Consider the following 56,386-nt stretch of genomic DNA (forward strand, 5'->3'; position numbering starts at 1 on the left):
GGAAGGACTTGGGCTTCTGCATGCCCCATTCTGGTGGCCAGACCCATTGCTGTCACTGGGATCTGGGCAGATTTATGGGCGTCTGTGGAGAGCTCGGCCGCTGATCTACGCGCAACAGGCTCCTAGCAACTGCATCGACGTGGACCCTGAACTCGCTGATCTTTCCTTCGACCTCATAGGGCACCTCGGTTGCCGCGCATCCATTGGGAGACGTGGTGTCCGTGCCGGTGGTGGGCTGCTCAGCGGCAGGAGAGCCGAGCTCCTCCACAAGCGGCGTGGTGCCGTTGCTGGCGGCCACTGCCGTTGCGGTGCTGGAGTCCATGGTGTCGGGCTCTGGCTGGTCGCCAGGATCGATCGGCCGGCTGGCGTGATCAGTGTTGTTGCCGTTGTCAGGTGTAGCGGAGGCGAATTTGTCGTCCATGGTTAGAAGAAATAGATTCAAACGTATAAATGCTCTGCTGGCACTGGTTGGTATTGACATCCAAGTTGCTGGGATGATGCAACCCCACGGGGAAACATCACCGCCACCGCAATGGAATGTTGGAGGAACTCCCACCACCTTGCCTCTACAGAGCTTCCGTGCGGTGGTGTTAGTTCTGCCCCCCAGTTCTTGTGCCGCGGCTCAACAACCCCCGATGACTCAGGGCTGCCAGGCAGCGTTCAACCCGCCAGACCATCGGCGAATTGCGGTGAGGCCCGTACCGGAAGTGCTCTCCTACGTTGAGCACGCCTGCCTTGGCATGACGCTTTAGCGTGTCCGTGCTTAGGCCAAGGGCTATAGCCGCCTGGCCGGTACGCAGCCACAGCTCTGGATGCTGAGCCTGGGGCTTGAGTTTGGATTTACCCGCAGGAGTCAAAGCTCCCCGGGTACTTCCGCGCTGGGGAGGTCGACCTCCCGTGAGGCGAGAATCTTCGGAGTTGCCCCCAAAGTTCGAGTCGATCAGATTCGCAATCATTAGTAGCCATCAATGGAACTGATGTGGCTACTCGCTTTGGTTACGTGTGGGTTGTAAAAATATTGGTTGGGCGTGAGGGTTACGTAGAGGGCTATGTAGTGGGTTGTGTAGTGGGTTGTGTTGTACGCGAGCAAGTGTCGGCCAGGGTGAGACTCGCTGGCTGAACCAGGTTGTCTCACTTATGGTACATCGTTGGTTCTGGCCAGCTTCAAGAGCCCTGCTGGAGGGCTCAACTGCTGCGGCTTCGGGAACCCCCGGTTGGGCAGCAGGAAGACGGGTTGGAAGTAGGAAGCACCAAACACTGGAATCAGCATTGCACATGCTCTTGCGGGGGGTCAATAGGGGTGAAGGTGCGGTTGACCGACCTCTTGCTGATCATCTCGGTGCTATATCCCCAGCGTTCCCAGTTGGATCCTGGGATGCGTGGCCCGCCACCCAATCGGCGGGTCCAATGAGTGTCGACAGAGAGGATCTGCCCAGTCGGGGCTATACAGAACATGCTCCCTGACTGGGTCTGTACACTCTGAACGTGCTTTTTCAGACAGTGCCCCCCGATTTCTTCCTGCCACGATCACCGTCGGCGGGCCAGCCGCTCTGGTGCTGGCGGTGACGCCTCGGGCTGCAGCTGCTCGATCCGCTCGCGGGCTTGGGTGAACGCAGCCTCCTGGACCTCGACGTCGGACCAGGTCCCATACGCACTGTTGTGGGTGAGCGCGGAATGGCCCATTGAATCAGCTGAGGCCCGCACGGTAAGGCCGCCATCCTGGTGGGCTCGGAGGGCATAGCCGTGTCTGAGGGAGTACGGAGTGAGCTTCTCTCCGCGGGCGGCCGCTTCCTGTTTGAGTTCTTGCCAGATCGGCCGGCGGTCGAGATAGACCCTCAGGGCTTTCGATGTTTCGCCGTCGGTGGCCCCCAGTGGCGGTAGTCCCGGTTCTCCCGAAGCCAGTTTCGCAACGGCCCTTGCCGTCAGACCCGGAAGACCAACAGGATCGAGCCCCAGGGCAAGGCGTGGCTTGGTACTGCCTCTGCTCGTGCGCTTGCGGTAGCTGACCCTCAGCGAGGCACCGTCAGCACCGGGGGAGCAGTGCTTGAGTTCCACGGGCCTGAGCCCAAAGCAGACCAGCAGCTCGACGGCCAGCCGCCAGCGCGGATCAGCTATCCCTTCAAGGAGCCTGACGATGTCCGGGCTCTTGAGCGGTGTCGAATCTCGCTTGGGCGTGAGCCGCTTGCCGATATAGTCCGACAAGCTCGGTGGTGGCAGCCACCGCTTGGGAACTCCCCGCTTGTCGACGGCGTACCGCAGGAACTGGGCTGCATAAAGGATCCGTTGGCGGCGGCCCTGGGTGCCGGGTGCACCGCCGTAGGCATCTCGCAAGGTGGCAAGGACTGCGGGGCCATCTCGTGGTGCCGGCCGCTGGTCCATCACCTCCAAAAGCTGATTCATCACCGGGAGGTACATGCTCTCCCAGGTGCTCAGCTTGATCTCGCCGGAGTCCTCGTTCTTGTGCTTCCGAAACGCCTCGACCAGTACCGGCCAGTTGGTGGCCCCTTCAGCCGGTGACGACGCTTGGTCACCGGCTGTGAGCTGCTCAACAGCGTCGGCCAGGCTCAGCCCGACATCTTCCATCTGATGGATGGCCTGAAGCCGCGTCAGCACCGCCGTGGAGCTCGAGCTGCTCCACGGCAAGTCGAGGACCACACTGCTGCGTCCTCCGTCGGGTAGCCGACGCGTCAGCTTGACCTTCCCGCTTTGCGGGTCGAGCGTCCATCCGCGACCGTGCTCACGACGCACCAACGACCGCAACTCCTTCACCCAAGCAGGCACGGGGGCTCGAGCTGCGGCTGACATGTCTCAAGCTCAGCGAGAGCCGTTGTTAGCGTAAAAACTAGCGTAAAGCTGCTCTAGCGGGCCTGTTCATGGGGGTGCAGCGGCTTGGGCCTGGTGGCCAAAACCCTTGTGCTGGAGGCGGTTTGGGGTATGCCCGATGCCGGTTTCGAACCAGCGACATCCTGCTTGTAAGGCAGGCGCTCTACCGCTGAGCTAATCGGGCGATCGTTCCATTCTGAGGGATCAGCTCCCCCAACGGCCCCGGCTCCTCCGGGGGGCCTAGAGCAGGTAGATGATCCCGAACAACACCACCCAGATGCCATCGACGAAGTGCCAGTAGAGCTCGGCGGCCTCCAGGCCGAAGTGCTCATGGCTGGTGATCGAGCCACCCTCACGAGCCTGCCACCAGACAATCAGCATCAACATCACCCCAAGGCTGACGTGCAGGCCGTGAAAGCCCGTCAGCACGTAGAAGGTGCTGGCATACAGGTTGCTGGTGAGACCGAAGGGGAGGGTGAAGTACTCGCGCATCTGGCTCACCAGGAACGCCGCCCCGAGCGCCACGGTGATCATCAGCCAGAGGCGGCAGCCGGCTGAATTCTCGGCGCGCAGCAGCTTCGCGGATCGATGGAAGGTGAAGCTGCTGAGCACCAGCAACACCGTGTTGATCGTGGGCAGCAGCAGTTCGAGCTCGTAGATCCCACCGGTGGGCAGGGGATTGACGGCCCGGAAGGTGAGGTAAGCCGCGAACATGCCGGCGAAGGTCATGCCATCGGCCACCAGGAACAACACCAGGCCGAACAGACGGAAATCTCCGTGCTCTTCGTGCTCATGCGCCTCGGGCGAGTCCTGCAGCTCGGGGCTGATGGAGGGAAGGGTGGTCATGGTTGGGGCTCCGCTCCGTAGCCGTAGGGGTGACGCACATGGGGAGCTGGTCCGTGCCAGTTCTCCACCGGGGGCGGAGAGCTGGTGAGCCATTCGCTCGTGAGCGCTCGCCAGGGATTATCTCCGGCCACCTTGCCGTTGAAGTAGCTGGCGATGACGTTGTAGAGGAAGGGCAGGGTGCTCAGGGCCATCAGCAGGGCGCCGACGCTGCTGATCTGGTTCAACAGGGTGAACTGCGGGTCGTATTCCGCCACCCTCCTGGGCATGCCATTGATGCCCAGCCAGTGCTGGGGACCGAAGCAGAGATTGAACCCGATGAAGGTGAGGGCGAAATGCACGAGGCCAAGGCGCTCGTCCAGCATCTTGCCGGTGAACTTGGGATACCAGTGGTAAATGGAGCTGAAGATCACGAAGACCGTTCCGCCATAAACGATGTAATGGAAATGGGCGACCACGAAGTAGGTGTCGTGCACGTGGATGTCGAAGGGCACCTGGGCCAGGGCCACGCCTGTGATGCCGCCAAGCACGAAATTGACGATGAAGGCACAGGCGAAGAGCATGGCGGAATTCAGGGCAATTCTTCCGCCCCAGAGCGTCGCCAGCCAGTTGAAGAACTTGATGCCGGTGGGCACGGCAATGAACGAGGTGGCGATCGTGAAGAACAGCCGCATCCAGGGGGGCGTGCCGCTGGTGAACATGTGATGGGCCCAGACGATCAGGCCCAGGAACACGATCGCCAGAATCGAATACACCATGGTGGTGTAGCCAAACAAAGGCTTGCGCGCATGCACCGGCAGGATCTCGCTCACGAGCCCGAAGGCCGGCAACACCATGATGTAAACCGCCGGGTGGGAATAGAACCAGAACAGATGCTGATACACCACCACGTTGCCGCCCTGGCCTGGGTTGAAGAAGCCCGTGTGGGCCACGATGTCGAAGGCCAGAAGGATCAGGGTGCCCGCCAGCACCGGCGTGGACAGCACCACCAGAATGCTGGTGCCCAGCATGGCCCAGCAATACATTGGTAACTCCATGAGCTTCAGCCCTGGGCGGCGCAGCTTCAGGATCGTGGCGATGAAATTGATGCCCCCGAGGATGGAGCTGCCCCCCAGCAGAATCACGCTGAAGATCCAGACCAGCTGCCCCGCCGCTGGTGTGGTGAGGCTCAAGGGGGGATAGGCCGTCCAACCCGACTGGGACGCCCCACCGATGAAGTAGCTGGTGATCAGCATCACCCCGGCGGGCGGAATCAACCAGAAGGCAATGGCATTGAGGCGGGGGAAGGCCATATCACGGGCGCCCACATAGAAGGGCACCAGATAGTTGCCGAAGGCCCCGTTCACCACCGGAACGATCCACAGGAAGATCATGATCGTGCCGTGGAGTGTCAGCACCTCGTTGTAGGCCTCACGGCTGAGGAAGTCAGAGATCGGAGTGGTCAGCTCGGTGCGGATCATCCCCGCCAGGACACCGCCCACGAGATAGAAAAAGAAGCTCGTGACCAGATACTGAATACCGATCACCTTGTGATCGAGGCTGAAGCCGAAGTAACGCCGCCAGTCCTCAGGCTCCGGCCCGTCGAAGAGCCCAGGGGATGGGGAGGTGGAGGTGGTGGTGGTCATGGCTGGAGATTCCCTCAGGCGGCAACGGGGTCGGGGCTGTTCTGCTTCAGCCACTGCTCGTAGGCATCTTGCCCGTGCACCACCACCGACGTGCGCATGCCGCCGTGATAAGGCCCGCACAGCTCAGCACAGATGATCGGGTAGGTGCCTTCCCGGGTGGGGGTGAAGGCAAGCACGGTCGGCTGGCCCGGAATGATGTCCTGCTTGAGGCGGAACTGCGGCACCCAGAAGGCATGGATCACATCGTTGGCCTTCATGTGCAGTTCCACCGGCTGACCCACGGGCACATGCAGCTCGCCGCTGATGATGTTGCTGGAGGGGTAGCTGAAGATGAAGGCGAACTGCATCGCCGTGACATCCACCGTCGTGGCAGGAGCCACGCCGGCGCTGGTGCCGATGCCCCCCCAGACCTCGCCCTCGGGTGGCGCCGCCATGGTCGCCATGGCCTCCATCGAATGCATGCCGCCGTGGTCCCCGAGGGAGGTCATGCCGCCCATGCGGTCATAGATGTTGTAGCTGTAGAGGCCGACGAACAACACGACCACAGCCGGAATGGCGGTCCAGACGATCTCCAGGGGCAGATTCCCCTCGATCGCCGCCCCATCGCTGACATCACCGTCACGGCGCCGAAAGCGGACCATGCTGTAGATCAGCACCCCGAAGACCCCCAGGAACAGGATCGTTCCGATGCTGTACAGCACTTGAAACAGCTGGTCGTAGAGCGGAGCGTTGAGGCTGGCCTGCACCGGCAACAGCGAATGGTCGCTTCCCACCCAGAGGCCGATGAGGATGGTCGCCACGACCAGGGCGACGACGAGCACCCTCGAACGTACGGAAACCAAGCTCAGGCGGGCAAATCGGCTTTCACATTATGGAAAGCGGACCCTTTGGCGCGATCGCCGGGGGGTTTGTGTTGAAGGACGGATCGAAACCGGGCCGAGGTCCAGGGGCGCCCCCTCAACCGCCGGCGGCGAAGGCGGAGAGCACCAGCACGGACAGCAACATGCCCGGAAGGAGCAGCATCACCAGCTGGCCCAGATCGTGGATGGTCATGGCCGAAGCAGTGGCATGGGGGTGAGGTTAAGCAGGCGATCCACTGAAACAGATGTTGACAGATTGATTCAAACCGGCCCGGCCTGCCTTAGCTGAGGACGAGCCCGACTGATCCCCCATGGACCGCCTCCAGGCCTACCAGCTCCGTTGCACCCTCACCTTCGGGGACATCTACGGCCAGATCATGATCTGGATGGTGGTCATCTTCGTGAGCCTGGCGGCCGGCATGGCGCTGATGGGGGCGAGCAGCCCGATCTATGCCCTGGTGGTGGTGGGCGTGATCCTTGTGCTCTCCCTGCCCTTCCTGCTGTTCGCCTTCACCACAACCCTGCTGAACCACATCGCCCTCGATCCGTCGGCCGATCCGGTCCAGGCGCCCTGATCCATGGCCAGCGGCCGCGAGCACGACCGCCTGACCCTGTGGCTCAGCCTGCCCTTCGCCCTGCTCTGGTGGCCGGCCTTGGGCCCATCGGGGGCGGCCACGGCCCTGGTCAGCTTTCTGGTGGGGGGCCTCTGGCTCTCCCCTGACCTCGACACCCCCTCCAACCCCACCCGCCGCTGGGGCCCCCTGGCGCTGCTCTGGCTCCCCTACCGCAAGCTGCTGCGCCACCGCTCCTCCCTCTCCCACACGCCGTTGGTGGGCACCGCCGGGCGGTTGCTTTATCTGTCGGCGGTGCTGGTGGCCCTGGGCCTGCTGCTGAAGCCCCTGGGGCTGGTCCACATGGGTCTGATGGGCCCCGCCCGGGCCCTGGCGGCGGCTGAGCAGCTCTGGCGGCAGCAACGGCCCCTGGTGCTGCTCGCCTTGGTGGGGCTGGAGGCCAGCGCCTGGCTGCACCTGCTCCAGGACGGCGATCCCATGCCCAAGCGGCCACGGCTGTTGAGGCGTAACTCGCTGTTGAGACGCAACTCGCTGTTGAGACGCAGATGGCTGTTGAGACGGCGGCGCCAGCGATCGATGCGAAGGTGAGCGCCCGTGAGGGCCCCAATCCCAGACCACCGCCATGAGCGCCGCGCCTCCCCCTGAGACCGCCACCACCGACGCCCTCGCCGAGCTGGTGGCCGTGGTGGACCGGCTGCGCGATCCCGAAGGCGGCTGCCCCTGGGACCTCAAGCAGACCCACAGCTCGCTGATCCCCTACGTGCTCGAGGAGGCCCACGAGGTGGCCGATGCCATCCGCCACGGGGACGACGAGCACCTGTGCGAGGAGCTCGGGGACCTGCTGCTGCAGGTTGTGCTGCACGCCCGCCTCGCCTCAGAGGAGGGCCGTTTTGACCTGGCGCAGGTGGCCCGGGGCATCAGCGCCAAGCTGATCCGGCGTCATCCCCACGTGTTCGAGCCGGAGAACGGCTCCCCCGCCACCTGGGAGGCGATCAAGGCGGCCGAGCGGGCCGCCCGCGGCGCCGCAGAGAGCAGCCTCAGCGATCGGCTGCGCGAGCAGGTCCGCGGCCAGTCGGCCCTGAGCGGGGCGATGACCATCTCGAGAAAGGCCGCCGCGGCCGGCTTCGAGTGGGAATCGATCGCAGGGGTGTGGGGGAAGGTGGAGGAGGAGCTGGGGGAGCTGCGGGAGGCGGTGGCCAGCGGTGATCGGGCCCACGCCCAGAGCGAGCTGGGGGATCTGTTGTTCACCCTGGTGAACGTGGCCCGCTGGTGCGATCTGGATCCCGAGGAGGGCCTCGCCGGCACCAACCGTCGCTTCCTGGCGCGCTTCGCCCGGGTGGAGGAGGCCCTCGGGGGCGAGCTGGAGGGCCAGAGCATCGAGCGGCTCGAAGGCCTGTGGCAGCAGGCCAAGGCCGCGATCCGCGCCGAGACCACCAGCGCGGAGGCGAGCTGCTCCGGGGAAGCCCGCCCCTGAGGTGTGCGGGACGACAACGGCGAACCGCTTAGCTGGGAAGACCCGATCAAGCCCCCCATGGACTCCAACGACGGCTGGGTGGATGAGATCCACGCCGGCTGCCGCTACGGCATGAAGGCCACGGTGCTGGTGGACACCCACAGCCCCTTCCAGCGGGTGACCGTGATCGACAGCGAGCCCTATGGCAAGGCGCTGCTGCTCGATGGCTGCTGGATGACCGCCGAGCGCCAGGAGCGCCAGTACCACGAATCGCTGGTGCACCCGGCCCTCACCTCGGCGGCCTCGATCGAGCACGTGCTGGTGATCGGCGGCGGCGATGGGGGCACCGCCCGCGAGGTGCTGCGCCACCGGGGCGTGCGCCAGCTGGACATGGTGGAGATCGATGGGCTGGTGGTGGAGCTCTGCCGCGAGCACCTGCCCAGCCTGGGGGCCACGGCCTGGGATGACCCCCGCTTCCAGCTCACGATCGGCGATGGCCTCGCCTGGGTGGCCGCGGCCCCAGACGCCAGCTACGACGTGGTGATCGTCGATGGCTCCGACCCCGCCGGCCCCGCCGAAGGCCTGTTCAACGAAGCCTTCTTCCAGAACTGCCGGCGCCTGCTCAGACCCGGGGGCGTGTTCGCCACCCAGAGCGAATCCCCCGAGGCCTTCCGCGCCGTGCACATCGACACCGTGCGCCTGCTGCGGCAGGTGTTCGGCCACGCCGATCCGCTCTACGGCTGGGTGCCCATGTACCCCAGCGGCTGGTGGAGCTGGATCTTCGCCGCCGTGGATGGCCCCCGCTACCTCACGCCCCAACGGGAACGGGCCGAAGCGGTGGCGGCGGGCTGCGAGATCTGGAGCCCCCGCTGGCAGGGCGGCGCCTTCGCGGCGGTGCCGGCGGCGATCGAGCGGGAGCTCAAACGATGAGTGAGCTATTTGATCAAGGGCTGTTTGACACAGATGGCGCCATCTACATGGCCAGCCGCCGGGACCCCGCCGGCTGCCGCGTCGGCCTGTTCGGAGTGCCCTACGACGGCACCACCTCCTTCCGCCCCGGCACGCGCTTCGGGCCGGCGGCGATCCGTGAGGTGAGCAGCGGCCTGGAGACCTACGACCCCCAGCTCGACCTCGACCTGGAGGAGGCCGCCATCGCCGATCTGGGCGCCCTTGACATCCCCTACGGAGCCCCCGAACCCGTGGTGGAGGCCGTGGGCCGCGCCACCCGGGCGGTGATGGGCCTTGGCCTCAAGCCCCTGATGCTGGGCGGAGAGCATTCGATCAGCAGCGGCGCCGTGGCGGCGGTGGCCGAACGGCACCCGGAGCTGGTGCTGGTGCAGCTCGATGCCCACGCCGACCTGCGCGAGCAGTGGCTGGGGGCCCGCCACAGCCACGCCTGCGCCATGCGCCGCTGCCTGGAGGTACTGCCCAGCGGCGACCTGCTGCAGATCGCGATCCGCAGTGGCACCCGCGAGGAGTTCGGCGAACTGCGCCGCAGCGGCCGCCTGATCGGCCTCGATGGCCTGGTGGCTGCCCTCACCCCCCTGCGCGGGCGGCCCTTGTACCTGACGGTGGATCTGGACTGGTTCGATCCGGCGGTGCTGCCGGGCACGGGCACCCCCGAACCCGGTGGCTTCTTTTGGCACCACTTCGCGGCCCTGGTGGACGAACTCCGCCATCACCAGCTGGTGGCCGCCGATGTGGTGGAGCTGGCACCCCAGCTCGATCCCAGCGGTGTCAGCGCGGTGCTGGCCGCCAAGGTGGTGCGAAGCCTGTTGCTGTTGCTGGATCAGTAGCAGCAGGTGCCGCTGGTGCGCTGCTCGCGCAAACGGTCGTGCTGCTGGGCGATCAGGTGCACCGCCAGGGTGGGGTGGTTGTGCAGCAGGTTCAGGAACCGCAGCCGGTCGAGCCTGATCAACTCAACGGGCGTTCGGGCCACCGCCGTGTGGCGATAGGGGCCTTCACTCCAGACAATGTCCTGATAACTGAACAGTTCACCGGGGCGATAACACAACGTGTCGCCCTGATCACCAATCAATTCGACAATTCCACGGCGCACGGCATAGATGGAGTCGGCCGATTCACCGGGGGTGAAGACATGGGTGGCCGTGGGAAACGTGAGGACCTCACTGTCGATCTGAGCGCCGAGGAGCTCAGCAGGAGTCGAACTTGCCAGCAGCGTGACCAATAACCCACCTCAGCAACGAAATTTGGATGATCCCCCACATTGACAGCCGCTGAGGCCGTTTCAAGTGCCGATCAGCACCTTCTGGCCCCGAATCGATGACAAGCCGTCTCAGCCCTCGAACAGCAGCGGCGTGAGCGCCAGTTGCTGGCTGACGCCAAGGGGTGACGAATCTGCGCCAGTGAGGCTGGTGCCCTCGCCACCCTGGCCGGTGAGAGGCAGCCGCGGCGGCAAGGGTGTCCAGTGGTGGCACCAGAACTCGCCACTGAGCTCGGGATGGATCGCCAGGCGCCGCAGCTTGCACCAGCCCATCCCCGCCGCCGTGGGGGGGGCGCAATGGAGACAACTGCGGCAGCTGGGGCGCTTGCCCATTGAGGCGGAGAATTTTGGTCACTCAACTTAATGAGAAGCCTTCCCCAACACCTGTGTGCGGACCGAACCTGCGGGAAGTCTTCGGATTCGGGCCCGGCCCCATCCAGCCAGGGGCCTCCATAGGATCCGCCCCATCCCCGCGCCCGACCCCGCCATGGCCGACGCCCTGCAGCGCACGCCCCTGTTCGAGGCCGCCCGCGCCGCCGGCGGCCGCCTGGTGCCCTTCGCCGGCTGGGAGATGGCGGTGCAGTTCGCCGGCCTGGTCCAGGAGCACCAGGCGGTGCGCCAGCACTGCGGCGTCTTCGACATCTCCCACATGGGTGTGCTGACCCTGCGCGGCGACGGCGTCAAGGAGGCCCTCCAGGCCCTGGTGCCCAGCGATCTGCACCGCATCGGCCCCAGCGAGGCCTGCTACAGCGTGCTGCTCAACGAGGCGGGCGGCATCCGCGACGATCTGATCGTCTACGACCGCGGCCGGGTGGCGGGCCCCGAAGGCGAAACCGATGAGCTGGTGCTGGTGATCAACGCCGCCTGCGCCGACGCCGACACCGCCTGGATCCGCAGCCAGCTGGAACCGCTGGGGTTCGAGATCACCGATCGCAAAGGCGACGGGGTGCTGCTGGCCCTGCAGGGGCCCGAGGCGGCCAGACGCCTGGAGGCCCTCAGCGGGGCCGATCTCTCCGGCCTGCCGCGCTTCGGCCACCGGGAGCTGGCCCTGGCGGGCACGGCCACCGGCGCCGCCCTGGGGGCGCCCGTGTTCGTGGGGCGCACGGGCTACACCGGCGAAGACGGCTTCGAGCTGCTGCTGGGGCGTGAGGCGGGCCTGGCCCTGTGGCAGCAGCTGCTGGCAGGCGGTGTGAGCCCCTGCGGCCTGGGCGCCCGCGACACCCTGCGCCTGGAGGCGGCGATGCACCTCTACGGCAACGACATGGACGCCACCACCACCCCGCTCGAGGCCTCCCTGGGCTGGCTGGTGCACCTGGAGATGCCGGCCACCTTCATCGGCCGCGAGGCCCTGGAGCGCCAGACGGCCGAGGGGGTGGGACGCCGGCTGGTGGGCCTCAAGCTCTCGGGCCGCGCCATCGCCCGCCACGGCTACCCGGTGCTCCTGGGCGGCCAGGAGGTGGGGGAGATCACCAGCGGCACCTGGTCGCCAACCCTGGGGGAAGCGATCGCCCTGGCCTACGTGCCGGCCGCGGCCGCCAAGGTGGGCACGGAACTGGCGGTGGAGATCCGCGGCAAGTCCGAACCGGCGCTGGTGGTGAAGCGGCCCTTTTATCGGCGTGCCTAGTGCCGTGGGAAAATCCCTGATTCATCTCTCTCCCCCCCATGCGCAGCCACGGATGCGGTGACCTGCGCAGCGCTGACGCCGGCCAGTCGGTCCAGCTCTGCGGCTGGGTCGACCGGCGCCGGGACCACGGCGGGGTGATCTTCATCGACCTGCGCGACCGCAGCGGCACCGTCCAGATCACGGTCGATCCGGATCGCGGGGATGGTGCCTTCGCCGCCGCCGAGCAGCTGCGCAGCGAGTTCGTGCTGCAGATCCAGGGCACGGTGCGCCAGCGGCCGGCCGACTCCCTCAACGAGCGCCTCGCCACCGGCGCAGTGGAGGTGCTGGCGGAAACGATCACCGTGCTGAACACGGTCAAGCGCACCCTGCCCTTTGCGGTCTCCGTCCACGACGACGAGAGCGTGCGCGAGGAGCTGCGCCTGCGTCACCGCTACCTGGACCTGCGCCGCGAGCGCATGAACGGCAACCTGCGCCTGCGCCACAAAACCATCCAGACCGCCCGCCAGTACCTGGAGGCCGAGGGCTTCATCGAGGTGGAAACCCCCGTGCTCACGCGCTCCACCCCCGAAGGCGCCCGCGACTACCTGGTGCCCTCGCGGGTCAACGGCGGCGAGTGGTTCGCCCTGCCCCAATCCCCCCAGCTGTTCAAGCAGCTGCTGATGGTGGGCGGCCTCGAGCGCTACTACCAGGTGGCCCGCTGCTTCCGCGATGAAGACCTGCGCGCCGATCGCCAGCCGGAATTCACCCAACTGGACATCGAGCTGAGCTTCACCACCCAGGAGCAGATCCTGGCGCTCAACGAGGGCCTGATCGCCGCGATCTGGAAGGCCGTCAAGGGCATCGAGCTGCCCCGGCCCTTCCCGCGGCTCACCTGGACGGAAGCGATGGAGCGCTACGGCACCGACCGGCCCGATACCCGCTACGGCCTGGAGCTCACCAACGTGAGCGACATCGTGGCCACGAGCGGCTTCAAGGTGTTCTCCGGCGCTGTGGCCGCCGGCGGGGCCGTGAAGTGCCTCGCGATTCCCGGCGGCAACGAGGCCCTCAGCAACGTGCGCATCAAGCCCGGCGGCGATGTGTTCGCTGAAGCCACCGCCGCCGGCGCCGGCGGCCTGGCCTTCATCCGGGTGCGCGAGGGCGGCGAGATCGACAGCATCGGCGCCATCAAGGACAACCTCTCAGAAGCGGGCAAGGCCGAACTGCTGCGCCGCACGGGCGCGGTGCCCGGCACCCTGCTGCTCTTCGGCGCCGGCGAGACCGCGACGGTGAACAAGGCCCTCGATCGAGTGCGCCAGTTCCTGGCCAAGGAGCTGGGCCTGGTGGCCGAAGGGCGCGCCAATGACACCTGGAACTTCCTCTGGGTGGTGGATTTCCCGATGTTCGAGTTCAACGCCGGCGAACACCGGCTCGAAGCCCTCCACCACCCCTTCTGCGCCCCCAACTCAGGCGATCTGGGCAACGATCCGGCCGCCTGGGCCGAGCGACTGCCAGGCGCCCGCGCCCAGGCCTACGACCTGGTGCTCAACGGGCTCGAACTCGGCGGCGGCTCCCTGCGCATCCACGATTCCGCCCTGCAGCGCCAGGTGCTGCAGACCATCGGCCTGCCTTTGGAGGAGGCGGAGCGTCAGTTCGGCTTCCTGATCGAAGCCCTCGACATGGGGGCCCCGCCCCACGGCGGCCTGGCCTTCGGGCTCGATCGGATCGTGATGCTGCTGGCCGGGGAAGAATCGATCCGCGACACGATCGCCTTCCCCAAGACCCAGCAGGCCCGCTGCCTGCTCACCGGCGCCCCCGCCGGCGTCGCGCCCCAGCAGCTGGCGGAGCTGCATGTGGCCAGCACCTGGGTGGATCCTCAATAGGCTGAGCCCCTGCGCCCAGCCTTCATCCATGGCCCACGCCCCCAGCCTGTCCGCCCCTTCGATCGACATCGGCATCCCCGAGGCCCAGCGCCAGGCCATCGCCGAGGGGCTGGGCCGGCTGCTGGCGGACAGCTACGTGCTCTACGGCAAGACCCACGGCTTCCACTGGAACGTCACCGGGCCGATGTTCAACACGCTCCACCTGATGTTCATGGACCAGTACACGGAGCTGTGGACCGCCCTGGATGTGATCGCCGAGCGCATCCGCGCCCTGGGCTTTCCCGCCCCCTTCGGCGGCGCCCGCTTCGCGGCCCTGGCCTCGATCAGCGAAACCGAAGGTGTGCCCGCCGCCCTGGAGATGGTGCGCGAGCTGGTGAAGGGCCACGAGGCGGTGGCGCGTACCGCCCGCGGCGTGTTCGCCACCGCGGCTGAGGCCAACGACCAGCCCACGGCCGATCTGCTCACCCAACGGTTGCAGATCCACGAGAAAACCGCCTGGATGCTGCGCAGCCTGCTAGAGGGCTGACACCCCCCGTAGATTGGGTGGTCCCTGAGGTGCCCATGGCCAGCCCCGCCGCCGCCCGCAGCCACGCCGCCAAGTTCGTCTTCGTGACCGGCGGGGTGGTCTCCAGCATCGGCAAGGGCATCGTGGCCGCCAGCCTGGGCCGGTTGCTGAAATCCCGGGGTTACAGCGTCTCGATCCTCAAGCTCGATCCCTACCTGAACGTGGATCCGGGCACCATGAGCCCCTACCAGCACGGCGAGGTGTTCGTCACCCAGGACGGCGCCGAGACCGACCTGGATCTGGGCCACTACGAGCGCTTCACCGACACCGCCATGTCGCGCCTCAACAGCGTGACCACCGGCTCGATCTACCAGGCGGTGATCAACAAGGAGCGCCGCGGCGACTACAACGGCGGCACGGTGCAGGTGATCCCCCACATCACCGGTGAGATCCGCGAGCGCATCCACCGGGTGGCGGCCAACAGCGGCGCCGATGTGGTGATCACCGAGATCGGCGGCACCGTCGGAGACATCGAATCGCTTCCGTTTCTCGAGGCGATCCGGGAATTCCGCGGTGATGTGGGACGCCACGACATCGCCTACGTGCACGTCACCCTGCTGCCGTTCATCGGCACCTCGGGCGAACTCAAGACCAAGCCCACCCAGCACTCGGTCAAGGAGCTGCGCTCGATCGGCATCCAGCCCGATGTGCTGGTCTGCCGCAGCGACCGCGCGATCACCAGCGAGCTCAAGGCCAAGATCGGCGGCTTCTGCGGCGTGTCCACCGACGCCGTGATCCAGGCCCTCGACGCCGACAGCATCTACGCCGTTCCCCTGGCCATGGAGCGCGAGGGCCTCTGCCGCCAGGTGCTGGACGTGCTGGGGCTCGAAGACCACGAGAGCGACATGGCCCGCTGGGCCGAGCTGGTGCGCAAGCTGCGCAACCCCGGCCCGGAGGTGAAGGTGGCCCTGGTGGGCAAATACGTCCAACTCAACGACGCCTACCTTTCGGTGGTCGAAGCCCTGCGCCACGCCTGCCTCGAGCGCGACGCCTCGCTGAACCTGCACTGGATCTGCGCCGAGCAGATCGAAACCCAGGGCGCCGACACCCTGCTTCGGGGCATGGATGCGGTGGTGGTGCCGGGCGGTTTCGGCCACCGCGGCGTCGATGGCAAGGTGGCGGCGATCCGCTGGGCCCGGGAGCAGCGGGTGCCGTTCCTGGGGCTCTGCCTGGGGATGCAGTGCGCCGTGATCGAGTGGGCGCGCAACCAGGCGGGCCTGGAGGGGGCCACCAGCGCCGAGCTCGACCCCGAGAGCCCCCATCCGGTGATCCACCTGCTGCCCGAACAGCAGGACGTGGTGGATCGGGGCGGCACCATGCGCCTGGGGGTCTACCCCTGCCGGCTGGTGCCCGGCACCCTGGGGCAATCCCTCTACGGCGAACAGGTGGTCTACGAGCGCCACCGCCACCGCTACGAGTTCAACAACGCCTACCGCAGCCTGTTTCTGGAATCGGGCTACGAGATCAGCGGCACCTCCCCCGATGGGCGCCTGGTGGAGTTGATCGAACTCAAGAACCACCCCTTCTTCACCGCCTGCCAGTACCACCCGGAATTCCTCTCCCGCCCCGGCCGGCCCCACCCCCTGTTCCGGGGGCTGATCGAGGCCGCCCAGCAACGGCTGCCCTCCTCACCGGAGGAGGCGTTCTCGCGCAGCGGCACGGCGCTCAGCGGCTGAGGGTGAGGGCTGAGGCCTAAATCTTCTTGAGCGAATCGGTCTTGTCCTTGAAGTCGGAGAGCAACAGCTGCAGGTAGGTCACCTTGCGCAGCTTGATGTTCGCGGTCAGCGACATGCCCACCTGCAACGGCAACAGCTGGCCGCTCTTGAGCTTCAAGGTTTGTCTTGAGAGCTGGATCTGGGCCGGGAAGCGGTAGGTCTGCTTGAGCTGGTCGGGGGGCAGGGCATCGGAGCCGATTTCCTTGACCGTTCCCTCGATCACGCCGAAATCGGAGGAGGGGAAGGAGTCGATGCTGATCTCCGCCGGCTTGCCGACGCGCACGAAGCCGATCTTGTTGCTGGGGATCTCCACCTTGGCCAGCAGGTTGGCGTAGGGCACGATCTTCATGATCGGTTCGCTGCCCTGGGCCACGAAGCCGGGACCCGTGGGCTTGAGGTCGAACACCACCCCGTCCACGGGAGAACGGATGTCCTGGTAGCGGATGTTCACCCTCAGCTCGGTGAGCTTGCTGCCCAGATCCGCCAGTTCGCCCTTGAGCTGCTCGATCGCCTGCTCCACGATTGCGCTCTGGCGCAGGCGATCCACCCGGGTCTTGTCGAGTTCGCCCTGCACCTCCTTGACCTTGTTGCGCTGCTGCAGGTACTGGAGTTCGGCCGTGGCCCCCTGCTTCTGCAGAGTTTCGAGGCGATCGAGGATCTCCTGCTCCAGGTCGCGGTTGCGGCCCAGCACCCCCTGTTCGGTGTCGTTGAGGTTGAGGTAGCGGGCCAGCTCCACGGTCTTGAGCCGCAGCTGCTCTTCCTTGGCGGCGATGGTCTGGATCAGGCTGCGCTGGCGATCGAGGGTGGCCTCGTTGTCGAGGCGCAGCAGCACCTGGCCACTCTTCACGCGTTCGCCGTCCTTGACGAGCATCCTGTCGAGCACACCACCCACGGGCATCTGCACGATCTTGACGTTGCCGATCGGCTCCAACTTGCCGGGGGCCACCACCACCTCCTCGGTCTTGGCCAAGGCCAGCCAGGCCAGCGCCAGGCCGGTGCAACCGATCAGGGTCCAGGTGAGGGTGCGGGCCAGAAAGCGCGACTGCTGCAGCGCCAGCTCCTCATGGCTGCTCTGCGCCCGCCGTTCGATGGCGCTCTGGGCGGCGCGTACGAGGGCGCCGGGTTTGTTCGGGCGGGCCATCAGCTGTCCTCCTGCTGCTGAACCAGGGCGTAGTAGCGGCCCCGTTGGGCCATCAGTTCATCGTGGGTGCCGCTCTCCACCACGGAGCCCTGGTGCAGCATCACGATCCGATCCACCCGGCGGATGGTGGAGAGCCGGTGCGTGATGAAGAACACCGTGGCGTGCTTCACGTTCTCGATCAGGTTGTCGAACACCTGGCGCTCGGTGGCGTAATCCAGGGCACTGGTGGCCTCATCGAGCACCAGCAGCTTGGGGCGGCTCAGCAGCGTGCGGGCCAGGGCGATCCGCTGACGCTGGCCCCCCGAGAGGCTTGCTCCTCTCTCGCCCACGTTGGTGCTGTAGCCGGCCGGCAATTCCATGATGAAGTCGTGGGCACAGGCCAGCCGGGCCGCCGCCACGATCGCGTCGCTGCTGGCATCGGGGTCGGTGAGGGCGATGTTCTCGGCCACGCTGCCGGAGAACAGCAGCGGATCCTGGGGCACGATGCCGATCTGACGACGCAGGGAATACAACTCAACTTTGTCGATGTCGTGGCCATCGATCAGGATCCGGCCGCTCTGGGGGGAATAGAGACGTGAGAGCAGCTTGGTGAGGGTGCTCTTGCCGCTGCCGCTCTGACCCACCACGCCCACGAAGGTGCCGGCGGGGATCGACAGATCGATGTGGCTGAGCACCGACGCGGTGCCGCTCTGGAAGCTGAAGCTCACATCATCGAAGCGGATCTCCCCATCGATCGGGGGCAGGGGGATCTTCTGCTTGTCGGCGTCGTCGGATTCCTCCGGGGTGTCGACCACATCCGCCAACCGCTCAAAGGACACCTTCAGCTCCTGGATCGTCTGCCAGATCGAGGAGAGCCGCAGCAGCGGCTGGGTGACATAACCGCTGATGATGCGGAAGGCGATCAGTTGACCCAAGGTGAGCTCCCCCTTGAGCACCAAGGTGGTGCCCACCCACAGCACCAGCAGCTGGGAGAGCTTCTGGAGCACCTGGCTGGTCTCGTTGAGGGCCGTGCCGGTGATCGTTTTCTCGAAGCTTCGGGCGATGTACTTGGCGTAGAGGTCCTGCCATTTCCAGCGGCTGATCATCTCCACGTTCTGGGCCTTCACGGTCTGGATGCCGCTGAGCACCTCCACCAGGTGGCTCTGGGTGCGCGCGTTCTCCTGGGCGGCGTCGCGGTACTGGCGCCGGAACAGGGGGGCCCCCAGCACGGTGAGCAGCACCTGGATCGGCACCACGCAGAGGGCGATCAGCGTCAGCAGCCAGCTGTAGATCACCATCACCACGATGTAGATGACGGAGAAGGCCGCATCCAGCAGGGTGGTGAGCGCCTGGCCGGTGAGGAAATTGCGGATCTTCTCCAGCTCCGCGATCCGGGTGCCCAGTTCCCCCACCGGGCGCCGGTCGAAATAGCCCAGGGGCAGCCGCAGCAGGTGATCGATCACCTCGGCGCCGAGCCGCATGTCGAGGCGGTTGGTGGTTTCGGTGAACAGGAAGGTGCGCAACGAGCCGATCACCCCTTCCATCAGGGTGACCACCACCAGGGCGATGCCGAGCACCTGCAGGGTGTCGAGGCTGCGCTGGTTGATCACCTTGTCGATGATCACCTGGATCAGCAGGGGGTTAGCCAGGCTGAACAGCTGAACGACGAACGAGGCCAGCAGCACCTGGAAGAGGAGGCCGCGGTAACGGCTCAGGGCGGGCCAGAACCAGCTGAAGCCGAACTTCTGCTCCGGCGTGGCGTTGCTGCGCTCCACCAGCAGCAGATCGATGCCCTCGGGGAAAACCTCCGCAAGACGGCCTGGTGGCAGCTCCACCCAGCCCTCCCGGGGCGAGGCCAGCAGCAGGCCGCGGGCGTTGCTGAAGCGCACCAGGGCGAAGCCCCCCTGCCAGGGGATCAGGGCCGGGGTCATCAGCCGCGTGCCCTGGGAGGCCGGCACGCGCACGCCGCTGACATGCAGCCCCATCATCGCCGCCAGGTTGCCGCAGAGCTGCAGATCGGGGGTCTGGCCGCGGCGCAGGGCATCGCGCAGGATCTTCTCGATCGCGTCGCGGCGGAAGGGCAAGCGCAGCTCCGCCGCCAGCATCTGGAAGCAGGCGAGGGTTTCTTCCAACGGGCCGTTGCCGCGCAGCAGCCGGAAAACGGGGCGATCCCGTTGGCCCAGATCAAGGCCGGAGGCCAGGGGCGGACCGGCGAGATCGGAGGAGCCGGCGGCCACCAGGGCCGATCCTTCCCCATCCAGCAGCTCGGCCTCGAGAACGGGCGCCGCCCCGATCTCCGTCTCCAGGGCCCTCGGCAGGGCGATCAACCGGGGCGGCAGCGGCGGCAGGGCCTGGGGCACCCCGGCGGCGGGCTCCAGGCGGCTGCCGATCGGATGGCGCTCGATGTTGTTGCTGGAGACCAGCAACACCTGATCGGCGTCCAGCAGCTCCAGCACCGCTTGGCTCGGGGCCACCAGCCGGGCCTCGGGCCGGATCCGCTCGAACTGCTCCACCAGGGTGAGGTGGGTCTGGGGATGCTGGCGGCGCAGCTCCTGGATCAGGGCCGCCAGTTCGGCGCTGAACAGTTGGGCGGCGCACCAGGCCGCAAAGCTGGGTTCGCTCTGCAGCAACTGCAGCACCAGGGCATCGCCCAGGGCGGCGGCGGCCACGGGCTCGGCGGCGCTGACCTCCTCGCAGGGGCTCGCCCGCAGCAGCGAGGCCAGGCCGACAAACTCGCCGGGGCGCAGCTTCGTGAGCGTGAGCAGGCGGCCGCCCTCGCGCACCAGCAGCCGCGCCTCTCCCTCCAGCAGCAGCAGGATCTCGCTCGGGATCAGCGCAGCGCTGGAGAGGGACTGGCCGAGGGCGTAGCGATTGAGCCGGGCCTGGCCCTCCAGAAGGGCGCGGCCGGCGGAGGAAAGCCGCGCGAAGGCGGGATGGCCCAGCAGGGCCGCCAGGGAGGGGGCCGCGCTCATCGGCCCACCGGGGCAGCGCCCGGCTGGGGCGGGGCCAACCCAGGTTCACCCGGCTGCTCCCGGGCCAGCCCGGCCAGCCGCTCAACCACCTGCTCCTCCACCCATTCCTCCAGCAGTTCAGCGGCCATCTGCCGGCGGGTGGCCTCATCGAGGCTGGCGTCGGTCTGGCTCTCGAGGCGCACCACCAGCCACCAGGTCTCCACATGGAACGGCTCCAGCAGCGCCCCCACCGCAGCCGTGCGCAGTCGCTCCAGCAACTGGGGGTGGGCCTGGGACAGGGGAACGGGGCCGACGATGCCGCGGGACTCCTTCTCCGGGCCCTCGGCATAGCGGGCCGCCAGCTCACTGAACTCGGCCTCGCCCTCGGCGATGCGCAGGTAGAGCTCCCGGGCCAGCCCCGCATCCCGCACGCGCAGCAGGCTGTAGACGATGCGATCGAGCTGGGGCTTGCGGCTCAAGAAGCGAGCTCCCGCCCGGGCCAGGAAACGTGCCTCCATGGCCCGCTGCAGTTGCAGGGGTTGCTCGGCCAGGGCGCGCAGATCCTCCTCACTGAGCAGGTTGGCGGCCAGGAAGCGGGCCAGGGCCTCAGGCTGCTCCAGGCCCCGCTCCCGCCGCACGGCCTCGAAGCGTTCCTGCCGCTCCTGCTCCTGCAGGGGAAAGCCCGCCGCCAGCTCGGCGAGCACCTGCTGCTTGAGCAGTGGCCGGAGCAGATTGTGGCGGGCCAGCTGTGACACCACGGCGGGGGTCAGCCACGGGTCGGAAGGCAAACGACCAAGGCGCGAATCAACCAAGGCTATGGGCGGGCGGTGGTGCGGACCGTTGTTGACGGATGGGTTGCTTAGGGTTCCACATTGAGCGTGCACGAGGCCACGTGGAGCGGCCCATGGCTCTCGACCTTCCCGTCGTTGAAACCTTCCACTCCCTGCAGGGGGAGGGCCTCCACGCTGGCCGCAGCGCCTTCTTCATTCGGCTGGGGGGCTGCCGGGTGGGCTGCCACTGGTGTGACACCAAGCATTCCTGGCCCGAGGCGGTCCATCCCCGACGAACCGTTGGTGCCCTGGCTGCTGAAGCCGAAGCCGCCGCCGCCACGGGCGCGGCCTTTGTGGTGATCACCGGCGGTGAGCCCCTGCACCATGACCTCACCAACCTCTGCGCCGCCCTGCGGGCCGCCCGGGGCGGCGCAGAGGTCCCCCTGCCCCTGCACCTGGAGACCAGCGGCGTCGATCAGCTCAGCGGCCATTTCGACTGGATCTGCCTCTCCCCCAAGCCCCACCAGCCCCCCACCAGGGAACTGCTCGCCGCCTGCGACGAGCTCAAGGTGGTGATCCACGGCCCGGAGGATCTGGTCTTTGCCGAAGCGATGGCCGCCGCCGCCCAGGACGCTCGCGGCTCTGATGCGCAGGGCCCTGGCGCCGCTGCCTCCAGAGCGCAGCTGCTGCTGCAACCGGGCTGGGGGTGCCCCGAAGGCGCGGCCCTGGCGATCGAGCACGTGCGCCGCCATCCCACCTGGCGCCTCAGCCTGCAGAGCCACAAGTGGCTGAACGTGCGCTGAGCGGCCCCGACCTGACGGCCCCGCTGCTGCCTCAGATCTCCTGGGCGCGGCGGGTCTCCTTTTCCGCCTTCCAGATCCGCCAGCGCAGCTCGTAGCCCTTCGGGGTGTAGACCACGACCGGCAGGCTGGCGTTGTAGGGCACCACGAAGGGCTTGCTGCCGGCGCTCACGAACTGGGGCCTGAGGGGCTCCCCGGGGGGGCAGGCCTTGCGGGTGGAGAGCATCGGGCCCACCTCCGTGAGCCGGAACAGGGTGTAACCCCAGCCGGGGATCGTCTCGGGCTTGAGCTTGCCGCCGAGGCGGTGCTGGTTGCAGTCGAGTGGCAGGGTCTTGCCAGCGATCAGCTGCACCCGCCAGTCGGCTGGATCCGCAGAAAAGGAGGGGTCCCTGGTGGGGGGGAGCAGGCCCGGCAACTGGATCACCCAGCGCAGCTCATCGGCCGCCGGGGCCGGATAGGGCTTGAGATCGAGCCGGGGGATCGCCCGGGCCGGCAGCGAGGCCGCGGCAAAGGCCGCCCCAAGGGCCACCACCAGCCCAGCCCTGACGCGCACCTGTCCCATCGATCCTGGAATCCAACTGCCATGATCATGGCCGCCGCCAGCCCCAGCGCCGTTGGCCTCCGCGTTTCCAGCCTCCGGCGCCACAGCCGTGGCCCTGCTCTCGGGCGGCCTCGATTCGGCCACCGCCACGGCCCTGGCGATCGAGGCGGGGCAGCGGGTGATCGGGCTGTCCTTCGACTACGGCCAGCGCCACCGCCGCGAACTGGAGGCCGCCCGGGCCCTGGCCGAGCGCCTGGGTCTGGCGGAGCACCACACCATTGCTGTGAACCTGGCGGCCTGGGGCGGCTCCTCGCTCACCGATGCCGCCCTGGCGGTGCCCAGCGATGGGGTCGCCGACGGGGTGATCCCCTCCACCTACGTGCCTGGCCGCAACACCGTGTTCATCGCCCTGGGGCTGAGCCTGGCGGAAGCGCGCGGGGCCACGCGGCTGGTGCTGGGGGTCAACGCGATCGACTACTCCGGCTACCCCGATTGCCGGCCCGACTACCTCGACGCCTTCCAGACCCTGGCCGATCTGGCCACCAGGGCGGGCCGCGCCGGACACGGTGCCCGGCTCTGGGCCCCCCTGATTCACTGGAGCAAGACCGAGATCGTGCGCCAGGCCCTACGGCTCGGGGTTCCGATCGAGGTCACCTGGAGCTGCTACGCCGGCGGCGAGCTCCCCTGCGGCCGCTGCGACAGCTGCCGCATTCGCGACGCGGCCCTGATCGAAGCCGGGCGGCCCGATCTGGCCAGCCACCGGCCGTGAGGCGGGAGCTGCCCTGGCGGGACCCCTGGGCGGTGGCGCTGGCCCTGGCGGCGGCCTTCGGCCAGGACGGGCTGGTGTGGCTCGATGGCGATGGGTCCCCAGCTGGGCCGGCAGCGGCGGGAGGCGGAGCCGAACCGTTCGGGGCGGGCCTGAGTGCGCGCAGCATTCTGGCGGTGGCTCCGTTGGAGACCCTCTGCTGCCGGGGGCTGCCGGGGGAGCCCGGTGCCCACGATCCATTCGCGGCCCTCGAACGCATGGAGGCCCAGGGGGGCGATTGGCTCGGCTGGCTGGGTTACGAGGCGGGGGCCTGGGTGGAAGCCGGTGACCACTGGCAGCGCCCGGCGATGGCCACCCTCTGGGCCGGCCGCTACGACCACCTGCTGCACATCAACCTGAAGGAGCGGCAGCTCTGGCTGGAGGGCTGCGGAACCGAGCGGCTGGCGACGATCGCCGCCGTGGTGGAGGCCCTCCCGGAGGGCGCCGGGGCGCCCACCGCCGGCGATCCGGCAGCGATCCCGATCTCCACCTGGCACTGGCACACCGACGCCGGCGGCTTCGCGGCCCAGGTGGAGCAGCTCCAGGCCTGGATCGCCGCCGGGGATCTGTTCCAGGCCAACCTCACGGCCTGCTGCGAGACCACCCTGGCGGCGGAAACCGACCTGCTGGCCCTCTACGGGCGCCTGCGCCGCGCCTGCCCGGCGCCGTTCTCGGGCCTGGCGATCGCCAATGGCGCGGCCCAAGGGGAAGCGGTGCTCTCCGCCTCGCCTGAGCGCTTCCTGCGGCTGAGCGCCGATGGCCAGGTGGAAACCCGGCCGATCAAAGGCACCCGCCCCCGCCGGGCCGACCCCGAGGCCGATGCCCGCGAGGCCGCCGAACTGATCACCAGCCCCAAGGACCGTGCCGAGAACGTGATGATCGTGGATCTGCTGCGCAATGACCTTGGGCGGGTGTGTGTGGCGGGGAGCATCAGCGTGCCCCAGCTGGTGGGGCTGGAGAGCTACCGCCAGGTGCATCACCTCACCTCGGTGGTGGAGGGGCGGCTGCGGCCGGGGCTGGGGGTGGTGGATCTGCTGCGGGCCTGCTGGCCCGGGGGCTCGATCAGTGGCGCCCCCAAGGTGCGGGCCTGCCGGCGTCTGAACGCGCTGGAGCCCGTGCCCCGGGGCCCCTATTGCGGCAGCCTGTTTCACCTGGCCCCTGGCGGCGCCTTCGATGGCAACATCCTGATCCGCAGCCTGCTGATCAACGGCCGCCAACTGCGGGTGCATGCCGGCTGCGGCATCGTCGCCGACTCCGATCCGGCCGGGGAGGCCGAGGAAATGGGCTGGAAGATCCAGCCGCTGCTGGAGGCCCTGACATGAACGCGATCGCCTGGATCGGCGATCCCGCTGGCGGTCCCCAATCGGGCCTTTGGGGGGCGCCCGGCGCCCTGAGCCTGCCACTGGATGACCGGGGCCTGGGCCTGGCCGATGGCCTGTTTGAAACGGTGCGGGTGGAGAACGGCCAGGCCCTGCTGCTGGCGGAGCACCTGGAGCGCTGGGATCGCGCCGCCGCCCTGCTGGCGATGGCAGCGCCACCGGCCAGCGCCGCGGTGCGGGCGCTGCTATCGGAAGCCGTGGGCCGCTGCGGCCAGGGCGATGGTGCCCTGCGGCTCAACTGGAGCCGGGGGGCGGCCGCCGGGCGGGGGATTGATTTACCCAGCATCGGCGCCACACCATCACCCGCTGCCGGCCATCGCTTCTGGCTGCAATTCAGCCCCGGCGCGGCTTGCTTCCAGCCGGTATCGGTACTGATCAGTCGCCTGGAGCGCCGTAACGCCTCAAGCCAGCTGAGCGGTTGCAAGACCTTTGCCTATGGGCCCGCGATCCAGGCCCGCCGTGAAGCGCGCTCAGCCGGCGCCGAGGACGCCCTGTTGCTCAGCACGGCCGGTGGGCTCTGCTGCGGCACCGCCGCCAACCTGCTGGTCCGGCGCAACGGAGGCTGGTGGACGCCACCCCTGGCCAGCGGCTGCCTACCGGGGGTGATGCGCGGCCGGGCCCTGGCCCTGGGGCTGGCCAGGGAGGGCGAACTGAACGCCGAGGACCTGGTGGGCGCCGAAGCCGCGCTGCTGATCAACAGCCTCGGCTGCCGGCCGATCACGGCCGTCGATGGGGCACCCATGGCGTTTCTCAGCCCCACGGAGGCCGAGACCTTCTGGCGTCAGTTGTCGTAACTCCACAACGGCTTGAGCTGGGACGACTCAGACCTTGAGGAAGCGGTTCACCACCTCCTGACTGAGCTCTTCGGTGGGGCCACTGGCCACCATCCCCCCCCGCTGCATGGCATAGAACCAGTCAGCCTGCTCCACGAAATTGACGTGCTGCTCCACCAGCAGGACGCTGATTCCCGTGGTCTTGATGATCCGCTTGACCGCGCGCTCGATGTCGAGAATCACGGACGGCTGAATGCCCTCGGTGGGTTCATCGAGCAGCAGCAGTCGAGGCTTGCCCAGAAGGGCACGGGCGATGGCGAGTTGCTGCTGCTGTCCGCCGCTGAGATCGCCGCCGCGACGGTTGAGGAACTTCTCGAGAACCGGGAACAGCTCGTAGACCACAGGATCGATGTGGCGGTTCTTCTGCAACCCCCCCGGCAGAGCCTCCAGACCCAGCAGAAGGTTCTCGCGCACCGTGAGCTGGGGAATGATCTCCCGGCCCTGGGGCACGTAGCCGATACCGCTGCGGGCCCGCTGATGGGGCGGCAGGGCGGAGACGTCTCGATCCTCGAGCTCAACGGCTCCACTGCGCTGCCGCAGCAACCCGATCACGGTCTTGAGCAGGGTGGTTTTACCGACACCGTTCCTGCCGATCAGACAGACCATCTGGCCTGGTTTGACGGTGATGTCGACATCCCTGAGGATATGGCTGTCACCGTAGTAGACGTTGAGGCCGCGAACCTGCAGCACCGCATCCGTGGTGGTCATGCGTCGTCCTCCATCGAAATGCCCAAGTAGACCTCGATCACCTTTGGATTCTTCTCGACTTGATCCATGGGCCCCTCACACAGCACATGGCCCTCATGCAGCACCGTGACCTGGGAGTCGAGATCGCGGATGAACTCCATGTCGTGCTCAATGACCAGCACGGTGTGATCACCGGAGAGCTGCTTGAGCAGATCAGCGGTGCGGCGGGTTTCCTCATCGGTGAGGCCGGCCACGGGCTCATCGACCAACAACAGATCGGGGTCCTGGGCCAGCAGCATGGCGATCTCCAACCACTGTTTCTGGCCATGGGACAACCCACCCGCCGGCACGTTGGCCTGGGCCTCCAGATCCACCACCGCCAGCAGCTGCTGCACCCGCTCCCGAGCCTTGGAATCGAGAGAGCCGAAGAGGAGATCGATTGGGGAATTGCGGTGGCTCACCGCCAGCTCGAGGTTCCGGCGTGGCGAAAGGTTCTGATACACCCGCGGCGTCTGGAATTTGCGGCCGACCCCCAGCCGTGCGATCTGGTGCTCCGTGGTGCCCACCAGGGATTTCCCCCGGAAGACCACATCCCCCTTGGTGGGCCTCACCTTGCCGGTGATCACATCGAGGAAGGTGGTCTTGCCGGCACCATTCGGACCGATCACCGCCCGCAGCTCGCCGGGTGCCAGCTGCAGATTGAGATCGTTGAGGGCCCAGAAACCATCGAAGCTGACGCTCACCGAGCGCAGTTCCAGCAGCGGACTCACGCCGGTGGACGGGGTGCTCATGGCTCGACTCCTCGGGTGGACGGCGGGGTGAGTTCGGCGGCCTCGGCCTGCACGACGGGATCGAGATCCAAGGCGGGATAGGTGGGCGCCAGGGGCGGCCAACCGAGCATCGCCTGGAGCTGGCGCACTCCGCCCTGGCGCCACCAGCCCACCAGGCCATCGGGCAGGGCGGTGACCACCAGCAGGAACAGACCCCCCTGGATGAACAGCCAGGTTTCGGGCAGCTGCTCACTGATCAGGCTCTTGGCATAGTTGATCAGCACGGCCCCGAGCACAGCCCCGATCAGGGTGCCCCGTCCGCCCACCGCCACCCAGATCACCATCTCGATCGAGAACGGCACCGCCATGAACTGGGGGCTGACGATGCCGGATTGGACGGTGTAGAGCGCTCCGCTCACCCCGGCCAGGGCTCCGGCCACGGCGAAGACGAGGGTCTTGTAGGCGGTGGGGTTGTAGCCCGTGTAGCGAAGCCTGGGCTCATCATCTCGGATCGCCACCAGGGCATCACCGAAGCGGCCGCTGGTGAGCCAGCGGCAAAGGAACCAGGCCGCCACGGTCAGCACCACGGTGAGCAGGAACAGGCTGCGCTGCATGGCATCGGAGCCGACCAACTCGCCGAAGATCCGCGCGGTGTCGGTCTTGAGGCCGTTGGTGCCGTTGATCAGCTTCTGTTGGCCGTTGAAAAAGTTGAAGAAGACCAGCAGGGCCGCCTGGGTGAGGATCGAGAAGTAGACCCCCTTGATCCGGTTGCGGAACACCAGAAAGCCGAGCAGGCCAGCCACCAGGGCAGGGATCACCCAGATCGCCAGAAACGTGAACACCGGCGAGGTGAAGGGCTGCCAGAAGGTCGGCAGCTCCTTGACGCCGTAGAGGCCGAAGAACTCCGGCAACTGGCCGGGCTCGAGGCTGTCGAGCTGCAGGTACATGCCGATGGCATAACCACCGATGGCGAAGAAGATCCCCTGGCCGAGGCTGAGCAGGCCGGTGAAGCCCCAGATCAGATCAATGCCCAGGGCGACGATGCCCAGCGAGAGAAACCGACCGAGCAGGTTGAGCCGGAAGGGGGGCAGTAGCACCGGCAGGATCAGGGCCGCGGCCACGATCAGCACCCAGGGCAACAGGCGACGCCAGAGGGGAGCAGCGGTGGGCGCCATGGCTCAGGCCTCCACCATGCGGCCCTTGGGCGGGAAGATCCCCGCCGGGCGGAACTGCAGGAAGACCACGATGATCGCAAACACGAGCACCTTGGCCATCGAGGTGGTGGCGAAGAAGGTGATCAGCTCGTTGAGGCCGCCGGGCATGGCAGGCCAGACCAGAAGCAACGAACCGGAACCGACCACATAACTCAGCACACCGATGGCGAGGGCCGCCACCACCGTGCCCATGAGCTTGCCCACCCCTCCGAGCACCACGACCATGAAGCAGTCGACGATGTAATTGCCTCCGAGGTTGGGGCCCACCGATCCCAGCAGGGTGACGGCGACACCAGCCACACCGGCCAGACCGGAGCCGACCAGGAAGGTGAGCGCATCCACCTTCTGGGTGGGGATGCCGAGGCAATCGCTCATCGGCCGGTTCTGGGTGACCGAGCGGATGCGGATGCCCCAGACGCTCTTCTGCAGGAACCAGGTGACCGCCACCAGGGCGGCGATGGTGAGGGCGATGATGAACAGGCGCGCAGTCGGCATGTTCACGGCCCCCACGTCGATGGAACCGCGCAGCCAGCTGGGCGCGGTGACATCGAGGTTGCGGGCGCTGAACCAGGGTTCATCAAGGGCCCGCTGCTGTCCGAGGACGGCGGCCACGGCGATCCCCACCAGGCCGGCGACGAGCCAGTTGCCCACGGCGAGGATCGGGGTCCAGCGCTGTTGCCACCAGGCCTTGGGGGTGAGGCGAGGCAGCAGCAGACCGAGGGCCACCGCCAGCACCAGGCCGATGGCGAAGGCACTCGAGACCGAGCGCACAAACTGCTGCAGGATCAGGCTCACCCCCCAGGTGGCCAGCAGGGTTTCCAGGGGCCGCCCGTAGAGCCTGCGGATCACGGTCTTCTCCAGCAGCAGACCGGCCAGACCACTGACCAGGAAGGCGATCGGAATGGCAATCAAGATGTAAATCGGGAACAGCGCTTCCGGCACGGCGGCCTTGAAGATGTTCTGCACCACATAGGTGGTGTAGGCCCCGATCATCATCAACTCGCCATGGGCCATGTTGATGACGCCCATCAGCCCGAAGACCACGGCCAGTCCGAGTGCGGCGAGCACCAGCACCGAGCCGATGGCCAGGCCGTTGAACAGTGTTTCGTAGAGAAGATCCATGGCGTCCCGGCGGAACCGGGCAAGGTGAACGGTCAGCCCAGAAAGCCAGGCACGAAAAGAGGGGAGATTCCTCCCCCCTCTGAGGTCGATGGCCTGACGGCGATCACATCTTGAACTTGCCGGCGTCAGGACGCTTCTGGGTCCAGTCGCAGGTGTAGCCCTTGGTTTCAGGCACAAACTGGTTCCAGGCAATGGGCTTGAGGATGCCCTTGTTCTCGATGATCTTGAACATCCCATCCTTCTGGACCTCGCCGATCATCACCAGTTCAGTGGTGTGATGGTTGGGTTGAACTTCGATCGGACCCTGAGGGGCATCGAACTTCACTCCGATCAAGGCCTCACGCACCTTGGCGTTATCGGTGCTGCCGGCCTTCTCGGCACCCTTGGCCCAGAGGTAGACCATGTTGTAAGCCGACTCAGCCGGGTCGTTGGTGACCCGCTTCTCGCCATACTTCGCCTTGAAGTCAGCGGTGAACTTCTTGGAAGCCGGGGTATCAAGGCTTTGGAAGAAGTTCCAGGCGGCATAGGTACCTTCAAGGTACTCAGGCCCGATGGCGGCCACTTCCTCTTCCGCGATCGAGAAGCTCATGATCGCGTAACCGTTGGCCGGGGTGATGCCGGCAGCCTTCATCTGCTTGAAGAAAGCAACATTGCTGTCACCGTTCAGGGTGTTGACGATCACACCACCCTTGGGCAGGGCCTGCTTGATCTTGGCAATGATCGGCGCCACCTCAGTGTTTCCAAGGGGAAGGTAGTCCTCACCCACCAGCTTGCCGCCTTCTGCCTTGAGCTGTTCCTTCATGATCGTGTTGGCCGTACGTGGGTACACGTAATCGGAGCCCACCAGGAAGAAGTCTTTGCCCTTGTTCTTCAGCAGCCAAGACACAGCCGGCTCGGCCTGCTGATTGGGCGTAGCCCCGCTGTAGAAGATGTTCTTGGAGCACTCCTGACCTTCGTACTGGATTGGGTAGAAGAGGAAGTGATCCTTGGCCTCGAACACCGGCAGCATCGCCTTGCGGCTGGCGGAGGTCCAGCCTCCGAACACCACGTCGACCTTGTCCTGATCAATGAGTTTCTTGGCTTTCTCGGCGAAGGTGGGCCAGTCGGAAGCGCCGTCTTCCTCGACCGGAACGATCTTCAGCTTCTTGCCAGCAACATTGACACCACCGGATTTGTTGATCTCCTCGATCGCCATCAGCTCGGCTTCGGCCACCGTGTTCTCGGAGATAGCCATGGTGCCGGAGCGGGAGTGAAGGATCCCGACCTTCACTTCACCGTCGAAACCGCCGCCGCCGTCTCCGGAGGCCATCTTGTCGCCGCCACCGCCCCCACAGGCCACGAGGGAAAAGGACGTGGCCAGAGCGGTGGCGCCGCCCAGCAGACGAAAGGCCGTCTTCTGCGTCGAGGTGGGCTTCATTGAACAAAACTCCTGGGTGTGGTCCGCCAACTAGCGGAAAGGGCAACGTATCGACGGGTACCTCGGAAAACATGTAGCGGATCGCACCGTTTGGCCAACCCATGGGCGGCCTGTCACAGACCCAACGTCAAACAAGTCTCAATCCGGTAGCTGTTGCAACAGAAACTTCTCCACCTGATCGAGGCCCTCTCCCGAGCGGAGGTTGGTGAAGCACCACGGCAGACCCGGGCGCATGCGCTCGGTGTCCCGCTCCATCACCTCCAAAGAAGCGCCCACCATCGGGGCCAGATCGATCTTGTTGATCACCAGCAGATCGGAGCGGGTGATGCCCGGTCCCCCCTTGCGGGGGATCTTGTCGCCGGCGGCCACATCAATCACATAGATGCAGCGGTCGACGAGCTCCGGGCTGAAACTGGCGGCCAGGTTGTCACCGCCGCTCTCCACCAGCACCAGATCCAGGTCGGGGAAGGCCTGCTCCAGCTCCTCCACCGCCGCCCGATTGATCGAGCAGTCCTCACGGATCGCCGTGTGGGGGCAGCCGCCCGTCTCCACCCCGCGGATGCGCTCGGGGGCGAGGGCACCGGCGCGGGTGAGGAACTGGGCGTCTTCCTGGGTGTAGATGTCGTTGGTCACCACCGCCAGCTGCAGCCGGTCCCGCAGCGAGCGGCACAGGGCCTCCACCAGGGCCGTCTTGCCGGAACCCACGGGCCCGGCCACCCCCACGCGCAAGCGGCTCATCTAACTGCGGAACAGACGGGAGTAGAGCTCAGCATGCTGCAGCTGGGCCAGGGCCGCCCCGACCCCGCCGCTCCAGAGGGCGCGGGGGTCGGCGCCCACCAGCTCCCGGGCGCGGCGCTCCAGCAACGGCCCCAGCCGCAGCTGCAGGGCCTGGCCCGAGGTGGCCCCCAGGGGCACCAGGCGCACGGCGGCACTGATCTGATTGGCCACCCAGCCGTGGAGGTAGGCCTCGATCAGCTCAAGGGGCTCCAGCTCCAGGCACACCCCCGCCCAGGCCCAGGCGGCGCTCCAGCCCAGCCCAGGAGCTGCAGCTCCAGCCCCAGCCGGAGGCAGGGGCCAGCCCAAGTCCTTCAGCAACTGCAGCAGCGAGCGCCCCATTTGACGCTGCTGGGCCCGCAGCTCCGCCGCCTCCCGCTGGGCCAGCAGCCAACCGTCGAGTTCGGCCGCCGCCGGCAGGTCCCCCTGGGCCAGGGCCTCCATCAAGGGACCCAGGGCCGCGGCCTCGATCGCCACCAGGCCGCGCTCCAGCTCAGCGATCAGCCAGCCCTCCAGGGCGGCGACCTCGGCCAGCTGACCGCGCTGCACCAGCACCTCCAACCCCTCCGAATAACTGAAGGCGCCCACCGGCAGGGCTGGGCTGACCAGCTGATAAAGGCGCAGGCGGGACAGGCTCACGGCTGGTGGTGATCGTGGGGCCCCTGATGGCTGTGATCGTGGTGGCTGGGCCCAGCCCCGGCATAGGCACCGCCCTCGGGCAGGAAGGGCGCCTGCAACCGCTCCACCAGCAGGCCCCGCTGCCGCAGCAGGTCCTCGAGCACGCTGTCGACCCTCAGCCGCAGCTGATTGGCATGAACTTCCAGGGGCACATGGCGGTTGCCCAAGTGGTAAGCCGCCTGCAGCAGCGCCAGGGGATCGGCGGCGCGCACCACCAACAACGGTTCGGGGGCCGCCTCCACCAGCACCACAGGGCTGCCGCCCGCCGGGACCAAGCGCTCGCCGGGCTCCAGGGCCGCGCCCCGGGGCAACTGCAGCAGCAGATCCCTCCCGCAGGCGCTCCTGCGGTGGCCCCGCAGGCTGGTGCGTTGGTCAGCGTTCAGGGGCAGGAGCAGGACCGAACCGGCCTCGGGCCCTTCGGCTGGGCCGCCCAGGCGATTCACCAGCACCAGGGGCGTCGTGGCTGAGGAGCCGGAGGGGCCGAGGGGAGAGCGACTCATCACTGGCGACGGGGAAGGCGACAGGATGGGCGCCTAAGCCATTCCACCATCAGCCCCCGCTTGCCCCCCGCGTGATCGTCAGCCCACCCGAGCGCACCACCACCCCCTGGCGGGCCAGCGCCCAGCTGTGTTTCAGCCGAGCGGACCCTGGCGGAGCCACGGTGCACCAGGGCGGAGCCACGGCACCGCTCAAGATCCAACGTGCCTTCCGCCAGCAGGATGGTCGCTGCGAACTGCCGCTGCTGCACACCGCCGGCGGCCTCGTGGGGGGCGATGAGCTCGCCATCGAGGCCCAGCTGGGCCCCCGAAGCCAGGCCCTGATCACCAGCGTGGCGGCCCAGAAGGTCTATGGCACGGTGGGACGCTCGCGGATCACACCCAAAGGCACCTGGGCCCGGCAGCGACTGCAGTTTGATCTCGCCGCCGGGGCGGACCTGGAATGGCTCCCCCAGGAGCTGGTGCTCTACGCGGGCGCCCTGTTCGAGCAGCACAGCCGGGTGGAGCTGACGGCCGGGGCCAGCTGGCTGGGGGCGGAGGTGGTGCGGCTGGGCCGCAGCGCCGACGGCGAAACCCTCGGCTCCGGCAGCTGGCGTTCCTCCCTGGAGATTCGGCGCGCCGGGAGCTGGAGTCTGGTGGACCGCTTGGCACTGGGGGGCGAGAGCCTCACGGACCCCCATGGCCTGGGGGGATCCCCCGTGTTCGGCAGCCTGGTCTGGGCGGCGCCAGAACCCGTGAGCGAGGCGCTGCTGGAGGCATGCCGCGCCGATCGACAAGGGCTGGAGGGGGCCATGGCCTGCGGACGATTGGATCAGGGGCTGGTGGCCCGTTACCACGGGCCCTCCACCCAGGCGGCCCGCTGGTGGTTCACGCGCCTCTGGGCACGCATCCGCGCCGAGCGCGGCCTGCCGCCACCTGAACTGCCGCGGGTGTGGCCGTTTCAGGAATCACCCTTCACTCACCTCCCCTCCCCTGGGGAAGCCCCATGAGCCGGCAACGGCTGGGCGCGCTGAGCGAGCGGGGGCTGTTGGCGATCGGGCCCATGCCCTGCTGGATGTCGGCAGCGGCAAGCTGGCGAACGCCTGCCGGTGCTCCGTGGGGGCCGCCTGCAACGGGGGGATCCCGTCTGGCTGGAGACCGAGGGCGCCTGGGGGGAGCAACAACGCCAGGGGATCTCATAGGAGTCGTCACAACCGTTCCCCCTGAACCCGTCCACACGCCCAACCACTGCCAGAGTGCAGCCGGCACGCCAGCACCCATGCACCTGACCCCCCAGGAGAAGGACAAGCTCCTGATCGTCACCGCCGCCCTGCTGGCGGAGCGACGGTTGAACCGCGGCCTCAAGCTCAACCACCCGGAGGCGGTGGCCCTGCTCAGCTTCCTGATCCTGGAGGGGGCCCGTGACGGCCGCAGCGTCGCCGAGCTGATGCGCGATGGCAGCACCTGGCTCAAGCGCAATCAGGTGATGGAAGGCGTTCCGGAGCTCATTGGCGAAGTGCAGATGGAGGCCACCTTCCCCGACGGCACCAAGCTCGTCACCCTCCATGACCCCATCCGCTGAGCGCCTGAACCCATGAGCCCACTGATTCCTGGTGAAATGATTCCCGGTGAACTGATCCCCGAGCCCGGCGTGATCGAGCTCAACGCCGGTCGCCCCGTGACCACCATTGGGGTCGCCAACCGCGGCGATCGGCCCGTGCAGGTGGGCTCCCATTTCCATTTCCACGAGGCCAACGAAGCGCTGGTGTTCGATCGCGACGCCGCCCGCGGCCAGCGGCTCGACATCCCCGCCGGCACGGCGGTGCGCTTTGAACCCGGCGATGCCCGCGAGGTGCAGCTGGTGCCCTACGCCGGCGCCCGCCGGGTGTTTGGTTTCAACGGCCTGATCAACGGACCCCTGGAGTAAGCAGCCATGGCCTATCGGATGGAGCGGAGGGCCTACGCCGAGACCTACGGCCCCACCACGGGCGACCGCCTGCGGCTCGCCGACACCGAGCTGATCCTGGAGGTGGAGCGCGACTTCACCACCTACGGCGATGAGGTGAAGTTCGGCGGCGGCAAGGTGATCCGCGACGGCATGGGCCAGGCCCAGACCAGCCGCGCCGACGGCGCCGTCGACACGGTGATCACCAACGCCCTGATCGTCGACTGGTGGGGGATCGTCAAGGCCGACATCGGCCTGCGTGACGGCCGCATCTGCGCGATCGGCAAGGCCGGCAACCCCGACATCAGCGATGGCATCGACATCATCGTGGGGCCGGGCACCGAAGCGATCGCCGGCGAAGGCCACCTGGTGACCGCCGGCGGCATCGACACCCACATCCACTTCATCTGCCCCCAGCAGATCGAAACGGCCCTCTCCAGCGGGGTCACCACCCTGCTGGGGGGCGGCACGGGTCCGGCCACCGGCACCAACGCCACCACCTGCACCCCCGGTGCCTTCCACCTGGCCCGCATGCTCCAGGCCGCTGAGGGGTTGCCGGTGAACCTGGGCTTCTTCGGCAAGGGCAACGCCAGCACCCCGGCGGCCCTCGAAGAGCAGATCCGCGCCGGCGCCTGCGGCCTCAAGCTCCACGAAGACTGGGGCACTACGCCAGCCGCGATCGACTGCTGCCTGTCGGTGGCCGACCAGTTCGACGTGCAGGTCTGCATCCACTCCGACACCCTCAACGAGGCGGGCTTCGTCGAAGACACGATCCGCGCCATCGGCGGCCGCACGATCCACACCTTCCACACCGAAGGGGCCGGTGGCGGCCATGCCCCCGACATCATCCGGATCTGCGGCGAGGCCAACGTGCTGCCCAGCTCCACCAACCCCACCCGCCCCTACACCAGCAACACGCTCGAGGAGCACCTCGACATGCTGATGGTGTGCCACCACCTGGATCCATCGATCCCGGAAGATGTGGCCTTCGCCGAATCGCGCATCCGCCGCGAGACGATCGCCGCCGAGGACATCCTTCACGACCTGGGCGCCTTCTCGATCATCGCCAGCGACTCCCAGGCCATGGGCCGGGTGGGGGAGGTGATCACCCGCACCTTCCAGACCGCCCACAAGATGAAGGTGCAGCGGGGCCCCCTGCCGGAGGATGCCGCCGCCGGTGGCCGCCACGACAACACGCGCATCCGGCGCTACGTCGCCAAGTTCACGATCAACCCCGCCATTGCCCACGGCCTGGATTCCCAGATCGGCTCGGTGGAGGTGGGCAAGCTGGCGGATCTGGTGCTGTGGAAACCAGGCTTTTTTGGGGTCAAGCCCGAGCTGGTGCTCAAGGGAGGCTCAATCGTCTGGGCCCAGATGGGCGACGCCAACGCCTCGATTCCCACCCCCGGCCCCGTGCACGGCCGGCCGATGTTCGCCGCCTACGGCGGTGCCCTTGCCCCCAGCTGCCTCACCTTCTTGAGCCAGGCCGCCCTCGATGATGACCTGCCCCGGAAGCTGGGCCTGAAGCGGCCCTGCGTGCCGGTGGTGAACACCCGCGGCATCGGCAAGGCTGAGATGCGCAACAACAGCGCCCTGCCCAAGGTGGAGGTGGACCCCCAGACCTACGAAGTGTTCGCCGACGGGGAGTTACTCACCTGCGAACCGGCCGAGGTGCTGCCCATGGCCCAGCGGTACTTTTTGCTCTAAGCAACCTGCTCAGATGCAAGCTCTTCTGCTTCTCGCCCTCGCCACCTGCCCGCCCCAGGCCAGCGCCGTGGTGAAGGACGTCTACGGGTGGTACCTCAAGGACCAGAACCACTGGCCCCGCTCCCTGCCGAGCCAGCGGGAGCGGTTCGAGCCCGGGCTCTACGCGAAGCTGAGTGAAGCGAGCAAGCCCTTCCAATCTCCCCGCAACGATGGGAGCGGCGTGCTCGATTCCGATCCCTTCCAGGGCACCCAGGTGGGCGCCATGAGCTATCGCATCGCCGGCTGCCAGCTGACGGCGCCGGACCGAGCCATCGTGTCAGTCCCGGTGAGTGTGGGGCGCTCCAAGGCCTCCGCCAGCCTCCAGGCCATCCAGGTGCAGGTGAACGCCACCGGCGGCCGCTGGCGCCTCGCCGACATCAGCTTTCCGGCGCCCGAGGGATCGCCGGAGCAGACCCCCCGCCGCACGTTGAGCGATCAACTGCGGCAGATCCTGGCCATGCGCAGCCCCTCATGGGTCCCCCCCGGAACGAAAGGCCCGGTCCACACGCCATAGCTGCACCAGACCCCAGCTGCTGGCCAGCATCCCCGCCGCCCCCACCAGGCCCAGGGACCAGGGGGGAGCCGTTGCCGGGGGCGCGCAGGGCACCGCTCCAACCCGCCCAGAGCACGAACGCCGTGGCCAGGCCATAGACCCTGAAGGCGTGGAGGCTCTGGCGGCGGCCAGCGGGATCGACGGGATCCTCGCGGTCGTAGCGGTGGGGCAAAGCACCAGGAAATGGGCCGCCTGCCACAGGCAGGTGAGCAGGAACACCGGCATCGCCAGCAGGCTGCCGATGGCCAGCATCAGACCGCCGGCCCCCACGATCGGCGCGCCGCCATAGAGCCTCAGCGCCCGTTCGCGCACCAACCGATCAGGGCGCCGCGCCGCGAGGCCATCGAGAGCCGCTTCGAGCAGGGTGTCGCGGATCGCCGCCCGGGCGGCCACCACACCGGCGAACGCGTAGGACAGCCCCACCAGCACCGTTGAAGCGGCCCCAGGAAGGCTGGCCATCCCTCGGCGTCGTGGGGGCAACGATCGACAGGCCAGCTTGGGCTCAATGACGTTCTGCCGCCTGGGGCTGATAGATGGCCCCATCGAAGCGGTAGAGGGTGCGGCCGCGGGGCCCGTAGCGCGTGCGCAGATCGGCGTAGCCCAGGGTGCGGCTGCCCGGGACCTCCAGACCATCCTCGGCGCCACTCATCAATTCGCTGTAAACCCCGTCGGGCCGTCGCTCGACAATCCAGAAGGGCACCGAATGACCGCCGAAGTAAGCCGGGCAACGGCGGGTGGGGACCACAAGCCAGGCCGCCCCCGAGGGCGCCAGCCGCGGCATTGGCAGCGCCGCGAAAAACGCCTCGGCCCGCCGAAGGCCCACGGAGGGATCGGCCACGCAGCGGGCGAGCGCAGACCGGTGCTCAGGATCGGCGGCAAGCTGACGGCTCAGCGCCGGCGGTGCCGGTGTGCGGGTGGAACCACGCATTAATGACTCAAGGTCGTAGCTCTGGGCGCGGGCAGCGCTGGCTCCGAGCAACGCCAAAAAAAGCGTCAAACCCACGGCATCAGAACTCCACCGTTTCACCCGTCCAGCCCAGCGCCCGGCCGAGCGTATCGAAGAAGTTGGGCCACTAGTCAGGCCCCACCGCAGGCGTGCTGGCTGTCTGGAAGTGTCCAGAATTCGCCCGTGCGCAGGTTGCGCGTGGTGTACCTCCGACCGCGCCGATCGTCCTTCGCGGCCTGCCGGCAATCGGGGATGAAGCTCAGGCACAGCTGCACCACATCCCCCTCGCGGCTGCGATGGATCGCCGGCACGGTGTCATAGGAGACCTGGTAACCGCCGTTGGTGAAGGTGATGGCGGACCCCGATCCTGGGATGGGGATCAGGACGCCATTGGCATCGGTGGAGCTGAGCCGGTAGAGCACCTCCTTGACGCTGCTGCGGCGGCACTCCCCCAGCCGCTGGGGCAAGGGAGCTCCCTGGGCCCCGGCGGGAAGCAGCGCCACCGCGCTGAGCAGCCACGCCAGGCCCAGCGGCCGCCAGCTTGTGGTGCCCCTGATCCTGAGCAAGGTGATCCACGGCGCCGGTCCACTACGAAGGCGGGCAGGGGGGAACTGAAACGCCATCGGAGGCCCTCCACTCGAAGGGGACGATCGGCTCCGATTCTGGCCCTGCACCCACCGATGGACATCGGCCGCCAACTCCGTCGCTCAGGCCGTTCCAGGGCAGGGCCGGAAGCTTTGCCCTTCACCACCTGCCCGAGCGGGAGTGAACCGGTGCAACACCCCTAAACTGCCGATCCCCGGACCCCAGCCCGTGTCGAGGCGGCTGCTCTCCCAGCGCCACCCTTTCCTGTACCGCGCCTCGGTGGCGTTCCACCGCCTGCGGCGACGCCTGCGTGCCCGCTTCGATGGCCGCACCTACTGCACAGTCGCCAGCGTTGGCGCCGAACCGCTGCCTTACCGGATCAAGAAGCACCAGTCGCTGCTGATGCGCAAGCTCGGCAGCACCGACCTGCGCCTTCAGCACAACAAGGTCGACAACCTGCGCCTGGTGGTGGCCAACCTCGATGGCGTGCTGTTGCGCCCGGGGGAAACCTTCTCCTTCTGTCAGCTGGTGGGCAAACCAAGCCGCCGGCGCGGTTTCAAGGAGGGGGTCGAGCTCTCGTTCGGGGTGGCGCGGCCGGGTATCGGCGGCGGCATCTGCCAATCGACCAACCTGCTCTACTGGCTGGCGCTGCACGCGGAGCTCACGATCAGCGAGCGCCATCACCACACCTGTGATCCCTTCCCCGATGAGGGCCGGGTGCTGCCCTGGTCATCGGGGGCGGCTGTGTTTTACAACTACCTCGACTTCCAGCTCACCAATCCCACCCCGTCCACGTTTCAGATCCGCCTCTGGCTCACCGACACCCACCTGGTGGGGGAGCTGCGCAGCGATCGGGAACCTGCCTTCAAGTTCCACGTCTACGAGGAGAACCATCGCTTTCTCAAGGGCGAGAACGCCTACTTCCGCAGCAACGAGATCTGGCGCCGCGCCGTGAACCGTGCCAGCGGCCGCACCGAGCGCCATGAGCTGATCTCCCACAACTTCGGCAAGGTGCTCTACGAGCCGAGTGAGGAGATCAAGCGGGCTGCCGTGCCACTGGAGGAGACGGTGACGTTGTGAGGAGGAGGCAATGGCTGTCCGCGCTTGCGCCCCTGGTGCTGATGCTGGGAGCCCAGACCATGGCCATGAGCGCCATGCCATCAGACGTGCAGGAATGGGTGCGGCAGGCCGAGGCCCGTGAGAAGCAAGGAGCTTTTGGCGAAGCGGCTGAGTTCTGGAAACGGGTCGTCCGCCGCAGCGAGCAGGTGCAGGGCGGCAATCATCCCGATACCGCCACGGCGTTGAACCACCTCGGCGAGAACCTCTACTACATGGCCGCGTACGGCGAAGCTCTCATCGCCTTCGAACGGGCCCTGCGCATCCGCGAAAGCAGGCTCGGTCCCCGTCACCCGGACACGGGCACCTCCCTCCAGAACCTGGCTGCGCTCTATGAGAAGCAGGCCGCCTACGGCAAGGCTGAACCCCTTTACGAGCGGGCCCTTGAAATCCAGGAAGCGACCCTCGGGTCTCAGCACCTCGCCACGGCAACCACCCTCAACAACCTTGGAGGACTAAGCCGCCGCCAGGGAGCGATGGCCAGGGCCGAGGCCTTCTATAGGCGGGCCCTCGTGATCGTCGAACAACGGTTGGGGCCCAAGGATCCCCAGACCGCTGACACGCTGCACAATCTCGCCAGCCTGTATGCCAGCGAGGGCCAGGGCGAGAAAGCCGAGCCCCTCTTCCTCCGAGTGGTCGCCATCAGTGAGGCCACGCTCGGACCCAATCACCCGGAGACGGCCACGACCCTCAATTCCCTTGCGCTTCTGTACGACAAAAAGAAAGAGTTCTCCAAAGCGGAATCGCTCTACCGCCGCAGCCTCGCGATCCGGGACAAGGTCCTGGGGGCAGGCCACCCCGACACAGGAGCATCACTCAACAACCTGGCCCTATTCCTCTCCAGTCAAGGGCGATTCGAGGACGCAGAACCCCTGGCCCGGCGCGCCCTGGAGATCAAGGAACGAGCCTTGGGCCCGAACCACCTCGGCACCGCACTCTCGCTGGATACCTTGGCTGGCCTGCTCCTCAACCAGGGCGCCCATCAGTCCGCTGAACCTCCCCTCCGTCGCAGTATTTCGATTCAGGTCAGCTTCCTACAGAGGGAACTGCCCCTGTTGCCCGAATCCAGCCGCCTTCCCCAGATCCAGGCCCTGGGCAACGCCTGGGAGGCGGCCTACTCCCTGGCCGGCCGCACCCCCAGCGGCGCCGATCTCGCCCTGTTCACACGCCTCAACCGCCACGGCCTCCTCCAGGACATCGAACGCCGGCAGGCCCTGCTCGCCCGTGCACCAGGGCCCCAGCAGGCCCTCAGCCAGCGGATTGCCGCCCTCACCGCCCTCCTCGCCAACGTCGGACTGCCCCCCGCCCAGCGACAGCCCCTCCAGGACCAGCGCCAGCAGCTCGAGCAGCAGCTCTACCGCCAGCTCCCCGCCCTCCAGCCCAGGCTGGTGGAACCCGCTTCCGTGGCCCAGGCCCTGCCTCCCGATGGAGTGCTGATCGAGTTCCAGCGCTACCGGCCCTACGACGGGCGTGCCAACAAGGACCAGCGCTGGGGTGAACCCCGCTACCTCGCCCTCGTGCTCCAGCCCTCCGGCGCCATCACCGCCACTGATCTCGGGCCCGCCAGTGCCATCGATCCCCTCATCCGCCAGGCACTGGCCGTCAGTGAAAAGGGCGAGCGCCCCGCCGATCCCCTCTGGCAACAGGTCACCGTCAAGGTGCTCAGCCCCCTGCTCCCCCAGCTCGCCGGCCGCCGACGCTGGTTCCTCTCCCCCGATGGCGAGCTCAACCGCATCCCCTACGCCGCCCTCTCCGATCCAAGCAACCCCAGCCAGCGCCTGGTGCAGGCCGTGCAGCTGCGCCTGCTCACCAGCGGCCGCGATCTGCTGCCAGGCGAGCCCAGCTCCGCTGGCCAGTTACCCCTGGTGGTGGCCGGCCCCGATTTCGGTGGTGCCCGCCCCTGGGCCGCCCTCCCCGCTGCCGCCCAGGAAGGCCAGCAGGTGGCCAGCCAGCTCAAGGCCACCTTGATCGCGGGAACTGCCGCGACCACCACAGCCCTCAAGCAGGCCCGCGGGCCCAGCGTGCTGCATGTGGCCAGCCATGGCTTCTTCCTGCCCGCCGCCAACGGCGGCGACCCCCTGCTCGATTCCGGTCTGGTGCTCGCCGGCGCCAACCGCAGCGGCCTGCCCAATCAGCCAAGCGCAGCCCCAACAACGGCAACTCGCAAGAGCGGTGCCGGCGACGATGGCTACCTCACCGCCAAGGAGGCCGCCCAGCTCCAGCTCGACGGCACCCAGCTCGTCGTCCTCTCCGCCTGCGACACCGGCTCCGGCACCGTTCAGGGCGGCGAGGGCGTCTACGGCCTCCAAAGAGCCCTCACCGTCGCCGGTGCCCGCTCCACACTCCTCTCCCTCTGGAAGGTCGACGACGACGCCACCGCTCAGTTCATGCGCCGCTTCTACGACCTCCTCAAGGCCGGCAAAGGACGCATGGAGGCCCTCGTTCAGGTCCAGGAGGAGTTCCGCACCAACCCTCCCGTGCGCGACTGGCGCGACCACAAGTACTGGGCCGCCTGGCAGCTCTCCGGTGATGTAGCACCGCTGCCGGGGCTGTGAGGAAGCGGGCGCTGCTGGCCGTGGTGGGAATCCTCGCGGCCCCGGCGCTGGCGGTCGCAGCGCCGGGGCCGATCCCTTCCCGCTCCGATTCCCGGCAGGCACAGGTGCCCTCCGCGTCCAGCCGCCGTCGCACGATCGCCCCAGCCGACCTCCTCAGCGAGGTGCACCGGGCACAAGCCCTGGAAGCCCGTGGCGCCATCGCGCAGGCAACGGCGCTGATGGAGCAGATCCTGCACTCGGTCGAGAAGCAGGCCGGCTCCAGCCACCCCACGACGGCCGCCGTGCTCTCCGCTCTGGCCCGCCTTCTCCAGAAGCAGGGGAACGGCAAGCGTGCCGAGGCTCTCCACCTGCGGGCTCTCGCCATCTTCGAGCGGCTCCACGGCCGCGGTCATGCCGACACGGCGACAGCGCTCCAATACCTGGCCGACTTCTACGACAACCAGCACCTCTTGCCTCAGGCCGAGTTCTTCCACCGCCGAGCTCTGGCAGCACAGGAGCAGGCCCTCGGACCCGATGACCCGGCCACGGCCACCTATCTGAACAACCTTGCCGTCCATCTGATGCGCCGGGGCGCTTACGACAATGCCGAGCCCCTGCTTCAGCGGGCACTCTCGATCGTCGAGCGGCACCACGGCCCTCTCCATCCTGACACCGCAACCACCCTCATCAACCTGGGCGGGCTCCATCAGGGACTTCATGACTACGACAGAGCCCAAGCCCTGTTCACCCGTGCGCTCCATGTGGCCGAAACCTCGCTGGGCGCGGGGAGTCCACTCGCGCTGCAGGCCCTCGGCAGCCTCGCCCTTCTCTCTCACATTCAGGGGGCCTACCCCGAAGCGGAAGTCCTCTACCGGAAGGTGCTGACCGGCATGGAGGAGAACCGGAGCACAGCTCCGACCGATGCGGCGAGGGTTCGGATAAACCTGGCTCAACTTCTTGTGCTCCAGTCCAGGTACGGGCTGGCGGAACCACTCCTGCTGAGCGCCCTGGATCTGCAGCGCCGTGCCCTGGGTGCACGGCACCCGGAAATCGGCCTGACGCTGAACAACCTGGCCCAGCTCCACATCGATCAGGGAGCCTACGAGCGGGCAGAGCCGCTGCTCCGGCAAGCCCTTGCGATGAGCGAATCCACCCTGGGACCCTCCCATCCCGCCACAGCTCTGGGGCTCAGCAACCTGGCCCAGCTCCACCAGCGCAGCGGGACCCCGGATCGAGCCGAGCCGCTCCTGCTGCGGGCCCTCGCCATCAACGAGAAGGTTCAGGGCCGTGAGGCTCCGGGCACAGCGGTCGTCCTCAACAACCTGGCTCAGAACTACCTGACACAAGGGGCATTCACGCGAGCTGAAGCGCTCCTGCTGCGTGCCCTCTCGATCAACGACAAAGCCTTCGGTGCCGATCACCCCACCTCATCGGGCTATCTCCTGAACCTGGCCGAGGCCTATCGGCAACAGGGTTCCGCCGTCCGCGCCGAACCGCTCTACCGCAGGGCCCTGATCATCCAGGAGCAACGGCTCGGAGCGGAGCATCCCGTGACGGCCAACACCCAGATCAACCTGGCCCTGCTCTACGACGGCCAGGGCGCCTCCGCCCGCGCCGAACCCCTGCTGCGCCAGGGCATCCGCGGCCAGACCCTCTTCCTTCAGCGCGAAATCCCCCTCCTTCCCGAATCCCGCCGCCTCCCCCAGATCCGCTCCCTCGGCAACGCCTGGGAAATCGCCTACAGCTACGCCGGCCGTTCCCCCGCCGGCTCCGATCTCGCCCTGTTCACACGCCTCAACCGCCACGGCCTCCTCCAGGACATCGAACGCCGGCAGGCCCTTCTCGCCCGTGCACCAGGGCCCCAGCAGGCCCTCAGCCAGCGGATTGCCGCCCTCACCGCCCTCCTCGCCAACGTCGGACTGCCCCCCGCCCAGCGACAGCCCCTCCAGGACCAGCGCCAGCAGCTCGAGCAGCAGCTCTACCGCCAGCTGCCCGCCCTCCAGCCACGCCTCATCGAACCTGCTGCCGTGGCCAAGTCCCTGCCTTCCGATGGTGTGCTGATCGAGTTCCAGCGCTTCCAGCCCTTCCAGGGACGCCCCGGAACGGCCTCCCCCTGGGGAGAACCCCGCTACCTCGCCCTCGTCCTCCAGCCCTCGGGCGCCATCACCGCCACCGACCTGGGGCCCGCCAGTGCCATCGATCCCCCCATCCGCGAGGCCCTCGCCGTCAGCGAAAAGGGCGAGCGTCCCGCCGATCCCCTCTGGCAGCAGGTCACCGCCAAGGTGTTGGCTCCCCTGATGCCCCAGCTGGAGGGTCGCCGCCGCTGGTTTCTCTCCCCCGACGGCGAACTCAACCGCATCCCCTACGCCGCCCTCTCCGATCCCCGCAACCCCAGCCAGCGCCTGGTGCAGAACGTGCAGCTGCGCCTGCTCACCAGCGGCCGTGATCTCCTTCCCACCGATCCAGCCCCCAACGCCCAGCCACCCCTGGTCGTCGCCGGTCCCGATTTCGGCGGCGTCAAACCTTGGGCCGCCCTGCCCGCCGCCGCCAAGGAAGGACAACAGGTAGCCGACCAGCTCCGCGCACGCCTGATCGAGGGATCCGCCGCCACCGCCACCGCCCTGGAACGGACCCACGGGCCCCGGGTGCTGCACGTCGCCAGCCATGGTTTCTTCCTGCCCGCCCCCACCGGAGGTGATCCCCTGCTCGATTCCGGCCTCGTGCTGGCGGGCGCCAACCGCAGCGGCCTGCCCAACCAGCCCAAAGCCCCTGCCGGCCCCCCAACCACCCGCTCTGGCGCCTCCCTTGATGACGGCTACCTCACCGCCAAGGAGGCCGCCCAGCTCCAGCTCGATGGCACCCAGCTCGTCGTCCTCTCCGCCTGCGACACCGGCTCCGGCACCGTTCAGGGCGGCGAGGGCGTCTACGGCCTCCAAAGAGCCCTCACCGTCGCCGGGGCCCGCTCCACACTCCTCTCCCTCTGGAAGGTCGACGACGACGCCACCGCTCAGTTCATGCGCCGCTTCTACGACCTCCTCAAGGCCGGCAAAGGACGCATGGAGGCCCTCGTTCAGGTCCAGGAGGAGTTCCGCACCAACCCTCCCGTGCGCGACTGGCGCGACCACAAGTACTGGGCCGCCTGGCAGCTCTCCGGCGACACCTCTCCCTTGCCGGGGCTATGAGAGGTAAACACACTGAACCCACCCACCCAGCTGCCGTCGTGTCCCAGCCCTCGACCCCCGGGTTCCTGATCTCCGCACTGTTGCTGGCCGCCAGCGCCGGCGCCACCTTGGCCCCAGCGGCCGTGGCCGCCCCGAATCCTGCGACCGACCTGCAGGCAGCGGTTCAGGCCGTCAGCGGGCCCCTGCAGCAGGCCTGGAAGGGGGATCCAGCCACCGCCGCCCTGCCCTGGCCGGCCCTGCGGCTGGTCCCTGCGGGCAACGGTCTTCTCTCCAGCTGCCCCAGCGCCCAGGGCGCCAGCGCCGACACCAGTGCCCTCTACTGCCCGGCCAGTGGCGAGCTGCTGCTGGAGGCGAAAGGATTGAGCAGCGATCGGAAGCGCTACGGACCGTGGGGAATCGCCTACTGGGTCGCCTCCGGCCTGGGCCAGGCCTTCCTCGCCCGACAGAAGGCCGGCACCGCCCTAGAGGGACCGGCTCTCAATCTCCAGGCCATCTGTCTGGCGGGAGTGCTACTGGATTCCAGCCCGGGACTCAAGCCCAGCACCCCCGCCCAGAAACTCTCGCCGGCGCGCTCCGCCTACGGCAGCGCCGATGCGGCCCTGCAGGGCACCCGAAGCCAGCGGGCCTACGCCCTGCTCAGCGGTTTCGGCGCCACCGCCAGCCCCTGCACGGCCGCGGCCATGGAGGGCCTGGCGAACGACCGCGTCAGCGATCTGAAGCTGTTGGCCGAGGTGGGCGAGGAGCCCAACCGGGCCTTGAGCAGCGTCAGCAACGCCCCAACAGCCTCCTGCCGCAAACCCCTGCGCTGCCCCCGCCGGGTCGGTGAGGTCTTCGCCGCCGCCCGGCCCTGAGCCATGGCCGAGCCAGAGCAGCCGCCAACCGCAACGCCCCGCGCAGCGGCAGCTACCCCCGCGGCGTCCAAGGATCCGGTGCCCTCCTGGGTGCGCTCGAACGTGCTGCACAACTGGATTCAATCGGTCGGCATCGTGGTGGCGGCCACCTGGGGGGCCTACACCTTCATCTGGAAGGAGGTCCTGGTGCCGGACATGGCCCCCGCCAGCCTCAGCCTGCAGATCGCGGTGAGCCCCAGCCGTCGGCTGCGGCCGACCCAGACAACGGGCCAGGCCAACCTGGAACTGGAAGTGGAGATCACTGCTTCCAATTCCAGCAGCCGCAGGCTGTACCTGCTACCCAGCGTCTGGCAGCTGAAGGGGATCCGACTCCATCAGGATGGCGAGGATCCTGCCTTCGCAGAGAGGGCCACCGAGGTGCTGATTCTGCTGGGCCCCCAGGACCGGGCCGAGCGCTTCGCCCCCTCAGACCCCGGCCGCACCCTCTCCACTGGCTGGCTCTTCCTCGACGATGTGATTCACCCCGGCGAGAAGCTGAGCCGCAACCTGCTGTTGCGATTGCCGGCCAAGAGCTTCGAGGCCGCCAGCTTCGATCTGCTGATCCCCACGCTCACCCAGCCGCCGAAGCCATCCCTGTTCGGGGGCCGGGCCCTGCGCTGGTCCTACGACCCCCGGGCCACGGCCGCCATGGAACTAGTGCCCAATCTCTGCCCTAGGGATCCTTCCAAGGACTGCGCCCCCATCAGCCTTGAGGCCCTCACCCACCAGGTGAAGGCCTTCGATCCCAAGTCAATCTTCTTCAAGGCCACACGGGAAGTGGCGCTGTAGGTGACGACCAACCGCCTCAGGCCAGCTCTGGCGGGGGATCGAACGGCTGATCGAAGCCCACGCCGAGGCTCACCAGCAGTCCGCCTTTGACGTACCAGCGCAAGTTGACCGAAATCTGCTCGACACCGAAACCCGGCTGACTGCTGAGGTTGAGCAGCAGGCGGTTGACGGGCTCAAACTCCTGGCCAGAGGTCAGCACCAGGCAGAGCCCGCCGGCGCTCAGGTCAAGAATGTCGGCCGAATACCAGGGCCCGATCGCCTCACCATCGGCTGACGCCAGGGCCAGAGAGATGGGCTTGGTGACCTCGATGGAGTTTCGGAAATGCTCGCGTCGGTTGGCGCCATGGTCTTTTTCCCCCTCTTCCTGGAGGGATCCGCCCGCCTCAGAACCATCGCCAGGGACCTGGATGAATGGGCTCGTGAGAGTGGGTTCGGTCACAGTGATGAGAATGAAGAGGACTGTGAACGATTGAGCAGCTGAGCTCGCTTGATCTCATCAACATTAACGGTGTCTACACTTGCCGACAGCCCAGGCCAAGGGACCCTTCCAGCCCATCGGCAGGCTTGACAACAGGCCCGTAAACCCCCCTGATTCGTAACAACGGTCACCAGAGCGGGTCCCACCGCTGTTCATGATCACGACCTCCAAAGGGCCCCCATGTTCACGGATTACAGGCCCCACAAGGGCTACGACGAGTACTTCAGCGCCACGGCCCAACCCCGCCAGGCCCTCAAGCCCCTGCTTTCCTCCCTCGGGCAGCTAGGCCTCGATCAGCTCAACACCAGCCACGCCGCGGCGGAGATCCTGCTCAAGCGCCTCGGGGCCACCTTCCGCCTGAACGACTCAGGTGACAAGGGCAGCGAACGCATCCTGCCCTTCGATCCCCTGCCCCGCCTGATCTCCACCAGCGCCTGGCAGATCCTGGAGAAGGGCCTGGTGCAGCGCCTGGAGGCCATCGACGCCTTCCTGGGCGACGTGTATGGACCCCAGAAGATCCTCCGCGACGGCGTTGTGCCCCGCGAAGACGTAGAGAGCTCCCAGGGCTGGCGCCCCCAGATGAACGGCTTCAAGCCACCCTTGGGCCGCTGGTGCCACGTCTCCGGCCTGGATCTGATTCGCGACGGCTCGGGGACCTGGCGGGTGCTGGAGGACAACCTGCGCTGCCCCTCCGGCGTGGCCTACTTCCTGGAGAACCGGCGCGTCATGAAGCGCATGTTCCCCAGCCTGTTCGCCGGTCGGGCCGTGCAACCGATCGACGACTACGCCTCCCACCTGCTGCGCACCCTGCGGGAGCTGGCCCCCTGGACCGACTCCCCCAAGGTGGTGCTGCTCACTCCCGGGGTGTTCAACAGCGCCTACTTCGAGCACAGCTACCTGGCCCAGCAGATGGGCATCCAGCTGGTGGAGGGCCGTGATCTGGTCTGTGAGGGCAATCGGGTGTGGATGCGCAGCACCGCCGGGCTGGAGGTGGTGGATGTGATCTATCGCCGCATCGACGATGACTTCCTCGATCCAGCTGTCTTCCGCAGCGATTCGATGCTGGGAGTGCGGGGGCTGATGGAGGCCTACCGGGCCGGCCGGGTCGCGATTGCCAATGCCCCAGGCACCGGCGTCGCCGACGACAAGCTCATCTACGCCTACGTGCCGGAGATGATCCGCTACTACCTGGATGAAGAGCCGATCATCGAAAACGTTCCCACCTACATCTGCTCCCGCGAAGACGACCGTGCCTACGTGCTGGCCCACCTCAAGGAGCTGGTGGTGAAATCAGTGGCGGAGGCCGGGGGCTACGGCATGCTTATCGGTCCCCATTCCACGGAAGAGGACATCCTTTCCTTCGCCGCCAAGATTCAGGCCGACCCGCGCAACTTCATCGCCCAGCCCACGTTGGATCTCTCCACGGTGCCGTCCCTTAGTGAAGGAGAGCTCTATCCCTGCCATGTGGATCTGCGCCCCTATGTGCTCCGCGGCCAGGATGCCTGGGTGAGCCCCGGGGGCCTCACCCGCGTCGCCCTTCGCCGGGGCTCCTTGGTGGTCAACTCCTCCCAGGGGGGCGGCTGCAAGGACACCTGGATCGTGGACGAAGCCTCATGCTGAGCCGTGTCGCCGACTCGCTTTACTGGATCAATCGCAATGTGGAGAGGGCCGAGAACATCTCCCGCTTCGTCGAAGTCAGCGAGGCTATGGCGCTCGACTGCCCCCCCGGCAGCGCCGAACCATGGCTGCCCCTGATCGACGCCTGCGGCGATCGAGAGCTGTTCGACAAGCTCTACCCCCAGGGCCAGCCCGAGGATGTGGTGCGCTTTCTGGTGCGGGAGGAGGGCAACCCCAGCAGCATCGTCAACTGCATCGCCGTGGCCCGGGAAAACTCCCGTCAGATCCGCGAGGTGATCACCACCGAGATGTGGGAGCAGATCAACGGCCTCTACTGGACGTTGCAGGAGAGCGACACCTTCTGGGCGCAGCCCCCCCAGGAGCAGCTGCGGGAGATCCGCCGTGCCTGCCAGCTCTACTACGGCATCACCGACGCCACCTTGAGCCGCGATCTCTCCTGGCACTTCTCCCGCCTGGGCCGGCTGATCGAGCGTGCCGACAAGACCAGCCGCATCCTGGATGTGAAGTACTTCCTGCTGCTGCCCAGCCCGGAGGATGTGGGCGGTGTTCTTGATGAACTCCAGTGGATTTCACTGCTGCGCTGCACGGGGGCCTACCAGATGTTCCGCCAGGCCCAGCAGCAGGGCATCACCCCCAAGGCCGTGGCGGAATTTCTGCTGCTCGATCCGATCTTCCCCCGCTCGCTGCGCTACTGCCTGGAGGGCATCAACCGGACCCTGCGCGTGATTCGCGGCAATCCCGTGCCCGGTCCACCCGATGATCTGGAGTGCCTCAGCGGCCTGATGCTGGCCTCCTGGAGTTTCGTGCGGATCGATGAACTGATGGCCCAGGGGCTCCACGAGGCCATCGATCAATTTCAGAGCGATCTCAACCGGCTGCACGCGCAGATCGACGGGCGGTACTTTGTCATTTCCACCCCCTCCCTCCCCAGTCCACCGGAGCCGGCATGCGCGCCCGACTGACCCACACGCTCACCTACCGCTACAGCGCACCGGTGCAGCTCGGGCCCCATCGGGTCTGCCTCAAGCCCCGCGGCCACGGATTCCAGCGACTGATCAGCTTCGCGCTGCGCTTTTCGCCGGAACCCAGCCGCTCCTGGCCCCTGGTGGCCGCCAGCGGCGATGAGATCCAGCGGGCCTGGTTTCTGGGCGACACCGACAACTTTGAGCTCCAATCCTTGAGTGAAGTGGAAACCTCAATGCCACCTCCCCTGGAGATCTGCCTGGAGCAGAATCGCCTCGCCCTCCCCTATCCGGTGGGGCATCTCAACGGCGATCTGATGGGCAGCCTTGAGGGCTGGCTGCCCAATGGGCAGCACGACCCTGCCGCCGTGGAGCTGGCCCAGGAGGCCCTGATGGGCAGTGACCAGCAGGCGCTGATGTTCCTGGCCCAGCTGGTGGAAACGATCCAGGACCGGGTCAAGTACACCCAGCGCCACTCCGGTCCAGCCTGGCCCGCCGGCCGCACCCTCAAGGAGCGCGTGGGTTCCTGCCGCGACCTGGCGATGCTGATGATCGAGGCCTGCCGCTGCGTGGGGCTGCCGGCCCGGTTCGTCAGCGGCTACCACCTGGTGGAACCCGCACCGGAACGCTACGACCTCCACGCCTGGGCGGAGGTCTACCTGCCCGGAGCCGGCTGGCGCGGCTTCGACCCCAGCGGCATGGGGGCAATCGATGACCGCTACATCCTCCTGGCCACCTCCTCGAAACCGGACCTCACCGCGGCCGTCAGTGGCACCTACTCCGGGCCACCGGGGGTGGAGAGCAAGTTCAAATGGTCGATCACGGCCGAAGTGCTCGACGAGACTCACCTGAGCGTCCCGATTGCCCCCAGCCTGAGCCGATGACCCTCGCTGGCCATCCGCTTCAGTCGAACCTGGCCGACGAGGTCAACCAGCGCCTGATCCGAATCATGGCGTTGGTGGGACTGCTCGGCAGCGCCCTGATCGGGATGTCCACAGGCTCCCTGGCCCTGATCGCAGCCAACCGCAGCATCGTGCGTCAGAGCGATCAGATCAGTGCCTCGATCAGCACCTTCCTGCAGGCGGAAAGTAGCAAAAGCGAACAGCAGCGAATGGTGCAGCTTTACCGCAGCCAGACCGTCAGCCCTGACACCGACAGCCTCGATCAGCTGGTGGTGTTCGACGGGAGTGGCCAGGTGCTGCTGAGCTCGAGGCCATCCCTGGTGGGCCGCTCCCTCGCGGAGCTGCTCCAGCGCGGCGACCTTGGCGACGGTGTTGATCGCGCCAGCCTGCGCTGCTTCGCCCAGCCCACCCCGGGCTGCCGCCTGGCCAGCCGATCGTTCCACCTGCCCTGGCAACGCACCCAGACCGAGTGGCGGCTGCTGAACCAGCTCAGCTTCGACGCCACCCCAAGGGAAACGCGTTACCTGGTGCTGATGACCTTCAACGCTGAGGCCACCAACCTGCTGGTGTTTCAGCAGATGCTGCTGCTGGCGAGCCTCAGCATCCTGATCCTGGGCAGTCTGCTGACCGTGCTGACCCTGACCCTCAAGCAGAGCTTGCTTCCCGGATTGCATCAGGTGGCCGAAACCGATGGGCTGACGGGCCTGGCCAATCGCCGCACCTTCATGGAAATCAGCGAAAAGATGCTGAACCGGGGCCTCGATGAGGGCCTGCCCTTTGTGCTCACGGTGATCGACATCGATTTCTTCAAACGCGTCAACGACACCTACGGCCACGTCTGTGGGGATGCGGTGCTCAAGGCGGTGGCGCAACAGATTCGGGTCTCCGTGCGTGAGCGTGACCTGGTGGGCCGGCTGGGGGGCGAGGAATTCGGCTTGGTCCTGTCCAGCAGCACCACCACGGCCGATTCGATTCTCGAGCGCGTGCGTCAGCAGGTGGAAGCCTCACAGATCGATTGGGAGGGTGAACCCGTGAAGGTGACGATCAGCCTGGGGGCCGCCAGCAGCGAACACCTGGACCACTCCCTCGATCACCTCTATGCCGCCGCCGACACGGCTCTTTATCAGGCCAAATCGGAGGGGCGGAACCGGGTGCGCTGGGCGGCGGCTCCCCGCCCTGCGTCCAGCTCCGCCAACAACCCCTCCCCCCCACAAACGGACCGCCGATGACCACTCCTCCCTGGCTCACCGGGTCCCTGGCCGTCGCCAGTGAGATCGATCGCCGCCTGGCCGCCGCCGGCGTGAAGCTCACCCTCGGTGGGGAACCCACCTACGTGCCGGACCTGCCGGAAGGGGCCGAGTGGACCGTGGCCGCCGATGGCCCCACCAAGCTTGGTTACGCGCGGGCCCTGGGCCTGGAACTCCAGCGCCGAGCCTGGCCCAGCAGCACATTGATCTATTGCCCGGGCAAGCGTTACGACGGCGAGGTGAACCCCCGTTGGGCCCTGCGCCTGATCATCGGAGCCGACGGAGAACCGATCGTGCGCTGGCCCCAGCAGGGAATCAGCGACGAGGCCGCCGCGGCCCTGGGCCCCCTGCTTGAGGCCGATGCTCTGCCCTTCCTGGAGGCCATCGGCGCGTCCCTGGGTTGCGGCCTGCGGCCCCTGGCCCTGCGGGACACCCTCGACCCGGAGCGGCGGGTCTGGGCCGCCCCCCTCTGCCACCACGACCCTGAACTCGATCCGGAGGCCCCACCGGGTTGGGAGGCCGCCGAATGGCCGCTGGATGAACCCCTGAGGGAGCTGCTGGGCGCCGCCGGACCGGCGGGTCTGCGCTTGCCCCTGCAGCATTTCCCCGAGGGTGTGCTGCGCCAGGTGCTCACCCTGGAGGTGCACCCCGGCGGCTGGAGCCTGTTCCTGCCGCCCCTGGCGCGGGAGCCCCTGGAGCAGCTGCTGCGCTTGATCGCCGCCGCCAGCGCGGGGAAAAGCCAACCGCTGCTGAGCGGTGTGCTGCCCCTGGACATCACCGGCCACTGGCAGGTGCTGGGGCTGACCGCCGATCCGGGTGTGCTGGAGGTGAACCTGCCGGTGTGCGCCAACTGGCAGGCCTATGCCGGCTGGATGGTGAGGCTCGAGGAAGCGGGGGCGACGGTGGGCCTGCGCTCCTGGAAGGACGACGATGGTCACATCGTCGGCACCGGCGGCGGCAACCACCTGCTCTGGGGCGGCCCCGATCTGGAAACGAACCCCTTCTTCAGCCGCCCCGCCTGGCTGGTGGGGGTGCTGCGCTTCTGGCAGCGCCATCCCAGCCTGGCCTACCTGTTCAGCAACCCCTCGGTGGGTCCCGCCTCCCAGGCCCCGCGGCCCGATGAGGGCAGTGCCTCCTGGCTCGATCTGGAGCTCGCCCATCAGGTGATCGAAGACCTGCCAGAGGGCGATCAACGCGTGCTGATCAGCGAAACCCTGCGCCACCTCCATGCCGACCGCAGTGGCAACACCCACCGCAGTGAGATCAGCATCGACAAATTCTGGAATCCCGCCTGGGCCGCCGGCTGCCAGGGACTGATCGAGTTTCGGGCGATCGAAACCCTGCCGCGCACCGAATGGATCGGGGCCATCGCCCTGCTCTGGAGCGCCCTGGCGGTGCATCTGCTGGAGCCAGCGCACCGGCCGGAGACGATGGAGCCCTTCGGCCCCCGGCTCCACGACGCGCTGATGCTGCCCAGCGCCCTGCTGGCCGACCTGGAGGCGGTGCTGGCCCGGCTGGCGGCCGATGGACTGATGCTCGATCCCAAGACCTTCCGTACCATCTGGGACTGGCAGAACCCACGGCTGCTGGCCTGGGAGCAGGGGGAGGCACGGCTGGAGGTCCGCCGGGCCCGGGAAGCCTGGCCATTGCTCTGCGACACCCCGGTGGAAGGGGGCAGCACCAGCCGCTTCGTCGACAGCTCCCTGCGCCGCTTCGAACTGATTTCCTCCGCGGCCTTCCGCCAGCGCTTCGCGGTGGTGCTGAACGGGCGACCGCTGACCCTGGGAGAACGGCCGGTGGCCGTGCGTTATCGCCAGGAGCAGCTCTACCCCTGCCTGCATCCCGCGATCGCCCCCCATGTGCCCCTGGAGCTGGCGGTGCTGGAGACCGGCGCCGGCTCGGACGCGGCACTGGAGGGCTACTGGACCCTGGCCAGCGAGCGCGACGGCTTCCGTCCGGAGACCCCTAGCGACGGGAGCTCTCCCGGCGAAGGGCTGAAGGCGGCCCCCTGGCGCGCCGCCAACCCCGGGGACGTCACGGTCGATCTGCGCCTGGAACCCCTGCCCGCCTGAAACCCTTTCGCCAGCCCCACCACCGATGCAACGCCCTACCGCCCGCCTGCTGCTGAGCGCTCTGCTGCTCATGGGCTTCGCTGGGGCTTCTGCGGCCGAGGCCGCCACCCCCAAGACCACCCGCCGGGGCCCGGCAGCCGCCGCCAAGACCACCCCCTTGGCCCGCTACCGGATCAGCGCGGAGACCACCACCGCGCGCACGATCAAGATGCCGTCCTTGGGCCAGATGATGGGCGGCGGCTCGGTGAGCTTCAGCACCGAGACCAACCGGAGCCTGCTGCTGCGGCTCCAATCCCCCCGCACCCCAGCCACCGCACCCCAGGCGGAGCACAGGATCCCTGCGAGACTGCAACTGGGCACGGCCCTGCCCCTGCTGAGCCCCCAGGGCAGCAGCCCTGAGCCGCCTGGGGAGATCCCGCCGATCGAGCCCGGCGCCAAGGCGAGGCTGCTGCGCTTCTGGGGCTGTGGCGCCCAGGCGGGACCCGGTCAGCCGGAGGTGATCGAGCTGGGCACCGACCGCACGCGGCTGGCGGAAGCGTTCAGGACCCTTCGGGCCAACCCCGCCCTTCGCCCTGGGCCCGGCGGCACCACCGGCACCTGGCCCAGCGGCAACGAGTCCCCGAAGATTCCCCTCAGCGCCTCCCTGGTGGGGGAGCACGTGGTGAGCGGGAACTACAGCCCCGAGATTCGTTTCAGCCTCGATGGCTCCCAAGATTTCCTCGGCGCCCTGGATCTGAAAACGGCCCCGGAGGGTGAGGCCCTGCGCCTGAGTTGGGGCACGCTGCCCAAGGCCCTGGCCTACGGCGGCCAGGTGATCGGCCTGGGCAAAGGCGGCGGCAAGGAGAACCGGGACATCGTGATCTGGGAATCCAGTGCCCAGCGCGATGGACTCAGCCAAGCCGAAGGCGAGCTCACCCCATCGGTGGTCGCCAAGCTGGTGGCCCAGGGGCAGCTGCTGGGCCCTGAGCGCAGCTCCTGCGTGATGAGCGCCGAAGCGCGTCGGGCGATGGAGTTACCCACCACCAGCCTGCAGGCCTACGGCGGCGTGACCGTTCTCCAAGGCCCCGATTGGGTGGTGACGCTGGAGCGCCAGTCGCGGACGACCTTGCCGCCCTTCGACGGGATGGGCCTCCCAGACGGCGGAGGCAAGCCCGAGGGCAAAGGGGGCAAGGGAGGCGGGGGCTTCAACCCCTTCAAGCTGTTCTGAGGCTTTCCCTACCAGCTCACCCCGTGCAGCTTGGGCAGCGGCGCGGTGCGGGAGGTGGTGGCGAACAGACGCGGGATGCGGCTGCTGTTGTAGACCCGGAACTCACGCACGAGGCTGGCCCCCTTTTCCCGCACCGCCTGGTTGAGCACCAGGGAGCCATTGGGGTCGGAGACCGAGCGGTGGAAGGTGCCGGGAGGAATGCGCAGGATGTCGCCACCCATCTCCAGGCGCACGATGTGGAATGGGTAGTTCCAGCCCAGGTTGACCAGATAGAAGGTGCGCCCGCCCTGCATCGCCAGCAGGTTGTCCTCCTGGTGGGGGTGCAGATAGAACTGCCAGGAACCGCTCTCAGGATCGTCGGGGGGGCTGATCGCCGGGCCCGTGTGCACCACCAGATCACGGGCATTGGAGGTGGGCACGGTGATGTCGAAGAAACGCACCGCGGGGGTGTCGCGGAACTTCTCGTAGGGGATCAGCTCGAACATCGGTGCCGGGCGTGGTCCCCGCCGGGCTGGATCCAGAAGCAGGCCTGAACTGGGCATGGCGATCGTCCTTCCGATCAAGGAAGGTCAAGTCCTCCCACCTAACCGAACCGCCGCCCCCCCGGGCCGTTCAGTTCGCTACCGAACGGGCGGTAATCCAAGGTTCGCAGCCGGTGCTGCAAGTGGCGTCATCACCCATCGGTGGCCACCCGGGTGCATTGCTTCAATGAGCAGGCCACCCCACCCGAGCCCGCCGTGCCCTCCTTGCGTGCGTTTCTCTCCCCGCTGTCGGCCCTGCTGCTGGTGACGGGCCTGGGCTTGAGCCCCCTGGTTGCCAGCGCCCAGCAGAGCCAGCCGATCCGCTCCAGCCAGCGACGCCCCACCGTCTCGGTACCCGACTTCAAGAACACCGTCACCCAGAGCACCTGGTGGTGGCAGGGGCCCGTGGCCCAGGACCTGGCCGCCGCCCTGGCCAATGAACTCCAGGCCACCGGTGATCTCCAGGTGGTGGAGCGCCGCAACCTCAAGGAGGTGCTCTCCGAGCAGGAGCTGGCCGATCTGGGCATCGTGCGCAAGGGCACCGGCAGTTCCGCCGCCAAAAAGGGCCAGATG

54 protein-coding genes and 1 tRNA gene (1 of these 55 cut by a window edge) are annotated in these 56,386 nt (G+C 67.6%); 30 read left to right on the plus strand and 25 right to left on the minus strand.

The genetic code is table 11. The features are described from left to right. Nucleotides 1-52 precede the first annotated feature (52 nt). From KBZ13_RS14230 to coxB, 6 genes are all read right to left on the minus strand, one after another. Nucleotides 53-421 carry a hypothetical protein gene (locus tag KBZ13_RS14230; RefSeq protein WP_255010322.1) on the minus strand — a complete coding sequence of 123 codons (369 nt, stop codon included), beginning with the start codon at nt 419-421 and terminating at the stop codon, nt 53-55. Nucleotides 422-1,527: 1,106 nt separating this feature from the next. Then, the gene (locus KBZ13_RS14235; protein WP_255010324.1) at nt 1,528-2,769 is read right to left on the minus strand and encodes a hypothetical protein; all 1,242 of its coding nucleotides are present in this window, start codon (nt 2,767-2,769) and stop codon (nt 1,528-1,530) included. A 166-nt stretch (nt 2,770-2,935) separates the two neighbouring features. After that, nucleotides 2,936-3,007 (minus strand) — tRNA-Val (locus tag KBZ13_RS14240). A 56-nt stretch (nt 3,008-3,063) separates the two neighbouring features. Then, nucleotides 3,064-3,669 (minus strand): heme-copper oxidase subunit III, encoded by a 606-nt coding sequence (locus KBZ13_RS14245; RefSeq protein ID WP_255010326.1) that lies wholly within the window; start codon nt 3,667-3,669, stop codon nt 3,064-3,066. After that, nucleotides 3,666-5,291 (minus strand): cytochrome c oxidase subunit I, encoded by a 1,626-nt coding sequence (gene ctaD, locus KBZ13_RS14250; RefSeq protein ID WP_255010328.1) that lies wholly within the window; start codon nt 5,289-5,291, stop codon nt 3,666-3,668. Before ctaD ends, KBZ13_RS14245 begins: the two co-directional genes overlap by 4 nt. A gap of 14 nt (nt 5,292-5,305) precedes the next feature. Beyond that, a complete protein-coding gene (coxB, locus tag KBZ13_RS14255) occupies nt 5,306-6,091 on the minus strand; it encodes a cytochrome c oxidase subunit II (protein WP_255010329.1) in 786 nt (261 codons plus the stop codon). 371 nt (nt 6,092-6,462) lie between these two features. Here coxB and KBZ13_RS14260 point away from each other — a divergent pair, with 371 nt between their 5' ends. From KBZ13_RS14260 to speB, 5 genes are read left to right on the plus strand one after another with little or no spacing between them, the layout of a single operon-like run. Next, entirely contained in the window at nt 6,463-6,726 is a 264-nt protein-coding gene (locus tag KBZ13_RS14260) for a hypothetical protein (RefSeq protein ID WP_255010332.1), read from the plus strand. A 3-nt stretch (nt 6,727-6,729) separates the two neighbouring features. After that, entirely contained in the window at nt 6,730-7,311 is a 582-nt protein-coding gene (locus KBZ13_RS14265) for a metal-binding protein (protein ID WP_255010335.1), read from the plus strand. Between the two features lie 34 nt (nt 7,312-7,345). Then, on the plus strand, nt 7,346-8,197 hold the full coding sequence (gene mazG, locus KBZ13_RS14270; protein WP_255010337.1) for a nucleoside triphosphate pyrophosphohydrolase: 852 nt from the start codon (nt 7,346-7,348) through the stop codon (nt 8,195-8,197). 57 nt (nt 8,198-8,254) lie between these two features. After that, on the plus strand, nt 8,255-9,106 hold the full coding sequence (speE, locus tag KBZ13_RS14275; RefSeq protein WP_255010439.1) for a polyamine aminopropyltransferase: 852 nt from the start codon (nt 8,255-8,257) through the stop codon (nt 9,104-9,106). Beyond that, nucleotides 9,103-9,972, plus strand: a complete 870-nt coding sequence (gene speB / locus KBZ13_RS14280; protein WP_255010339.1) for an agmatinase — start codon at nt 9,103-9,105, stop codon at nt 9,970-9,972. Before speE ends, speB begins: the two co-directional genes overlap by 4 nt. Here the strand turns inward: speB and KBZ13_RS14285 are convergent. Then, entirely contained in the window at nt 9,966-10,364 is a 399-nt protein-coding gene (locus tag KBZ13_RS14285) for a cyclic nucleotide-binding domain-containing protein (RefSeq protein WP_255010341.1), read from the minus strand. The two genes, speB and KBZ13_RS14285, sit on opposite strands and share 7 nt — an antisense overlap. Before the next feature lie 108 nt (nt 10,365-10,472). Next, nucleotides 10,473-10,733: a hypothetical protein gene (locus KBZ13_RS14290; protein ID WP_255010343.1), complete on the minus strand. Its 261-nt coding sequence runs from the start codon at nt 10,731-10,733 to the stop codon at nt 10,473-10,475. A 154-nt stretch (nt 10,734-10,887) separates the two neighbouring features. Between KBZ13_RS14290 and gcvT the strand changes: the two genes are divergently transcribed. Genes gcvT through KBZ13_RS14310 form a run of 4 tightly spaced genes read left to right on the plus strand, consistent with a single transcriptional unit; the run spans nt 10,888 to nt 16,124 of the window. Next, nucleotides 10,888-12,024 (plus strand): glycine cleavage system aminomethyltransferase GcvT, encoded by a 1,137-nt coding sequence (gene gcvT / locus KBZ13_RS14295; RefSeq protein ID WP_255010345.1) that lies wholly within the window; start codon nt 10,888-10,890, stop codon nt 12,022-12,024. 38 nt (nt 12,025-12,062) lie between these two features. After that, on the plus strand, nt 12,063-13,883 hold the full coding sequence (gene aspS / locus KBZ13_RS14300) for an aspartate--tRNA ligase (RefSeq protein WP_255010347.1): 1,821 nt from the start codon (nt 12,063-12,065) through the stop codon (nt 13,881-13,883). Between the two features lie 28 nt (nt 13,884-13,911). After that, nucleotides 13,912-14,409, plus strand: a complete 498-nt coding sequence (locus KBZ13_RS14305) for a Dps family protein (protein WP_255010349.1) — start codon at nt 13,912-13,914, stop codon at nt 14,407-14,409. 35 nt (nt 14,410-14,444) lie between these two features. Next, complete coding sequence (locus KBZ13_RS14310) at nt 14,445-16,124, plus strand: CTP synthase (protein WP_255010352.1); 1,680 nt, start codon at nt 14,445-14,447, stop codon at nt 16,122-16,124. A 16-nt stretch (nt 16,125-16,140) separates the two neighbouring features. Here KBZ13_RS14310 and KBZ13_RS14315 read toward each other — a convergent pair whose 3' ends face one another. Genes KBZ13_RS14315 through KBZ13_RS14325 form a run of 3 tightly spaced genes read right to left on the minus strand, consistent with a single transcriptional unit; the run spans nt 16,141 to nt 21,022 of the window. Then, nucleotides 16,141-17,304: an HlyD family secretion protein gene (locus KBZ13_RS14315; RefSeq protein WP_255010354.1), complete on the minus strand. Its 1,164-nt coding sequence runs from the start codon at nt 17,302-17,304 to the stop codon at nt 16,141-16,143. Beyond that, nucleotides 17,304-20,255: an ABC transporter transmembrane domain-containing protein gene (locus KBZ13_RS14320; RefSeq protein WP_255010357.1), complete on the minus strand. Its 2,952-nt coding sequence runs from the start codon at nt 20,253-20,255 to the stop codon at nt 17,304-17,306. Before KBZ13_RS14320 ends, KBZ13_RS14315 begins: the two co-directional genes overlap by 1 nt. Further along, nucleotides 20,252-21,022, minus strand: a complete 771-nt coding sequence (locus tag KBZ13_RS14325) for a peptidylprolyl isomerase (protein WP_255010359.1) — start codon at nt 21,020-21,022, stop codon at nt 20,252-20,254. Before KBZ13_RS14325 ends, KBZ13_RS14320 begins: the two co-directional genes overlap by 4 nt. A 116-nt stretch (nt 21,023-21,138) precedes the next feature. Between KBZ13_RS14325 and KBZ13_RS14330 the strand changes: the two genes are divergently transcribed. Further along, a complete protein-coding gene (locus KBZ13_RS14330) occupies nt 21,139-21,807 on the plus strand; it encodes a 7-carboxy-7-deazaguanine synthase QueE (protein ID WP_255010361.1) in 669 nt (222 codons plus the stop codon). A gap of 31 nt (nt 21,808-21,838) precedes the next feature. Here the strand turns inward: KBZ13_RS14330 and KBZ13_RS14335 are convergent, their stop codons facing one another. Beyond that, nucleotides 21,839-22,366 carry an ecotin gene (locus KBZ13_RS14335; protein ID WP_255010363.1) on the minus strand — a complete coding sequence of 176 codons (528 nt, stop codon included), beginning with the start codon at nt 22,364-22,366 and terminating at the stop codon, nt 21,839-21,841. A 52-nt stretch (nt 22,367-22,418) separates the two neighbouring features. On the opposite strand from KBZ13_RS14335, the gene queC reads away from it, so the two are divergent. From queC to KBZ13_RS14350, 3 genes are read left to right on the plus strand one after another with little or no spacing between them, the layout of a single operon-like run. Continuing rightward, the gene (queC, locus tag KBZ13_RS14340) at nt 22,419-23,114 is read left to right on the plus strand and encodes a 7-cyano-7-deazaguanine synthase QueC (protein WP_255010365.1); all 696 of its coding nucleotides are present in this window, start codon (nt 22,419-22,421) and stop codon (nt 23,112-23,114) included. Beyond that, nucleotides 23,111-24,472: an anthranilate synthase component I family protein gene (locus KBZ13_RS14345; protein ID WP_255010367.1), complete on the plus strand. Its 1,362-nt coding sequence runs from the start codon at nt 23,111-23,113 to the stop codon at nt 24,470-24,472. The genes queC and KBZ13_RS14345 overlap by 4 nt, the downstream gene beginning before the upstream one ends. Beyond that, nucleotides 24,469-25,323, plus strand: coding sequence for an aminotransferase class IV (locus KBZ13_RS14350; protein WP_255010369.1), 855 nt, complete (start codon nt 24,469-24,471; stop codon nt 25,321-25,323). The genes KBZ13_RS14345 and KBZ13_RS14350 overlap by 4 nt, the downstream gene beginning before the upstream one ends. Before the next feature lie 27 nt (nt 25,324-25,350). Here KBZ13_RS14350 and urtE read toward each other — a convergent pair whose 3' ends face one another. The 8 genes from urtE to ureE form a co-directional block, all read right to left on the minus strand. Next, nucleotides 25,351-26,070, minus strand: a complete 720-nt coding sequence (gene urtE, locus KBZ13_RS14355; RefSeq protein ID WP_255010371.1) for an urea ABC transporter ATP-binding subunit UrtE — start codon at nt 26,068-26,070, stop codon at nt 25,351-25,353. Beyond that, nucleotides 26,067-26,840, minus strand: a complete 774-nt coding sequence (urtD, locus tag KBZ13_RS14360) for an urea ABC transporter ATP-binding protein UrtD (protein WP_255010373.1) — start codon at nt 26,838-26,840, stop codon at nt 26,067-26,069. The genes urtE and urtD overlap by 4 nt, the downstream gene beginning before the upstream one ends. After that, nucleotides 26,837-27,994, minus strand: coding sequence for an urea ABC transporter permease subunit UrtC (gene urtC / locus KBZ13_RS14365; protein WP_255010374.1), 1,158 nt, complete (start codon nt 27,992-27,994; stop codon nt 26,837-26,839). The genes urtD and urtC overlap by 4 nt, the downstream gene beginning before the upstream one ends. A 3-nt stretch (nt 27,995-27,997) precedes the next feature. Then, nucleotides 27,998-29,155, minus strand: coding sequence for an ABC transporter permease (locus tag KBZ13_RS14370; protein ID WP_255010376.1), 1,158 nt, complete (start codon nt 29,153-29,155; stop codon nt 27,998-28,000). A 103-nt stretch (nt 29,156-29,258) separates the two neighbouring features. Beyond that, the gene (gene urtA / locus KBZ13_RS14375) at nt 29,259-30,572 is read right to left on the minus strand and encodes an urea ABC transporter substrate-binding protein (protein ID WP_255010441.1); all 1,314 of its coding nucleotides are present in this window, start codon (nt 30,570-30,572) and stop codon (nt 29,259-29,261) included. A gap of 138 nt (nt 30,573-30,710) precedes the next feature. Beyond that, entirely contained in the window at nt 30,711-31,310 is a 600-nt protein-coding gene (gene ureG / locus KBZ13_RS14380) for an urease accessory protein UreG (protein ID WP_255010378.1), read from the minus strand. Further along, nucleotides 31,311-31,979 (minus strand): urease accessory protein UreF, encoded by a 669-nt coding sequence (locus KBZ13_RS14385; RefSeq protein WP_255010444.1) that lies wholly within the window; start codon nt 31,977-31,979, stop codon nt 31,311-31,313. Between the two features lie 2 nt (nt 31,980-31,981). After that, on the minus strand, nt 31,982-32,524 hold the full coding sequence (gene ureE / locus KBZ13_RS14390; protein ID WP_255010379.1) for an urease accessory protein UreE: 543 nt from the start codon (nt 32,522-32,524) through the stop codon (nt 31,982-31,984). A 71-nt stretch (nt 32,525-32,595) separates the two neighbouring features. Between ureE and KBZ13_RS14395 the strand changes: the two genes are divergently transcribed. From KBZ13_RS14395 to KBZ13_RS14415, 5 genes are all read left to right on the plus strand, one after another. After that, nucleotides 32,596-33,510 (plus strand): urease accessory protein UreD, encoded by a 915-nt coding sequence (locus KBZ13_RS14395; RefSeq protein ID WP_409995666.1) that lies wholly within the window; start codon nt 32,596-32,598, stop codon nt 33,508-33,510. Between the two features lie 269 nt (nt 33,511-33,779). Then, entirely contained in the window at nt 33,780-34,082 is a 303-nt protein-coding gene (locus tag KBZ13_RS14400) for an urease subunit gamma (RefSeq protein ID WP_255010381.1), read from the plus strand. 36 nt (nt 34,083-34,118) lie between these two features. Then, on the plus strand, nt 34,119-34,427 hold the full coding sequence (locus KBZ13_RS14405) for an urease subunit beta (protein ID WP_409995667.1): 309 nt from the start codon (nt 34,119-34,121) through the stop codon (nt 34,425-34,427). 6 nt (nt 34,428-34,433) lie between these two features. Continuing rightward, nucleotides 34,434-36,152: an urease subunit alpha gene (ureC, locus tag KBZ13_RS14410; protein WP_255010388.1), complete on the plus strand. Its 1,719-nt coding sequence runs from the start codon at nt 34,434-34,436 to the stop codon at nt 36,150-36,152. Between the two features lie 13 nt (nt 36,153-36,165). Beyond that, nucleotides 36,166-36,705, plus strand: a complete 540-nt coding sequence (locus tag KBZ13_RS14415) for a DUF3828 domain-containing protein (protein ID WP_255010391.1) — start codon at nt 36,166-36,168, stop codon at nt 36,703-36,705. Here the strand turns inward: KBZ13_RS14415 and KBZ13_RS14420 are convergent. The 3 genes from KBZ13_RS14420 to KBZ13_RS14430 all read right to left on the minus strand — a co-directional run bounded on the left by KBZ13_RS14420 (nt 36,661) and on the right by KBZ13_RS14430 (nt 38,193). Further along, on the minus strand, nt 36,661-37,203 hold the full coding sequence (locus tag KBZ13_RS14420) for a hypothetical protein (protein ID WP_255010392.1): 543 nt from the start codon (nt 37,201-37,203) through the stop codon (nt 36,661-36,663). The two genes, KBZ13_RS14415 and KBZ13_RS14420, sit on opposite strands and share 45 nt — an antisense overlap. Nucleotides 37,204-37,246: 43 nt before the next feature. Then, nucleotides 37,247-37,741: a hypothetical protein gene (locus tag KBZ13_RS14425; RefSeq protein ID WP_255010394.1), complete on the minus strand. Its 495-nt coding sequence runs from the start codon at nt 37,739-37,741 to the stop codon at nt 37,247-37,249. Between the two features lie 80 nt (nt 37,742-37,821). Further along, entirely contained in the window at nt 37,822-38,193 is a 372-nt protein-coding gene (locus KBZ13_RS14430; RefSeq protein WP_255010395.1) for a hypothetical protein, read from the minus strand. A gap of 310 nt (nt 38,194-38,503) precedes the next feature. Here KBZ13_RS14430 and KBZ13_RS14435 point away from each other — a divergent pair, with 310 nt between their 5' ends. From KBZ13_RS14435 to KBZ13_RS14455, 5 genes are all read left to right on the plus strand, one after another. After that, the gene (locus tag KBZ13_RS14435) at nt 38,504-39,355 is read left to right on the plus strand and encodes a VanW family protein (protein ID WP_255010397.1); all 852 of its coding nucleotides are present in this window, start codon (nt 38,504-38,506) and stop codon (nt 39,353-39,355) included. Nucleotides 39,356-39,429: 74 nt separating this feature from the next. Then, complete coding sequence (locus KBZ13_RS14440; protein WP_255010398.1) at nt 39,430-41,946, plus strand: CHAT domain-containing tetratricopeptide repeat protein; 2,517 nt, start codon at nt 39,430-39,432, stop codon at nt 41,944-41,946. After that, on the plus strand, nt 41,943-45,107 hold the full coding sequence (locus tag KBZ13_RS14445; protein WP_255010400.1) for a CHAT domain-containing tetratricopeptide repeat protein: 3,165 nt from the start codon (nt 41,943-41,945) through the stop codon (nt 45,105-45,107). The genes KBZ13_RS14440 and KBZ13_RS14445 overlap by 4 nt, the downstream gene beginning before the upstream one ends. 38 nt (nt 45,108-45,145) lie before the next feature. After that, nucleotides 45,146-45,958 carry a hypothetical protein gene (locus tag KBZ13_RS14450; protein WP_255010401.1) on the plus strand — a complete coding sequence of 271 codons (813 nt, stop codon included), beginning with the start codon at nt 45,146-45,148 and terminating at the stop codon, nt 45,956-45,958. A 3-nt stretch (nt 45,959-45,961) separates the two neighbouring features. Continuing rightward, entirely contained in the window at nt 45,962-46,786 is an 825-nt protein-coding gene (locus tag KBZ13_RS14455) for a hypothetical protein (protein ID WP_255010402.1), read from the plus strand. Nucleotides 46,787-46,802: 16 nt separating this feature from the next. Here KBZ13_RS14455 and KBZ13_RS14460 read toward each other — a convergent pair whose 3' ends face one another. Next, nucleotides 46,803-47,225, minus strand: coding sequence for a PilZ domain-containing protein (locus KBZ13_RS14460; RefSeq protein ID WP_255010404.1), 423 nt, complete (start codon nt 47,223-47,225; stop codon nt 46,803-46,805). Nucleotides 47,226-47,444: 219 nt separating this feature from the next. Here KBZ13_RS14460 and KBZ13_RS14465 point away from each other — a divergent pair, with 219 nt between their 5' ends. From KBZ13_RS14465 to KBZ13_RS14490, 6 genes are read left to right on the plus strand one after another with little or no spacing between them, the layout of a single operon-like run. Beyond that, the gene (locus KBZ13_RS14465; protein WP_255010406.1) at nt 47,445-48,884 is read left to right on the plus strand and encodes a circularly permuted type 2 ATP-grasp protein; all 1,440 of its coding nucleotides are present in this window, start codon (nt 47,445-47,447) and stop codon (nt 48,882-48,884) included. After that, on the plus strand, nt 48,878-49,864 hold the full coding sequence (locus KBZ13_RS14470) for an alpha-E domain-containing protein (protein WP_255010408.1): 987 nt from the start codon (nt 48,878-48,880) through the stop codon (nt 49,862-49,864). Before KBZ13_RS14465 ends, KBZ13_RS14470 begins: the two co-directional genes overlap by 7 nt. Further along, nucleotides 49,849-50,748 carry a transglutaminase family protein gene (locus tag KBZ13_RS14475; RefSeq protein WP_255010410.1) on the plus strand — a complete coding sequence of 300 codons (900 nt, stop codon included), beginning with the start codon at nt 49,849-49,851 and terminating at the stop codon, nt 50,746-50,748. Before KBZ13_RS14470 ends, KBZ13_RS14475 begins: the two co-directional genes overlap by 16 nt. Beyond that, a complete protein-coding gene (locus KBZ13_RS14480) occupies nt 50,745-51,995 on the plus strand; it encodes a GGDEF domain-containing protein (protein ID WP_255010413.1) in 1,251 nt (416 codons plus the stop codon). Before KBZ13_RS14475 ends, KBZ13_RS14480 begins: the two co-directional genes overlap by 4 nt. Then, on the plus strand, nt 51,992-54,085 hold the full coding sequence (locus tag KBZ13_RS14485) for a transglutaminase family protein (RefSeq protein WP_255010416.1): 2,094 nt from the start codon (nt 51,992-51,994) through the stop codon (nt 54,083-54,085). The genes KBZ13_RS14480 and KBZ13_RS14485 overlap by 4 nt, the downstream gene beginning before the upstream one ends. A gap of 25 nt (nt 54,086-54,110) precedes the next feature. After that, the gene (locus tag KBZ13_RS14490) at nt 54,111-55,292 is read left to right on the plus strand and encodes a hypothetical protein (protein ID WP_255010418.1); all 1,182 of its coding nucleotides are present in this window, start codon (nt 54,111-54,113) and stop codon (nt 55,290-55,292) included. 8 nt (nt 55,293-55,300) lie between these two features. Here KBZ13_RS14490 and KBZ13_RS14495 read toward each other — a convergent pair whose 3' ends face one another. Beyond that, entirely contained in the window at nt 55,301-55,777 is a 477-nt protein-coding gene (locus tag KBZ13_RS14495; protein WP_255010419.1) for a redox protein, read from the minus strand. A 198-nt stretch (nt 55,778-55,975) separates the two neighbouring features. Between KBZ13_RS14495 and KBZ13_RS14500 the strand changes: the two genes are divergently transcribed. Continuing rightward, a protein-coding gene (locus KBZ13_RS14500) for a CsgG/HfaB family protein (RefSeq protein WP_255010421.1) crosses the window boundary here: on the plus strand, nt 55,976-56,386 show its 5' end (the start). The gene runs 516 nt beyond the window's last position; only the first 411 of its 927 coding nucleotides appear in the window; it begins with the start codon at nt 55,976-55,978; its stop codon lies off the right edge, out of view.

It is taken from the genome of Cyanobium sp. ATX 6F1, assembly GCF_024346315.1.
Lineage (GTDB): Bacteria > Cyanobacteriota > Cyanobacteriia > PCC-6307 > Cyanobiaceae > ATX-6F1.

Bases quoted from the DNA above. Each gene is read 5' to 3' on its own strand.
- KBZ13_RS14230 (WP_255010322.1), bottom strand. From the start codon at position 421: ATGGACGACAAATTCGCCTCCGCTACACCTGACAACGGCAACAACACT.
- KBZ13_RS14245 (WP_255010326.1), bottom strand. From the start codon at position 3,669: ATGACCACCCTTCCCTCCATCAGCCCCGAGCTGCAGGACTCGCCCGAG.
- ctaD (WP_255010328.1), bottom strand. From the start codon at position 5,291: ATGACCACCACCACCTCCACCTCCCCATCCCCTGGGCTCTTCGACGGG.
- KBZ13_RS14260 (WP_255010332.1), top strand. From the start codon at position 6,463: ATGGACCGCCTCCAGGCCTACCAGCTCCGTTGCACCCTCACCTTCGGG.
- KBZ13_RS14265 (WP_255010335.1), top strand. From the start codon at position 6,730: ATGGCCAGCGGCCGCGAGCACGACCGCCTGACCCTGTGGCTCAGCCTG.
- mazG (WP_255010337.1), top strand. From the start codon at position 7,346: ATGAGCGCCGCGCCTCCCCCTGAGACCGCCACCACCGACGCCCTCGCC.
- speE (WP_255010439.1), top strand. From the start codon at position 8,255: ATGGACTCCAACGACGGCTGGGTGGATGAGATCCACGCCGGCTGCCGC.
- speB (WP_255010339.1), top strand. From the start codon at position 9,103: ATGAGTGAGCTATTTGATCAAGGGCTGTTTGACACAGATGGCGCCATC.
- KBZ13_RS14290 (WP_255010343.1), bottom strand. From the start codon at position 10,733: ATGGGCAAGCGCCCCAGCTGCCGCAGTTGTCTCCATTGCGCCCCCCCC.
- gcvT (WP_255010345.1), top strand. From the start codon at position 10,888: ATGGCCGACGCCCTGCAGCGCACGCCCCTGTTCGAGGCCGCCCGCGCC.
- aspS (WP_255010347.1), top strand. From the start codon at position 12,063: ATGCGCAGCCACGGATGCGGTGACCTGCGCAGCGCTGACGCCGGCCAG.
- KBZ13_RS14305 (WP_255010349.1), top strand. From the start codon at position 13,912: ATGGCCCACGCCCCCAGCCTGTCCGCCCCTTCGATCGACATCGGCATC.
- KBZ13_RS14310 (WP_255010352.1), top strand. From the start codon at position 14,445: ATGGCCAGCCCCGCCGCCGCCCGCAGCCACGCCGCCAAGTTCGTCTTC.
- KBZ13_RS14315 (WP_255010354.1), bottom strand. From the start codon at position 17,304: ATGGCCCGCCCGAACAAACCCGGCGCCCTCGTACGCGCCGCCCAGAGC.
- KBZ13_RS14320 (WP_255010357.1), bottom strand. From the start codon at position 20,255: ATGAGCGCGGCCCCCTCCCTGGCGGCCCTGCTGGGCCATCCCGCCTTC.
- KBZ13_RS14330 (WP_255010361.1), top strand. From the start codon at position 21,139: ATGGCTCTCGACCTTCCCGTCGTTGAAACCTTCCACTCCCTGCAGGGG.
- KBZ13_RS14335 (WP_255010363.1), bottom strand. From the start codon at position 22,366: ATGGGACAGGTGCGCGTCAGGGCTGGGCTGGTGGTGGCCCTTGGGGCG.
- KBZ13_RS14350 (WP_255010369.1), top strand. From the start codon at position 24,469: ATGAACGCGATCGCCTGGATCGGCGATCCCGCTGGCGGTCCCCAATCG.
- urtE (WP_255010371.1), bottom strand. From the start codon at position 26,070: ATGACCACCACGGATGCGGTGCTGCAGGTTCGCGGCCTCAACGTCTAC.
- urtD (WP_255010373.1), bottom strand. From the start codon at position 26,840: ATGAGCACCCCGTCCACCGGCGTGAGTCCGCTGCTGGAACTGCGCTCG.
- urtC (WP_255010374.1), bottom strand. From the start codon at position 27,994: ATGGCGCCCACCGCTGCTCCCCTCTGGCGTCGCCTGTTGCCCTGGGTG.
- KBZ13_RS14370 (WP_255010376.1), bottom strand. From the start codon at position 29,155: ATGGATCTTCTCTACGAAACACTGTTCAACGGCCTGGCCATCGGCTCG.
- urtA (WP_255010441.1), bottom strand. From the start codon at position 30,572: ATGAAGCCCACCTCGACGCAGAAGACGGCCTTTCGTCTGCTGGGCGGC.
- ureG (WP_255010378.1), bottom strand. From the start codon at position 31,310: ATGAGCCGCTTGCGCGTGGGGGTGGCCGGGCCCGTGGGTTCCGGCAAG.
- ureE (WP_255010379.1), bottom strand. From the start codon at position 32,524: ATGAGTCGCTCTCCCCTCGGCCCCTCCGGCTCCTCAGCCACGACGCCC.
- KBZ13_RS14400 (WP_255010381.1), top strand. From the start codon at position 33,780: ATGCACCTGACCCCCCAGGAGAAGGACAAGCTCCTGATCGTCACCGCC.
- KBZ13_RS14405 (WP_409995667.1), top strand. From the start codon at position 34,119: ATGATTCCCGGTGAACTGATCCCCGAGCCCGGCGTGATCGAGCTCAAC.
- ureC (WP_255010388.1), top strand. From the start codon at position 34,434: ATGGCCTATCGGATGGAGCGGAGGGCCTACGCCGAGACCTACGGCCCC.
- KBZ13_RS14415 (WP_255010391.1), top strand. From the start codon at position 36,166: ATGCAAGCTCTTCTGCTTCTCGCCCTCGCCACCTGCCCGCCCCAGGCC.
- KBZ13_RS14420 (WP_255010392.1), bottom strand. From the start codon at position 37,203: ATGGCCAGCCTTCCTGGGGCCGCTTCAACGGTGCTGGTGGGGCTGTCC.
- KBZ13_RS14440 (WP_255010398.1), top strand. From the start codon at position 39,430: ATGCCATCAGACGTGCAGGAATGGGTGCGGCAGGCCGAGGCCCGTGAG.
- KBZ13_RS14455 (WP_255010402.1), top strand. From the start codon at position 45,962: ATGGCCGAGCCAGAGCAGCCGCCAACCGCAACGCCCCGCGCAGCGGCA.
- KBZ13_RS14465 (WP_255010406.1), top strand. From the start codon at position 47,445: ATGTTCACGGATTACAGGCCCCACAAGGGCTACGACGAGTACTTCAGC.
- KBZ13_RS14470 (WP_255010408.1), top strand. From the start codon at position 48,878: ATGCTGAGCCGTGTCGCCGACTCGCTTTACTGGATCAATCGCAATGTG.
- KBZ13_RS14475 (WP_255010410.1), top strand. From the start codon at position 49,849: ATGCGCGCCCGACTGACCCACACGCTCACCTACCGCTACAGCGCACCG.
- KBZ13_RS14480 (WP_255010413.1), top strand. From the start codon at position 50,745: ATGACCCTCGCTGGCCATCCGCTTCAGTCGAACCTGGCCGACGAGGTC.
- KBZ13_RS14485 (WP_255010416.1), top strand. From the start codon at position 51,992: ATGACCACTCCTCCCTGGCTCACCGGGTCCCTGGCCGTCGCCAGTGAG.
- KBZ13_RS14490 (WP_255010418.1), top strand. From the start codon at position 54,111: ATGCAACGCCCTACCGCCCGCCTGCTGCTGAGCGCTCTGCTGCTCATG.
- KBZ13_RS14495 (WP_255010419.1), bottom strand. From the start codon at position 55,777: ATGTTCGAGCTGATCCCCTACGAGAAGTTCCGCGACACCCCCGCGGTG.